This window comes from Roseibium denhamense, from assembly GCF_009711415.1.
GTDB classification, from domain to species: domain Bacteria; phylum Pseudomonadota; class Alphaproteobacteria; order Rhizobiales; family Stappiaceae; genus Roseibium; species Roseibium denhamense.
The window spans coordinates 1-57,671 of record NZ_SMLZ01000112.1; the positions used below are offsets into that span (position 1 = coordinate 1).

At 57.1% G+C, this 57,671-nt stretch carries 50 protein-coding genes, 1 other RNA gene and 1 pseudogene (1 of these 52 running past the window's edge); 11 read left to right on the forward strand and 41 right to left on the reverse strand.

Features of this window, described 5'->3' with window-relative positions; translation table 11 throughout:
- Positions 1-511, forward strand: a 511-nt coding sequence (locus tag E1180_RS15335) for an Hcp family type VI secretion system effector (protein WP_155192185.1), incomplete at its 5' end; no start/stop codon positions are given.
- Between the two features lie 487 nt (positions 512-998).
- Here the strand turns inward: E1180_RS15335 and E1180_RS15340 are convergent.
- The 5 genes and pseudogenes from E1180_RS15340 to E1180_RS15360 all read right to left on the reverse strand — a co-directional run bounded on the left by E1180_RS15340 (position 999) and on the right by E1180_RS15360 (position 4,842).
- A complete protein-coding gene (locus tag E1180_RS15340) occupies positions 999-1,235 on the reverse strand; it encodes a hypothetical protein (protein WP_155192187.1) in 237 nt (78 codons plus the stop codon).
- A 79-nt stretch (positions 1,236-1,314) separates the two neighbouring features.
- Positions 1,315-2,622 (reverse strand): sensor histidine kinase, encoded by a 1,308-nt coding sequence (locus E1180_RS15345; protein WP_155192189.1) that lies wholly within the window; start codon positions 2,620-2,622, stop codon positions 1,315-1,317.
- Positions 2,606-3,289: a winged helix-turn-helix domain-containing protein gene (locus tag E1180_RS15350; RefSeq protein ID WP_155192191.1), complete on the reverse strand. Its 684-nt coding sequence runs from the start codon at positions 3,287-3,289 to the stop codon at positions 2,606-2,608. The genes E1180_RS15345 and E1180_RS15350 overlap by 17 nt, the downstream gene beginning before the upstream one ends.
- Positions 3,290-3,377: 88 nt before the next feature.
- Complete coding sequence (locus E1180_RS15355; protein ID WP_155192193.1) at positions 3,378-3,722, reverse strand: PepSY domain-containing protein; 345 nt, start codon at positions 3,720-3,722, stop codon at positions 3,378-3,380.
- 142 nt (positions 3,723-3,864) lie between these two features.
- Positions 3,865-4,842 (reverse strand): annotated as a pseudogene (locus E1180_RS15360) (DUF808 domain-containing protein).
- Positions 4,843-5,152: 310 nt separating this feature from the next.
- On the opposite strand from E1180_RS15360, the gene E1180_RS15365 reads away from it, so the two are divergent.
- Entirely contained in the window at positions 5,153-5,350 is a 198-nt protein-coding gene (locus tag E1180_RS15365) for a hypothetical protein (protein WP_155192195.1), read from the forward strand.
- Between the two features lie 120 nt (positions 5,351-5,470).
- On the opposite strand, the gene E1180_RS15370 is transcribed toward E1180_RS15365, so the two are convergent.
- From E1180_RS15370 to E1180_RS15400, 7 genes are all read right to left on the reverse strand, one after another.
- The gene (locus tag E1180_RS15370) at positions 5,471-6,253 is read right to left on the reverse strand and encodes a succinate dehydrogenase iron-sulfur subunit (RefSeq protein ID WP_155192206.1); all 783 of its coding nucleotides are present in this window, start codon (positions 6,251-6,253) and stop codon (positions 5,471-5,473) included.
- 55 nt (positions 6,254-6,308) lie between these two features.
- Positions 6,309-7,145: an FkbM family methyltransferase gene (locus E1180_RS15375; RefSeq protein WP_283404655.1), complete on the reverse strand. Its 837-nt coding sequence runs from the start codon at positions 7,143-7,145 to the stop codon at positions 6,309-6,311.
- Between the two features lie 21 nt (positions 7,146-7,166).
- On the reverse strand, positions 7,167-8,993 hold the full coding sequence (gene sdhA / locus E1180_RS15380; protein ID WP_155192212.1) for a succinate dehydrogenase flavoprotein subunit: 1,827 nt from the start codon (positions 8,991-8,993) through the stop codon (positions 7,167-7,169).
- A gap of 5 nt (positions 8,994-8,998) precedes the next feature.
- Positions 8,999-9,382 (reverse strand): succinate dehydrogenase, hydrophobic membrane anchor protein, encoded by a 384-nt coding sequence (gene sdhD, locus E1180_RS15385; protein WP_155192214.1) that lies wholly within the window; start codon positions 9,380-9,382, stop codon positions 8,999-9,001.
- Positions 9,383-9,392: 10 nt separating this feature from the next.
- Positions 9,393-9,791, reverse strand: coding sequence for a succinate dehydrogenase, cytochrome b556 subunit (gene sdhC / locus E1180_RS15390; protein ID WP_155192216.1), 399 nt, complete (start codon positions 9,789-9,791; stop codon positions 9,393-9,395).
- 184 nt (positions 9,792-9,975) lie between these two features.
- Positions 9,976-10,899, reverse strand: coding sequence for a glutaminase (locus tag E1180_RS15395; RefSeq protein ID WP_155192219.1), 924 nt, complete (start codon positions 10,897-10,899; stop codon positions 9,976-9,978).
- A gap of 29 nt (positions 10,900-10,928) precedes the next feature.
- Positions 10,929-11,597: a sulfate transporter family protein gene (locus tag E1180_RS15400; protein WP_155192222.1), complete on the reverse strand. Its 669-nt coding sequence runs from the start codon at positions 11,595-11,597 to the stop codon at positions 10,929-10,931.
- A 172-nt stretch (positions 11,598-11,769) separates the two neighbouring features.
- On the opposite strand from E1180_RS15400, the gene E1180_RS15405 reads away from it, so the two are divergent.
- Positions 11,770-12,543, forward strand: coding sequence for a class I SAM-dependent methyltransferase (locus tag E1180_RS15405; RefSeq protein ID WP_155192224.1), 774 nt, complete (start codon positions 11,770-11,772; stop codon positions 12,541-12,543).
- An 18-nt stretch (positions 12,544-12,561) separates the two neighbouring features.
- Here the strand turns inward: E1180_RS15405 and recR are convergent, their stop codons facing one another.
- The 4 genes from recR to ffs form a co-directional block, all read right to left on the reverse strand.
- Complete coding sequence (gene recR, locus E1180_RS15410; RefSeq protein ID WP_155192226.1) at positions 12,562-13,170, reverse strand: recombination mediator RecR; 609 nt, start codon at positions 13,168-13,170, stop codon at positions 12,562-12,564.
- 256 nt (positions 13,171-13,426) lie between these two features.
- Positions 13,427-13,747 carry a YbaB/EbfC family nucleoid-associated protein gene (locus tag E1180_RS15415; protein WP_155192228.1) on the reverse strand — a complete coding sequence of 107 codons (321 nt, stop codon included), beginning with the start codon at positions 13,745-13,747 and terminating at the stop codon, positions 13,427-13,429.
- A gap of 92 nt (positions 13,748-13,839) precedes the next feature.
- Entirely contained in the window at positions 13,840-15,756 is a 1,917-nt protein-coding gene (locus tag E1180_RS15420; protein ID WP_208997176.1) for a DNA polymerase III subunit gamma/tau, read from the reverse strand.
- 147 nt (positions 15,757-15,903) lie between these two features.
- Positions 15,904-16,001: signal recognition particle sRNA small type (gene ffs, locus E1180_RS15425), an RNA gene on the reverse strand.
- A 258-nt stretch (positions 16,002-16,259) separates the two neighbouring features.
- Between ffs and E1180_RS15430 the strand changes: the two genes are divergently transcribed.
- The 4 genes from E1180_RS15430 (at position 16,260) to E1180_RS15445 (ending at position 19,581) form a co-directional block, all read left to right on the forward strand.
- Positions 16,260-16,676: an HIT domain-containing protein gene (locus tag E1180_RS15430; protein WP_155192232.1), complete on the forward strand. Its 417-nt coding sequence runs from the start codon at positions 16,260-16,262 to the stop codon at positions 16,674-16,676.
- Positions 16,677-16,768: 92 nt separating this feature from the next.
- A complete protein-coding gene (gene nudC / locus E1180_RS15435) occupies positions 16,769-17,716 on the forward strand; it encodes an NAD(+) diphosphatase (RefSeq protein ID WP_155192235.1) in 948 nt (315 codons plus the stop codon).
- Positions 17,713-18,291, forward strand: coding sequence for a histidine phosphatase family protein (locus E1180_RS15440; RefSeq protein ID WP_155192237.1), 579 nt, complete (start codon positions 17,713-17,715; stop codon positions 18,289-18,291). Before nudC ends, E1180_RS15440 begins: the two co-directional genes overlap by 4 nt.
- Before the next feature lie 63 nt (positions 18,292-18,354).
- Positions 18,355-19,581, forward strand: coding sequence for a lytic murein transglycosylase (locus tag E1180_RS15445; protein WP_155192240.1), 1,227 nt, complete (start codon positions 18,355-18,357; stop codon positions 19,579-19,581).
- Positions 19,582-19,587: 6 nt separating this feature from the next.
- Here the strand turns inward: E1180_RS15445 and E1180_RS15450 are convergent, their stop codons facing one another.
- From E1180_RS15450 to E1180_RS15490, 9 genes are all read right to left on the reverse strand, one after another.
- Positions 19,588-20,073, reverse strand: coding sequence for a DUF3429 domain-containing protein (locus tag E1180_RS15450; RefSeq protein WP_196220608.1), 486 nt, complete (start codon positions 20,071-20,073; stop codon positions 19,588-19,590).
- A 27-nt stretch (positions 20,074-20,100) separates the two neighbouring features.
- Positions 20,101-20,559, reverse strand: coding sequence for a DUF4174 domain-containing protein (locus E1180_RS15455; protein WP_155192244.1), 459 nt, complete (start codon positions 20,557-20,559; stop codon positions 20,101-20,103).
- A gap of 86 nt (positions 20,560-20,645) precedes the next feature.
- Positions 20,646-22,277 carry an ABC transporter ATP-binding protein gene (locus E1180_RS15460; protein ID WP_155192247.1) on the reverse strand — a complete coding sequence of 544 codons (1,632 nt, stop codon included), beginning with the start codon at positions 22,275-22,277 and terminating at the stop codon, positions 20,646-20,648.
- A gap of 10 nt (positions 22,278-22,287) precedes the next feature.
- The gene (locus E1180_RS15465) at positions 22,288-23,472 is read right to left on the reverse strand and encodes an ABC transporter permease (RefSeq protein WP_155192249.1); all 1,185 of its coding nucleotides are present in this window, start codon (positions 23,470-23,472) and stop codon (positions 22,288-22,290) included.
- A gap of 3 nt (positions 23,473-23,475) precedes the next feature.
- A complete protein-coding gene (locus E1180_RS15470) occupies positions 23,476-24,597 on the reverse strand; it encodes a microcin C ABC transporter permease YejB (RefSeq protein WP_155192251.1) in 1,122 nt (373 codons plus the stop codon).
- Between the two features lie 77 nt (positions 24,598-24,674).
- Complete coding sequence (locus E1180_RS15475) at positions 24,675-26,561, reverse strand: extracellular solute-binding protein (RefSeq protein ID WP_155192253.1); 1,887 nt, start codon at positions 26,559-26,561, stop codon at positions 24,675-24,677.
- Complete coding sequence (locus E1180_RS15480) at positions 26,558-28,438, reverse strand: extracellular solute-binding protein (protein WP_155192255.1); 1,881 nt, start codon at positions 28,436-28,438, stop codon at positions 26,558-26,560. The genes E1180_RS15475 and E1180_RS15480 overlap by 4 nt, the downstream gene beginning before the upstream one ends.
- Positions 28,439-28,543: 105 nt before the next feature.
- Positions 28,544-30,001 carry a diguanylate cyclase gene (locus E1180_RS15485; RefSeq protein WP_208997177.1) on the reverse strand — a complete coding sequence of 486 codons (1,458 nt, stop codon included), beginning with the start codon at positions 29,999-30,001 and terminating at the stop codon, positions 28,544-28,546.
- Positions 30,002-30,158: 157 nt separating this feature from the next.
- The gene (locus E1180_RS15490) at positions 30,159-30,773 is read right to left on the reverse strand and encodes a c-type cytochrome (RefSeq protein WP_155192258.1); all 615 of its coding nucleotides are present in this window, start codon (positions 30,771-30,773) and stop codon (positions 30,159-30,161) included.
- Between the two features lie 196 nt (positions 30,774-30,969).
- On the opposite strand from E1180_RS15490, the gene E1180_RS15495 reads away from it, so the two are divergent.
- Genes E1180_RS15495 through E1180_RS15505 form a run of 3 tightly spaced genes read left to right on the forward strand, consistent with a single transcriptional unit; the run spans position 30,970 to position 33,646 of the window.
- Positions 30,970-31,704 carry a 3-deoxy-manno-octulosonate cytidylyltransferase gene (locus E1180_RS15495; protein WP_155192260.1) on the forward strand — a complete coding sequence of 245 codons (735 nt, stop codon included), beginning with the start codon at positions 30,970-30,972 and terminating at the stop codon, positions 31,702-31,704.
- Positions 31,705-31,723: 19 nt separating this feature from the next.
- Complete coding sequence (locus E1180_RS15500) at positions 31,724-32,614, forward strand: prephenate dehydratase (RefSeq protein WP_155192262.1); 891 nt, start codon at positions 31,724-31,726, stop codon at positions 32,612-32,614.
- A 30-nt stretch (positions 32,615-32,644) separates the two neighbouring features.
- Complete coding sequence (locus E1180_RS15505) at positions 32,645-33,646, forward strand: adenosine kinase (RefSeq protein ID WP_155192264.1); 1,002 nt, start codon at positions 32,645-32,647, stop codon at positions 33,644-33,646.
- Between the two features lie 89 nt (positions 33,647-33,735).
- On the opposite strand, the gene E1180_RS15510 is transcribed toward E1180_RS15505, so the two are convergent.
- The 3 genes from E1180_RS15510 to dapB form a co-directional block, all read right to left on the reverse strand.
- Positions 33,736-36,180 carry a methyl-accepting chemotaxis protein gene (locus E1180_RS15510; protein ID WP_155192266.1) on the reverse strand — a complete coding sequence of 815 codons (2,445 nt, stop codon included), beginning with the start codon at positions 36,178-36,180 and terminating at the stop codon, positions 33,736-33,738.
- Positions 36,181-36,518: 338 nt separating this feature from the next.
- The gene (locus E1180_RS15515) at positions 36,519-37,139 is read right to left on the reverse strand and encodes a 2,3-bisphosphoglycerate-dependent phosphoglycerate mutase (protein ID WP_155192268.1); all 621 of its coding nucleotides are present in this window, start codon (positions 37,137-37,139) and stop codon (positions 36,519-36,521) included.
- A gap of 16 nt (positions 37,140-37,155) precedes the next feature.
- A complete protein-coding gene (gene dapB, locus E1180_RS15520) occupies positions 37,156-37,977 on the reverse strand; it encodes a 4-hydroxy-tetrahydrodipicolinate reductase (protein WP_155192271.1) in 822 nt (273 codons plus the stop codon).
- 460 nt (positions 37,978-38,437) lie between these two features.
- On the opposite strand from dapB, the gene E1180_RS15525 reads away from it, so the two are divergent.
- Positions 38,438-41,152 carry a putative bifunctional diguanylate cyclase/phosphodiesterase gene (locus tag E1180_RS15525; RefSeq protein ID WP_196220609.1) on the forward strand — a complete coding sequence of 905 codons (2,715 nt, stop codon included), beginning with the start codon at positions 38,438-38,440 and terminating at the stop codon, positions 41,150-41,152.
- 155 nt (positions 41,153-41,307) lie between these two features.
- On the opposite strand, the gene pnp is transcribed toward E1180_RS15525, so the two are convergent.
- From pnp to lnt, 13 genes are all read right to left on the reverse strand, one after another.
- Positions 41,308-43,437, reverse strand: coding sequence for a polyribonucleotide nucleotidyltransferase (gene pnp / locus E1180_RS15530; protein WP_155192279.1), 2,130 nt, complete (start codon positions 43,435-43,437; stop codon positions 41,308-41,310).
- Positions 43,438-43,728: 291 nt separating this feature from the next.
- Positions 43,729-43,998, reverse strand: a complete 270-nt coding sequence (gene rpsO / locus E1180_RS15535) for a 30S ribosomal protein S15 (RefSeq protein ID WP_155192281.1) — start codon at positions 43,996-43,998, stop codon at positions 43,729-43,731.
- A 259-nt stretch (positions 43,999-44,257) separates the two neighbouring features.
- Positions 44,258-45,700, reverse strand: a complete 1,443-nt coding sequence (locus tag E1180_RS15540; protein ID WP_208997178.1) for a flavin monoamine oxidase family protein — start codon at positions 45,698-45,700, stop codon at positions 44,258-44,260.
- A gap of 36 nt (positions 45,701-45,736) precedes the next feature.
- Positions 45,737-46,681 (reverse strand): tRNA pseudouridine(55) synthase TruB, encoded by a 945-nt coding sequence (gene truB / locus E1180_RS15545; protein ID WP_155192283.1) that lies wholly within the window; start codon positions 46,679-46,681, stop codon positions 45,737-45,739.
- 274 nt (positions 46,682-46,955) lie between these two features.
- Complete coding sequence (gene rbfA, locus E1180_RS15550) at positions 46,956-47,369, reverse strand: 30S ribosome-binding factor RbfA (protein WP_155192285.1); 414 nt, start codon at positions 47,367-47,369, stop codon at positions 46,956-46,958.
- A 99-nt stretch (positions 47,370-47,468) separates the two neighbouring features.
- Positions 47,469-50,219 carry a translation initiation factor IF-2 gene (infB, locus tag E1180_RS15555; protein ID WP_155192288.1) on the reverse strand — a complete coding sequence of 917 codons (2,751 nt, stop codon included), beginning with the start codon at positions 50,217-50,219 and terminating at the stop codon, positions 47,469-47,471.
- A gap of 29 nt (positions 50,220-50,248) precedes the next feature.
- On the reverse strand, positions 50,249-50,884 hold the full coding sequence (locus tag E1180_RS15560) for an RNA-binding protein (RefSeq protein ID WP_155192290.1): 636 nt from the start codon (positions 50,882-50,884) through the stop codon (positions 50,249-50,251).
- Positions 50,885-50,935: 51 nt separating this feature from the next.
- A complete protein-coding gene (gene nusA / locus E1180_RS15565) occupies positions 50,936-52,609 on the reverse strand; it encodes a transcription termination factor NusA (protein WP_155192292.1) in 1,674 nt (557 codons plus the stop codon).
- A gap of 64 nt (positions 52,610-52,673) precedes the next feature.
- The gene (rimP, locus tag E1180_RS15570; RefSeq protein WP_283404651.1) at positions 52,674-53,264 is read right to left on the reverse strand and encodes a ribosome maturation factor RimP; all 591 of its coding nucleotides are present in this window, start codon (positions 53,262-53,264) and stop codon (positions 52,674-52,676) included.
- 294 nt (positions 53,265-53,558) lie between these two features.
- The gene (gene trmB / locus E1180_RS15575; protein WP_155192295.1) at positions 53,559-54,245 is read right to left on the reverse strand and encodes a tRNA (guanine(46)-N(7))-methyltransferase TrmB; all 687 of its coding nucleotides are present in this window, start codon (positions 54,243-54,245) and stop codon (positions 53,559-53,561) included.
- 91 nt (positions 54,246-54,336) lie between these two features.
- Positions 54,337-55,557 (reverse strand): methionine adenosyltransferase, encoded by a 1,221-nt coding sequence (gene metK, locus E1180_RS15580; protein WP_425280922.1) that lies wholly within the window; start codon positions 55,555-55,557, stop codon positions 54,337-54,339.
- A gap of 64 nt (positions 55,558-55,621) precedes the next feature.
- Entirely contained in the window at positions 55,622-56,026 is a 405-nt protein-coding gene (locus E1180_RS15585; RefSeq protein WP_155192299.1) for a helix-turn-helix domain-containing protein, read from the reverse strand.
- Between the two features lie 189 nt (positions 56,027-56,215).
- Positions 56,216-57,671, reverse strand: partial view of an apolipoprotein N-acyltransferase gene (lnt, locus tag E1180_RS15590; RefSeq protein WP_155192302.1) — the 3' portion only. It continues 161 nt past the right edge of the window; 1,456 of the gene's 1,617 nt are visible here — the last part of the coding sequence; its start codon lies beyond the right edge, outside the window; the stop codon is at positions 56,216-56,218.

Here is a 57,671-nt window from a genome sequence, read left to right on the forward strand (position 1 = left end):
GGCAAACGTAGCTTACATGACCGTCAAGGGTGCGACCCAGGGCGAAATCACCGCAGACGCAACAACAGCTGATTCCATCGGTAACATCTGGCAGGAAGGCCACGAAGGCGAAAGCTTGATCTTCAAGTTCGAAAGCAACGCAATCGTCCCGCGCGACCCGAACTCCGGCACCGCCATCGGAACCCGCCGCCACCAGCCGACCACGATCATCAAGCCGCTGGACAAAGCTTCCCCGCTGTTGTGGCAGGCTTTGGCGACAGGTGAATCCTTGGAGATCGAAGTCAAGTTCTGGCGTACGTCCACGGCTGGTGTTCAAGAGCACTACTACACAATCAAGTACACCGACGCCGTTCTGGTGGAAGGCAAGACGATCCTGCCGGACGTTCTGGATGATGCGAACGCCTCCCGCGGCGACCAGGAGCAGTGGTCCTTCACCTACCGTAAGGCCGACTGGACGCATGAAGTTGCTGGCACGTCCGCATCCGACGACTGGCGCGCTCCGGTCACCTGATCCCATAAGGTGACACGCAAAAGGTGACGCAGAACAGTCACCGGTAAATCAAGGTCACCGGGCCCGCCCCAACGGCCAGCCCCCATAAATGGCCGCGCCATGGTGACCGCGCTGGCCGCCCGCCCTTGCCAGCGCACTCCCGTCCGGACACATCCGGGCGGGCTTTTTTATGGGGAACAAGTCCATGGATGACAGTGCGGGGGAGGAGCCTTGCCGACCCCTCAAAAAGCGTCATCTAGGACGGAGCGAAGCGAAGGTCCGGGATCCGTGGGTTAATGCGTGTCCGCTGTTTTCTTATTGACCACGATAGCCGTTTGGCTCCCCGGTGCCGGCCCGCGCTGCGCTTGGCCGCAAGGACGATGGTGCGGCCAAAGGGTCTGTTACAAGGTCAAAGGCGGAACGAAACAAAAAAGGGCGCGCGGTCTCCGGCTTGACCGGCCGGCCAGCGCGCCCCTCGAGTACCTTGTAATATCTGGCCCCGCCGTCTTTACGCAGCCGATTGGGCTTCTGCCGGCACATCAATGTCCTGTGACCCGGACGAATCAGTTTGCTTGTGTGCCATCGCCAGGAAGGGAGCGGCGATCAACGCCAATCCATAAGCGGCCAGCGCGAAGAGGGCCAAAACCGCGATCACGGTGAAGCCAAGGCCCGCCATCATGCAGCCGACAAGAACGACAATCGCACCGGCAAAGGTGGCAGTGGTTTTTTCAATGATGGATTTCATGTTCCGTATCTCCAGTTTGTCCCGTTGTTTCGATAAACTGGATATGGAGACCCGGTTTTACGTTCCGCTCCGCCGGGCTTTACATTTTTGTAAATTTGAGCGCGATGCGTAGACCGGACGGCTTGACTGAACAAAGTTCGAGTTTCGCGGTGTGCCGGTCGGCGACGGCCCGCACCAGCGCAAGGCCAAGGCCTGTGCCCTCGCTTTCCCTGGCAGCGTCCAGACGCACCATGGGTTTGATGATCTCGTCAAAGAGATCGGGGTCAACGCCAGGTCCATTGTCCGATACGCCGATTTCCGAACCACGTGCGAACAAGGTGATGTCCGGACCGCCATGGACCAAGGCGTTCTGAATGAGGTTCGCAAGCGCCTGGATCAGCATGCTCCTGTCTGCCAGAACGCTTTCACCGGATTTTGCCGAAAGGACAAGCGACTTGCCCGCGTCCTCAACGACAGGGCCATAAATCTCCGCGACTTCCTCCACGAGGGCGCTCAGATCGACTTGTTCAAAGCCTTCCGTTCCGTGGGCCGCCTCGATCCGGGCAACCCGCATGATGGTGTCGAAGATGCCGGAAAGCCGTTCGGCTTCTTCCAGCGCTGCGCCGCGCGCCTCGCCGTCCGGCAGGCTTTCAAGCTGGGCGCGAAGGCGGGCAAGGGGCGTGCGCAGGTCATGCGCGATACTTGCACTCAGATTGCGGGTCTGGGCGACAAGGCGTTCCAGTTCTTGGGCGGCCCGGTCGATTTGCCCGGCAAGGTCATCAAGATCATCACTGGAGCTGGCAACGCCGATGCGCGCTTCAAGGTCTCCCGTCGCCAACCGATCCAGAACCCCTTTGATCCGGGAAAGGCGCCGCTGAACAAGAAAACCTGCCCCGAGCCCAATGACGAGCACCAGGACGAGCACCACCCCGGCTGTGCTCCATAGTGCATTGCCCAGAAGTTCCAGAGCGTCTTCGCTGGCATCAAGCGGCACGGCGATCAGTACCGGTTCCCCTTCCTTGTCCCGTGAAATCAGGACCCGCCAATCTTCCGCGCGCCGGAAGTCCCGTTTGAGACTGACCGTGCCGCCCCCCGTGCGCACAACCTCCCCGAATTCCCTTGGCAAATCGCCAATCTCGGAAAGCGGGCGGATGATGACCGAGAACGTGTCTGTTTCGGTATCGTCCGCCTCGACGGTCGCCGCCAAACCTTCAAGAGCCGTGTCGACGCGGTTGAGAACCGCTTCCCGGCCAAAAGTCAGTGCCAACACGATAGCAACCGCCATGCCCACAGAAAAAATGGCTGTGAGCAGCAATGACAGGCGCAAGGTTGAAGAGCGAAGCAGCCAACGGACCCGGCGTATCAGCCCTTCCGGGAGTTTGGCGAGCGCCTTAATTACCGAAGACATAGCCTTCGCCCCGTCTGGTGCGGATCAGCTCGTCGCCAAAGGGTTTGTCGACCTTGGACCGCAGCCGGCTGATATGGGTTTCTACAACGGAAGTTGTCGGATCAAAGCTCATGTCCCAAACCTGTTCCAGAAGCATGGTGCGGGTCACGAGGCGGCCCGGGCGCCGCATGAAATATTCCAAAAGCTTGAATTCCTTGGCCATCAGGTCGATCACCTGTCCCTGGCGTTCGCAGCGGCGGGCCAAAAGGTCCAAACTGAGATCCCCATAGCGCAGGGTGGTCGGCTCGGCCGTGCTGGCCGGCCCACCGTCACGTCGGCGGCCCAGGGCATTCACGCGGGCCGAGAGTTCGGCAAAGGCAAAGGGTTTGGTGAGATAATCGTCACCCCCAGCGGAAAAACCTTCGACCCGTGCATCCACTTCGCCAAGAGCGGTCAGGAACAGCGCCGGAGTGGTATCTTCAGAGGCGCGCAAGGATTTCAGCACCGAGAGACCGTCGAGGCCGGACACCATCCTGTCGAGGATCAACACGTCATAGTCCTGGCCCATGGCAGCAAGCAGCGCCTCCTTGCCATCTGTAAAATGATCGACCACGTGCCCTTCTTCGCGCAGGCCGCCCGCCACCCAAGGTCCGAGTTGCCGGTCGTCTTCCAAAAGCAGTATCCGCATTCCAAATCCTTACCAAGGCGCATGGCGCCAAAACAGGAAAAAGGCCGCCGAACCAGGCAGCCCTTTCCCTAACATGTTCCGTTACCAATTACCCTGCGCGTTTGTTTCCGGCATTGGCGTCGTCATCATCATCATCGCCGTGGTCATCGTCCGTTTCGATCTCCAGGACCGTGCCGGAGACAGCGTCGATTTCGACTTCCATCTCAATGCCGTCGGCCGTAACGATTTCGATCTCAAAGATCTCTTTGCCGTCTTCGCGCTCAAATTCGGTTTCCTGAACGGTTCCCGGAACCTCTTTCAAGGCGATTTCGATGGCCTGCGCTTCGCTCAGAGCCGTCTGGGGTGCTGCCGTTTGTGCAGCGACCGCCCCAACCGCGCCTGCTGCCAGAACCATACCTGCGACAACCGTGCCTGCGATCATTTTAACGTTCATTACCTGTCTCCATCTTTGTGTGCGAAAGGCTCCCTGCCTTCCGATGAAACAAAGATGGGACAGTCAGTTTGCAGGCCTCTTGAGCGAAGTTTACATTTGTGTAAGGCGCATATTCCTTACTTTTTTCAGACTCTTACATCGCTCAGTGGCCGCCGGCTTCTTTCCTTTTCCCCTTCACCATATGCAAAACAGGTTCAATGACCTTCGCCACGATGGGAATCAGGATCAGCCCGACAATCAGACCGAAAATACCGTCCATGGTCGCCGTCGCGAACCAGGCGAGAAAACCTTCGGCAACGCCAATCGTGTGGGCGAAACCGTGCGCGATGGTATGAATGGAATCATAGAGCCCTTTGACGCCGAGCTCCTTCAGGCCATGAATGACTATAGAGCCACCAACCCAGAGCATGGCTGCTGTCCCGACCGTCATGAGAACCTTCATGACACCAGGCATGGCTTTGACAATGCCGATGCCAATGGCGCGGGTCGCGCCAAACCGGCCCTCGCGGGACAAGTGCAGGCCAACATCGTCCGCTTTCACAATAAGGGCGACCGAGCCATAGACCATGACCGTGATGCCAATCGCGACGACCGCCAAGGTGGACGCTTCCATCCAGATGTTGCTGTCCGGGATTTCAGAAAGTGCAATGGTCATAATTTCTGCGGAGAGGATGAAGTCGGTCTTGATTGCCCCGGAGACCTTTTGCTCTTCCAGATGGGTTGGGTCCTGAACAAGGTTTTTCGGCTGGTCGGCATCGTGATGGCCGGGTGCGAAGAGATGATAGATTTTCTCCGCACCCTCGAAGCACAAATAGGCCCCGCCCAGCATCAAGAGTGGCGTGATGATGCCGGGCAGAAAGGTGTTGAGCAAAAGGCCCACAGGCAGCAGAAAAATGAGCTTGTTCTTCAGCGATCAATTGGCAATGCGCCAGACAATGGGCAATTCGCGGGCCGGGGAGAATCCGGCAACATATTTCGGCGTCACAGCGGCATCGTCGATCACGGCCCCGGCCGCTTTGGACCCTGCTTTGGCCGCTTGGCCAATCACATCATCCACGGAGGCTGCCGCCACCTTGGCAATTGCTGCCACATCGTCAAGTAGGGCGAGTAATCCGCTCATAGGGGCTCCTGGACCTTTATCGCTTCTGTTGCGACGGACCTTACAGCTTTTTTGCGACAGACCAAGGGACAGGGTCCTTTCGATCGGTGAGGAGCACCCAAGCCAGACAAAAAAGATCTTTTTGCAAAGGAAACCGCTAAGGTCCTGGCCCGGCCGAAGGCGCTGAGAAAAACCGGCCCCTTCAAGGTGAACGGGATCTTTCCATGATTGGGAAAATTGCATTCAGGCCCTTAGCGCCGGTTTAGCGCCTTCCCATTAGGGTGCGCTGAGGCCCTTGCCGCATGGCATGTTTTGAGTGGGAAGTCTGTTGATGCATATGTCTCATCCTGATCCAGCGCGTGATGCAACCAACTCCGCATCAGAGGAGGCGCTTGTTTTCCGGTCAGAACCGAAATCCCGGTTTTACCCGGTGAAGGGAAAGAACGTCAGCATTGAGAAGATCGTCGAAGGCATGCTGCTGTCCGAAATCGAGATTGTGCCGATCCCGGAATACGGCGTTCATTTGTGAGTTAACCGGCCGTCTTTACACCGAGCACCGAGCGTGTCGTCAGATAAACAAAAACCGCACCAAATCCCTTTGGCGCGGTCTTTCGTTTCCGGCGACCCGAACGGCGGGCGGACGTCGTGATTACACGCGGCGTTCCACCATCATCTTCTTGATCTCGGCAATGGCCTTGGCCGGGTTGAGGCCTTTCGGACATGCCTGGGAACAGTTCATGATTGTGTGGCAGCGGTACAAACGGAACGGATCTTCCAGATCGTCCAGACGTTCCCCGGTCGCCTCGTCGCGGCTGTCGATCAGCCAGCGGTATGCCTGCAGCAGAATAGCCGGGCCGAGATAGCGGTCGCCATTCCACCAGTAGCTCGGGCAGGACGTGGAGCAGCAGGCACACAGGATGCACTCATAAAGACCGTCCAGCTTGACGCGGTCCTCATGCGACTGGCGCCATTCCTTTTCCGGGGCCGGTGTTACCGTTTTCAACCATGGCTCAATGGACCGGTGCTGCGCGTAGAACCGTGTCAGGTCCGGCACGAGATCCTTGACGACGGGCATGTGCGGCAGCGGGTAAATCTTCACCACATCACCGGCAACCTCACCCGTGCCCTTTGTACAGGCCAGTGTATTGGTTCCATCGATGTTCATGGCGCAGGACCCGCAAATCCCCTCGCGGCAGGACCGGCGGAATGTCAGGGTCGGATCGATCTTGTTCTTGATGTAAATAAGGCCGTCGAGCACCATCGGGCCGCAATCGTCCTTGTCGACAAAATAGGTGTCGACGCGCGGGTTCCGGCCTTCATCCGGATTCCACCGGTAGATGCGGTATTCCGTGAGGTTGGTGGCACCCTCAGGCTTTGGCCACACCTTGCCCTCGGTCACCGTCGAGTTCCGGGGAAGCGTCAGCTGAACCATCTCATTTTGCTCCGCGTTGGGCCCTTAATTCGCGTCCGGGCCTGGCTGTCCGACCTCATGCAGTGAGTTCGAACACCATATTGTCATTCGTTTTCGCCGTAATCCTGTAGGCGCGATTGGTCAGCTCACTGACGCAGTCCTCGGTCCAGTAGGGACGGCAATTGGTTTCCAGAAGGATCACGCGCGGCCAAAGGCTCCGGTCGGCGTGCCTCAAGAAGGGCAAGAGAACTCGGTCCTCAAAGCCCTCTACATCCACTTTCAAAACATCGATCTTGTTAAGGCCGATATCATCCACAATCGAGGTCAACGGCCGTACCTTGACGAAGGTCTGGGTCCAGTTGCCGGCCCATTCGCCCGTTGTCAGGTCCTTGACGAAGGTGGCAAAGCCGAAATTCGACGGCTCCAGCCAAAGCGGCAAAGTATCCTCGCGCGGGCCTACCGCCGTTTCAACAATCTGGAGGTTATGAAGATCGTTGGCGCGGACGTTAAACCGCAACTTGGCCGCTGTGTGTGGGTTGGCCTCGATCGACAAAACGTCGGCGCCCATCTGTGCTGCAAAGATGGAGTAGGAACCGATATTGGCTCCCACATCCACAAATGTCTGGCCGCCTTTCAGGAAGGGCGCCACCATCTTGTGCTCATCGCGTTCGGGCAAGCGGCCTTTGGCGAGGAGTTTCCGGTCGTCATAGTTTTCGCCCGGATAAATCCGGAACTTCAGACCTTCCGCCTCCAGATCATAAGGCCCGCGGAACACACGCGCTACAAGCGCACGGATCCGTTTGCGCAGCCCCTTGGACAAGTCATGCCGGTCGGCCAGCCGCCAGGCAGCCCGGACAAGCCGTTCGGCCTTGTAAGTGCCGAACGGGCTTTCCGTATCAAGAGATGCGGCCACCTGCGCCAACCGGATCGCTCCTTAATAAACCCGCGCTTTTGGCGCGATTTTCTTCGGATCGATACCGCCGTTCTGGAACGGGGTCAGGGGCTCGGTGACCACCGGACGGTAATCCAGTTTGACGCCGCCAGCCTCGTTGACCCAAGCCAGGGTGTGCTTGCGCCAGTCTTCATCGTTCCGGCCAGCGAAATCACCGTCCTTGTAGTCTTCACGGGCATGCGCACCGCGGGACTCTTTGCGGGCCTCGGCGCCGTAGACGGTAGTGATCGCGTTCGCCATCAGGTTTTCCAGCTCCAGCGTCTCCACCAGATCGGAATTCCAGATCATGGAGCGGTCCGTTACCTTGAGGTCGCTCATGCCCTTCCAGATTTCATCCAGGCGGTTGCAGCCCTGCGCCAGGGTGTCCTGGGTCCGGAAAACCGCTGCGTCTTCCTGCATGGCCCGTTGCATCTGGTCCCGCAGCTCAGCCGTCGGCGTGGAACCGTCCGCATTCCGCAGTTTGTCGAACCGGTCCATGATTTTCTCACAGGATGCTTCGCTCGGTGCAGGTACGGCTTCCTTGGGATCAACCACCTGACCGGCTTTAATGGCTGCCGCGCGGCCAAACACCACCAGATCGATCAGGGAGTTTGAGCCCAGACGGTTGGCTCCATGAACGGACGCACAACCGGCCTCGCCCACGGCCATAAGGCCCGGCTGAATCCGGTCCGGATGGTCCGAAGTGGCGTTCAGGACTTCGCCCCAGTAGTTGGTCGGAATACCGCCCATGTTGTAGTGCACGGTCGGAATGACCGGGATCGGTTCCTTGGTGACATCCACGCCAGCAAAAATGCGCGCACTTTCCGAAATGCCGGGCAAACGCTCTGCCAGGATGGCCGGATCCAGATGGTCCAGATGCAGGAAGATGTGGTCCTTGTTCTTGCCGACACCACGGCCTTCGCGGATTTCCATCGTCATACAGCGTGAGACAACATCGCGTGAGGCAAGGTCTTTGGCCGATGGTGCATAGCGTTCCATGAAGCGCTCGCCCTCGGAGTTGACCAGATAGCCGCCCTCACCGCGCGCGCCCTCAGTGATTAGGCAGCCGGAGCCGTAAATCCCGGTCGGATGGAATTGAACGAATTCCATGTCCTGGAGCGGAAGCCCGGCACGGGCCACCATGCCGCCACCGTCGCCGGTGCAGGTGTGCGCTGATGTCGCCGAGAAGTAGGCACGGCCATAACCACCCGTTGCCAGAACAACCATTTTCGCGGCGAACCGGTGGATGGTGCCATCATCGAGGTTCCAGGCAATCACACCCTGACAAACCCCGTCTTCGGACATGATCAGGTCCAGCGCAAAATACTCAATGTAGAACTCGGCGTTGTTCTTGAGCGACTGGCCGTAAAGCGTGTGCAAGATGGCGTGACCGGTCCGGTCGGCCGCCGCGCAGGTGCGCTGAACGGGGGGACCTTCGCCATAGTTCTGCATGTGGCCACCAAATGGCCGTTGGTAAATCCGGCCGTCTTCCGTCCGCGAGAACGGAACACCGTAATGCTCCAGCTCATAGACTGCCTTCGGGGCTTCACGGGCAAGATACTCCATGGCGTCGGTATCACCGAGCCAGTCGGACCCTTTGACCGTGTCGTACATGTGCCATTCCCAGCAGTCAGGCGTCATGTTTTTCAAGGATGCGGCGATGCCGCCCTGAGCCGCCACGGTGTGCGAACGGGTCGGGAATACCTTCGTGATGCAGGCCGTTCTCAGCCCCTGTTCTGCCATGCCGAGCGTGGCGCGCAACCCTGCGCCGCCTGCGCCGACAACAACCACATCATATGTGTGGTCAATAAATTCGTATGTCTTGGCCATACGGGTTAACCTCCAAAGCCAATCTTGAGCACTGCGAAGACGCAGCCGAAACCGATAAAGGCGCAGAAGAACGTGTTCGCCATAAGCGTCAGGAACTTGATGCCTTCGCCATGTACATAGTCTTCGATGATCACCTGCATACCGAGCTTCATATGAAAAACGCCGGACAGGATCACCAGCAGCATGATGATCGCCACAAGCGGATTTTGCAGGGTCTCAACCAGTTCTGCATGGGTTGATCCCTGAAGGGCAATGACCAGCACCACGAAGAAGGAAATCAGGAAGACGTTGGCGACCGCGGTCATCCGTTGCTTCCAAAAATGATCGGTGCCTTCCTTGGCTGAACCGAGACCGCGAACCTTGCCGAGCGGTGTGCGCATGTCGCTCATATCTGTCTCCTTATCCAACCATCAGGCCGATGCCCCAGAGGGCAAGCGTAACCAGAACGGACCCGATAATGGTCGCTTTGGCGAGCCACTCCCGCGCCTCCTTGCCGAAGCCCGCGCCCATGTCCCAGACAAAGTGCCGCAAGCCGCCGAGCATGTGATGCACGAGAGCCCAGGTAAATCCGAAAAGGACGAGACGGCCGAACCACGACCCATAGATCCCGTTGACAAAGTCGAAGTAAGCCGGTCCGGCGGCGGCAGCAATCAACCACCACGCCAAGAGAACGGTCCCAAAATACAGAGCTGCGCCGGTGATGCGGTGCAGGATCGACATAACCATCGTCAGAATGGGCTTATAAATCTGAAGATGTGGCGATAGCGGGCGATTGCTCCGCAAATCGGCGTTCGGCATGGATTTCCTCTCCCGTGCGACGCTACCTTACGTTTACGCAAACGTAAGTATTACAAGGCGTTGTATAGACGCGTTCTAGCGCTAACGCCTTAAAAGGTCAAAATATCCTATAGGCCTAAATCGCCTGAAACCACTTCTGAATCGTTTAAATTCGCGCGATGTTATAAATCTGAGATGCAGACCGTCACCCTTCCCTGTGAGGAACCCCAAAGACCGACCACCCGGTCCGGTGCGCAAAACGTTCCATTGCTTCCGTGCCTAACTTGGAGTTTCCATAGCGGTTGAGCCCAGGGGACCAGACCGCAATCGCCGCCCGGCTCGGTGAAATCACGAGTATTCCGCCGCCAACACCGCTCTTGCCGGGCATTCCGACCCGGAAGGCAAAGTCTCCAGATCCATCATAATGCCCACACGTCATCATAAGGGCGTTGATACGCCTGCGCCGTTCAACAGAGACCAGCCCCGGCATTCTCGGGGCATCAACGAGAAAGCGTCCCGCCAGGGCCAGTTGCCGGCAAGTCATTTCAACGGCGCATTGGTGACAATATGTCCCAAGGACCTTCTCAACGCTCGCCTGAAGATTGCCATAGGAGGCCAGGTAGTGGGCGAGCGAAAAATTGCGGTGGCCCGTTTCGATCTCAGACGCCGCGACACGCTCGTTAATGTGAATTCTCTCATCATCTGCTGCTGCCCGGATGAAACGCAGCAGTTCGCCCAATGCTTCGCGTGGTTGCGATCCGGCCAGATAGCTATCTGTCGCAACCAAGGCGCCGGCATTGATGAATGGATTGCGTGGAATCCCGTCCTCGCGCTCAAGCAACAATATGGAATCGAATGAGAGGCCCGAGGGTTCGCGTCCGACCCGCCTCCAAATCTGATCCCCGACCCGGCCAAGAGCAAGAGCCAACGCAAAAACCTTCGAGACCGATTGGATCGAAAAAGGAACCTCCGCATGCCCGGCCGAGTAGACTTCGCCATTGGCGAGAGCGACCGCGATACCGAACTGGTGCGGATCAATCCCCGCAAGTTCGGGGATGTAAGACGCCACGGAGCCCGGATTGGGATCCGCCAACGCTTCGGCCGCGATTTCATCTAAAAGGCTTTGCATCACGCTCTCCAGCTGGGGGCAGCAGTTCGTCAGATTGCTGCTCCCGATGCAAGCCGCTTGTAGAGATGAAGCATAAAGATCGTCGCGAAGATGGGCGTAACCAGGTTCAAGATCGGTACGGCCAGCAATCCGGCGATCACCAGACCGGCCAGAAAAACGGTGCCTGCCCGCGCCTTTCGGAAGGCTCTTGCCCCCTCCGGTGGCATGAACCGCATCGCGGCAAACTCGAAAAACTCCCGCCCGAGCAGATATCCATTGACCAAGAAAAATGCGACAAGATTGACGCCCGGAATCAGGAGCAGCAACAGGGCAAAAATGTTTCCGAGGATGACAACCCCGGTAAACTTGATGGTATGAACCACTGCTTGTCCGACCGGCAGTGCCCGACCGGGCCGCTCCCCTGGATAATCGCGCGCATCGACAATGTCCGCGATATCGTCCTGAAACAGTCCGGCCAGGAGAGCTGATATCGGCGCGATTAGGAAGCCGAGCACAAAGACAGCGCCAATGCCCGTCAAAACGGACAAGGCCGTCTCCATCCAGCCGTAAGGCAAGACAATGAAGGCCGCTACGCCTGCCTGAAGCGCGATCCAGATAGCGGCCAGGATGCCGATGGTAAAGCCCATCATTTTCCAGAAGATCGAGCGGAAGGGCGGTTCGAACACTTGGGACATGGCCCGGGAAGCAGCTTGAAACATATGGTCCTTGGGCGGGTTTTTTATGACCAGTTCGACATAAGGACCGCTGACGATCCGCGCAAGTAGGCCACGCGGACCCAATATCTACAAAAAAGAGTACTTTAATATTTTGCCCGCTCTGGTATGCATATCGATACAAAGAACCAGAATCGTGCCGGACAGGATCCGCCCCATGACTGCACAAGGCAAATTCGTTCCTTCTTTGCGCGAAACCGCCGGCGCTCGCGATGCCCTGTCCTTCTTCCGGAACGAGTGGAACATCTACCAAAAAATTGTCCAGTCCAATGCAATGCATCACCGTGACTTAGCCAGCCTTCTGGGGGCTGTGATTTCTAAGCGGTTTGCAGTGCCGTTTCACTTTTTCGACCTTGCTTGCGGCGATGGTGTCTTTGCAAAGTCGGTTCTCCACGGGCTTCCGGTCGCCCGGTATCAGGGTGTGGACCTGAATGAAAATGCCCTCATGCAAGCGGCTGAGACATTTAAGAATTGCCCGTACGACTTCGAGCTGCACCACGGTGACATGGTAGCTTGGGTCAACCGCAACCGCACTCCCGCCGATGTCATGTGGTGCGGGTTTTCGCTGCACAATCTGAAAACCTGCGGCGAGAAGCAGGCATTGTTCAGCGCAATCTATCAGTCTTTGAAACCCGGCGGGTTATTTGCGTGTGTCGAGCCTACATGTCACGCGGGAGAAAGCCGGGAACATTATTTGGCCCGCACCCGGCCGCAAGTCCGCAGCCGGTTCGCCGCCCTGGACGACCAGGAATTTTCGCAAATGTGGGCGCATATCAGCGAACACGACCATCCGGAAACCGTTCAGTCCTGGCTGAGTATGGGGGTTCGGGCCGGGTTTGAGACGAGCCGCGAGATCTACAGGATGCCAGGCGATTTATTCTGTGCGGCATACCTTTTCGAAAAACCGGCACGCCGTTTTACACAGGCCTAAGCAAACCGGAGAAAACTGCTAAAAACGGGTTCTGGCCTTAAGAGCCTGGGTCAACGTGCCCTCATCGAGATAATCAAGCTCTCCTCCGACCGGAACACCATGGGCAAGCCGTGTCACGCTCACATCAAGATGTGACAGCTGATCCATGATGTAATGAGCCGTCGTTTGCCCCTCGACTGTGGCGTTGATGGCTAGCACCACTTCCTGGATTTCTGGCGCGCTACAACGGTCCACCAATGCCGCGAGGTTGAGATCATCCGGACCAATTCCGTCCAGCGGGGACAGGGTGCCGCCCAAGACGTGATAGCGGGCATTGGTCGCCCCCGCCCGCTCAAGGGCCCAAAGGTCGGCGACATCTTCCACGACAACAAGAACAGAGGGATCGCGTTTTTCATCGGAGCAAATCGTGCAGGGGTCCGAAGTATCGACAGTCCCGCATGTGCTGCAAATACCGATTTCCCGGACCGCGACACCCATTGCCTCGGCCAGCGGAACCAAAAGCTGATCTTTCTTCTTGATCAGATGGAGCGCGGCCCGCCGTGCAGATCGCGGACCAAGTCCCGGCAACTTGGCCAGAAGCTGGATCAGCCGCTCGATTTCCGGTCCTGCAACGCTCTTCTGGGCCATCTATTTCCTCATTCCCGGCCATATGTTGGGGGCGAGACTTCTCTTCAAAGTCTCCGTTGCCGCTCTTGTTCCGGCGACTCATTCCGTGAGCTTAAAGCAATCCCGGCATCACGAGAGGTGAAACGGCATGGATCCCCGGGAAAGCTTGACGATGACGGAGGGTGTGCAGAGTTCCAAGTCTCCTAGCGTCAGCAGTGATCCGCTAGGATGACAATGGAGGCAAAACCTCAAGGTTTCTCCGCGGCACCGAGAATACTTAGAACGGCAGTTTCATCCCAGCCGGCAGACCGAGCCCGCCCATCATCTCCTGGGTCTTTTCCTGGATCGCCTGATCGATCTTCACCCGGCCATCCGTATGCGCAGCAATGATCAAATCCTCAAGGATTTCCGCCTCGTCCTCTTTCAGAAGGGACGGGTCGATCTTGAGGCTTTTCAGTTCGCCCTTGCCGTTTAGACGGAGGCTGACGAGACCGGCGCCAGAAGAGCCTTCGGCTTCAATGTCCTCGATCTGTCCTTGCAGAGAGCCCATCTGCTCCTGCATTTCCTTGGCCTGCTTCATCATTTTCAGGAAATCCATGGGATCTCTCCTTAACTTCGCTCGCGGACGGTGTCCGCCTATGATTTGGGATCAGCATTTAGAAGAACAAGGACACTGGCACAAGCCGCCGCTTAATCCTCATCTTCGTCGCCCAGCGCCTCACTCAAAAGCGGATCGGCAACCATCGGATCTGCCAGTGCTGCCTCGTCTTCGTCCGACACCGTCACCGTGACATCCACGACCTTCGCACCTGGAAACGCGCTCAGCAGGGCGGCAACCGTCGGGTGGGACTTGGCGTCCGACAGCAATTGCTGCTGATTGGCCTCCTGCTCTTCATGGATCGTCGGCCGGCCTTGCGTCCGCGAGACGATCACAAACCAGCGCTGCCCGGTCCATTCGGTCAGCTTGCGGCCAAATTCTCCGGCGATATCTGCGGGAGCGTCTTCGGTCGGCTGAATTTCAATCTTGCCAGGCTCGAATTTTACCAGCCGCATCTGGCGCTGGATGGCCACTTTCATCGGTATATCGCGCTTTTCCGAGGCAAGAGCGGCGCAATCCTGGAGAGACTTGAGCTGAAACGCCGAGATTTCCTGAACTGCATCAGGCTGCGCCGGTGCTTGAGGCCTGATCGCCGGCTGCCCGCCTTGAATGGCCGAAAGGTGTGGCCGCGCGCCGGTGGCCGCCTCCGCACTCATCGTAGGGCCACTGTTCCCGGAATAGGGCGTCTGGGGTGCGCCCACAGCCATGGCGGTCGCGCCACCACCGGACGGCATTGCCTGGGACCCGCTGCTTGCTGCACCACCTCCGTGGGCGTTCTGCCCGGTTTTGACCTGCGCCATCAGTTCGCCCGGATCCGGCAAATCAGCTGCATAGGCAAGCCGCACCAGGACCATGTCTGCGGCGGCCAGTGGTTTCGAAGCGCTCTGCACCTCCTGGACGCCCTTCAGCAAAATTTGCCAGGCACGTGACAGAAGGCGCACGGACAGCTTTTCGGCAAACTCCTGACCGCGGCTGCGCTCGGTTTCGGTAACCGAGGCTTCGTCGGCTGATTTGGGAGCCACCTTGATGCGCGTGACAAGGTGGGTGAAGTCGGCCAGATCGGTGAGGACGATTGCCGGGTCGGCCCCGACATCATACTGCGCCTGGAGTTCGGCCAGAGCCTCTTCTATCCGCCCGGCCATGATATGATGAAAGAGATCGATGACCCTTGCCCGGTCGGCCAGACCCAGCATCCTGCGCAGATCGTCTGCCTCGATCGCCCCGCCCCCATGGGCCATGGCCTGATCGAGAAGCGACAGCGAATCGCGCGCAGAGCCCTCGCCGGCCCGGGCAATCAATAGAAGTGCCTCGTCGGAGATCGTGATGTTTTCCGCATGCGAAATCCGGCGCAACAAGCCGATCAGCTTGGACTGTTCAATGCGGCGCAGATCGAACCGCTGACAGCGCGAGAGGACGGTAATGGGAACCTTTCGGATTTCGGTCGTCGCAAAGATAAATTTCACATGCTGAGGAGGCTCTTCCAATGTCTTCAGCAGACCGTTGAAGGCCGCGTTGGAGAGCATGTGGACTTCATCGATGATATAGACCTTGTACCGTGCCGTCGCCGGGCGATAGCGGGCCGCGTCGATGATCTCGCGGATGTCGTTGATACCGGTATGCGAGGCGGCATCCATTTCGATCACGTCGACATGGCGGCCTTCCATGATCGCCCGGCAATGGGTGCCTTCCTGGGTAAGCTTGACCGTCGGCTTGTCGGCGTCACCGGGCACTTCGTAGTTTAGGCCCCTGGCCAGAATCCTGGCAGTAGTGGTCTTCCCGACCCCGCGTACGCCCGTCAGCATCCAGGCCTGAGCAATCCGGCCCGTATGAAACGCGTTTTCCAGCGTTTGAACCATAGGCTCCTGACCGACCAGATCCTCAAAGGTTTTCGGCCGGTATTTGCGGGCCAGAACCCGGTATGCGCCGTCTTGCGATGCCGCACCGTGGTTGGAGGCATCGGTCACGCCTGATGCAGCCGCGTTATCTTGGGGGAAGCCTGTCTCGTCCATGAGCCGCACCATAGCGATTTTTTCAAAAAGGTGGACTGGCTTTTGGAAGTTTTTCTGTGCATGCGCAACCAAGCTCCTCCGGAGGAGGCTCGGGAAACTGACAGCTGTGGCCCGCGCAAATTGACAGGTGTCAACACATTGGAGAGGGTGGGAGGCTGGCACGGCGACCCGTGCCGAGGCTCGTTAGGGCTGCTTCCTTCCGGACCTGACCCGGTTGGCGAGTGGCTCGTCCACCACCAACCTCCCGAGCGCCTTATATCAGGTTACACCCGGTGCTTGGCAAGAGGAGTTTTCAGAGATTTTTTATTGACCGGCAAAATACAAAAACAGGCCCGCGGCGCGAAGGCTCGGGTTCAAGCCTGTTTAGACAATCAACCAGGCTATTCGGTCAAAACGGTGGTAAATGGAATTTCACTGAGAGCCAAACCGGCCATATGCTGAAACAGACAGACCGGACCGGTTACGCCTGAAATCCCTATATTCTCGATTCCGGACAGAGATCCATGACACATTTTGAGTTGAATCCGCGTCTTGAAGGCGACAGTCTCCCGGTTCTGGACCTACACCTTTGTGAGGTCAGGCTGATGAAGGATGCCAATTACCCCTGGCTGCTCCTCATACCCAAGAAGAATGATCTGATTGAAATCATCGACCTGGATGAGGCGGATCAAACCGAATTGATGGGCGAGATCGCGCTGGCCAGCCGAGTCCTAAGAGACGTCACGGATGCGGAAAAGCTGAATGTTGGCGCACTTGGCAACCAGGTTTCGCAACTGCACGTTCATGTGATTGCCCGTTTCCGGGACGATGCAGCTTGGCCGGGCCCGGTTTGGGGCGCGGCCCCCACCCTAACCTATCCCACTGAAAAACAAGACGCTCTGATCGATCGTCTGCGGGACGCCTTTTCAACCGCCAGCTGAACGCCACATACTTCATGTGATATGGACAGCCGTTCACTGGCTGTTTAGTGTCGGCGAAGATTTCCAGTCCATCGATTTTCAAGGACCAATCAATGCGTGCCCCTGCCTTCGGCCTTTCGGCGCTGGACATGAGCTTTCTCGGCAATGAGCTGGACCGGCAATCAACGCGCCGCAGCGATACCGCTTACATCAATATGCTGCTGCACCAGAGCACAACCGAAATCATTCTTTCGACTGCCAGGACACTGGTTTTCGCCGAGGCGGCCGAACTCAGGATCGGGCACAGCCTGACAGTCGCCGAGGCGCTGGAGGCTGATCGCAACGAAATGGTGTTCCTAGGTATCCGCCGTGACAGCGGACAGGCACTGTTTGCGACCACCATTCCATACTCTGAAGAAGACCTGGCGGCACGCAGTGATCTGCGACTACAGGATCTCCGCAATCTTGCCCTTCAAAACGCTTTTTCCCAAGAAGACCTGGGCGCTCTTGCGCAGGCCCGCGCTCTTATTCATTGGCAACGGACCCATCAGTACTGTTCCCGTTGCGGCCACAAATCGGATCTTGCCGAAGCCGGCTACCGGCGGGATTGCCCAAACTGTGGTGGAACCCATTTTCCGCGCACCGATCCATGCGTCATCATGTTGATTACGGATGGAGACAGGGCGCTCCTCGGACGTCCTGCCCGCTTGCCGGAAGGCATATACACAACATTGGCAGGCTTTATGGAACCAGGTGAAACCGTCGAACAGGCGGTGCGCCGGGAAACCCTTGAGGAATCCGGGGTAGAGGTCGGAGACGTCCGTCTCATCTCAAACCAGCCGTGGCCCTTTCCTGCAAACCTGATGCTGGGCTGTATTGGGGAAGCGACTTCATCAGGCATCACAATCGAAGACGATGAGCTGGAAGCGTGCAAATGGTGTAACCGTGAGGAAGTGCGTCAGATGGTTTCAGGGACCCACCCGGAAGGCCACCTTATTCCGCCCTCCATTTCAATTGCCTATCATCTCATTACCAATTGGCTCGACGGGGCGATTTCATGACCTGGTGTGTTTACCTGACCCATCCCGAGGTGGTTATCGATCCCGACGTCCCAGTTCCGGATTGGGGCTTGTCCGCGACCGGCCGGGAACGGGCGGCATTAGGTGCACAGCTTCCCTTTGCTTCCGATATACGCCGAATTGTTTCGAGCGGTGAAAAGAAGGCAATCGAGACCGCCGAGATATTCGGAGCTGCCCACGGTCTGCACCACTTCGTTTTTAATAGCCTTCATGAGAATGACCGTTCCGCGACGGGGTTCTTACCACCGGCGGAGTTCGAAACTGTCGCCGATCAGTTTTTTGCAGACCCGTATCAATCCGTTCGAAGCTGGGAGCGGGCGATCGATGCACAGTCGCGAATCGTGACCGGTGTACGGGCTGCATTAAAGCCGATCCGTGAGGCGGAGCCTGTTCTGTTTACAGGGCATGGCGGCGTTGGCACGCTTCTCATGTGCCATCTGATGAATGCGGACATCACACGCGATCACGATCAAAAACGCGCCGGAAGCTGGTTCCGTTTCGAAAAATCGTGGCTCGTGGACCAGCTCGGACAGAATTTGGCTTGGACAGAGCTGTAACCCAAGTCGGCGTGCTGCCCGCATCGTGTTAGATTTGCCCAAACGATCTTTGCGGAGCGCACAATGACGCACTATGTCCGGCGGCTCGCCCTGTGGTTTGGCGCAGCCCTTTTGACTTTGAATGCCGTCCCTCATCCGAGCGCAGTGGCCGGTCAATATGATGCCGCTTTCCGGATATTCCTCCAGTCCGATGTGATCCCGGCAGCACGCCGCGCTGGTGTTTCGCAATCCACCTTGACCCGGGAGCTGAACGGTCTAACGCCGGACACATCGTTACCAGGCCTCGTCGGCCCTGGCGGCAAAGGCGAGCCGCCAAGGATCAATTTCCAGGCCGAATTCAGGGCACCTGCACGCTACTTCCGGGACAGCCAATTCAACGCGTTGGTTCCCAGCGGCCGACGCTTGATGCAGAAGCATGCATCGGTCCTGTCCCAGATAGAAGCGCAGTACGGCGTTCCAAAACGCATCATACTTGCCATCTGGGCACGCGAGTCAGGATATGGCGGCGCGAAGATCCCGCATGATGCCGTTCGTGTTCTGGCCACCCGCGCCTTCATGGGGCAACGACCTGATTTCTTCAAATCCGAACTGATCGCAGCCCTTCAAGTCCTGCAAAACGGCGATGTTAGCCGCCGGACAATGCGCAGCTCCTGGGGTGGTGCAATGGGGCAACCACAGTTCCTCCCGTCCTCCTATCTCAAATATGCAGTTGACTTCGACCGCGATGGAAAACGCAACATCTGGACGTCTGAGATCGACACGATGGCGTCCATTGCCAACTATCTGGCCAAGCACGGCTGGAAAACCGGCCGCGACTGGGGATACGAAGTGCACCTGCCCGACACAGTATCTTGCACCCGGGAAGGGCCGGACAACCGGCAGCCGATCAACACATTTGTCCGGGAGGGGGTCAACAGGGTCAGCGGTCGGCCCTTTCCGGAGTTTGAACTCAACAAACCCGGCAACATCCTGATGCCGGCAGGCCGCTACGGCCCTGCGTTCATTGCCACTGAAAACTTCTATGTGCTGAAGGAATATAACGAAAGCGATGCCTATGCGCTGTTTGTTGGCCATCTGGCGGACCGCTACGGCAACAACAAGGGCTTTGTTGCCGATTGGAAACCCATGAAAGAAACAACCCGGGGCGCTGTCCGGACGCTCCAGCAGCGGCTCGAGGCACAAGGCCATGATGTTGGCGGGGCTGATGGGCTCATAGGCTTCAAGACCCGCCGGTCTATCGGCAAGGATCAGGAACGTCAGGGCTTCTTTGCGACCTGCTGGGTCGGGTAAATCCCCTTATGCGAACGTTCCCAACAGCAGCGCTGCCGACACAGTCAGCGTCAAGGGCCACCGCAGTTTGGGATACCACGCCGGCGCAAGGCCTTCCCGCACCAGTTTCAGGTCGATCAGCAGGACCACAATAAACGTCATAACCATGGCCAAGGTGCCGAAGGGCTGCGGCACCAGCAGGCTTCCCCAGCCAATGAGCGATGGCACGACACTGACGCACAAACGTAACGCCAACTCTTTACCATCAAGTGCAGCGCCCTTTGAAATGGCCAGGCCCCACTGGATCCCGCCAAGGAAGGACAGGATCAAGGCGCCGTAAGCGGTCAGCGCAAACAGGAAGAACGTTTGCCACCCATCCGGCGCAGCGGCTGACGCAACGGCGCAACCCACAAACGGGATGGCGCCCGTCCCTCCCAGCCAAAGCGCGGACTTAGGTACAGCGCTTTGTGGGGGTGTATCGGTTGTTAGATCAGATGCGGCGTTCGCGCTCATGTATCCGTCTCCATTCCGCATCAAAACTTATTGGTTTTGCTGTTCGCGTGCCCGCATTTCCTGCTGGCGCATGGGCATCCGGTCAATTGTTCCAAACAGGTCGTTGGGCGGCACCGGCTCGGCTGATCGCAGTTTGATGCCAGTGTCCTTCCCCAACAAGACGGTCTCAAAACGGCTGTCCGGGTTCCGCATACGGTCAAGCAGAACCGGCCCGTCCAAATCCAACTCCGCACCAGATGCGGTTTTCGCCTGCCCGTCAATCACTTCCACAACCACCATGTCACGTTCTCGAAGGTCATTTGACACCGGCTCCAGCAGAGCCCTTTGAGCAAGTAACCCAGGATCTTGCGCATTCGGCGCGGTAATCACGAGGAGGCGGTACTTCCAAGCCCAGCTTTCCGATGCTGAAAGTTTGGCGCTTTCTCCAGAGCCGAGTATGGCTGCGGTGATCGCGGCGAGACACATAGATGACTTGGGTTTGCTCATGACGGTTGGCCTGCGGGTAAGTCTCCCTCATCCTACGCGTCTTGCCGGCGGGCAGATCCAAAGAAACGTGGCCTATACTTTGAAACTCAGACGTTTACCACGCCTTCCGGGGCCGTCTCCAAATGGAAGGCTGCTGCCATCAGGGCTTTTGTATAATCGGTCTTCGGTGTGTCGAAAATCTGGTCGCGGTTTCCAGCTTCCACGACCTTTCCATTGCGCATGACAATGACTTCATTGGCAAGCGCCCGCACCACTTTCAGGTCGTGCGAGATGAAAAGGTAAGCAAGGCCGTGGGCCTTTTGCAGGTCCCGGAGCAAATCCACGACCTGCGCCTGCACACTCATATCAAGCGCCGACGTCGGCTCATCCAGCATGACGAATTTCGGCTCCAGAACCATTGCCCGGGCAATTGAGATCCGCTGACGCTGACCGCCTGAAAACTCGTGCGGATAACGATGCCGGGTAGACGCATCCAGGCCGACCTCCTCCAAGGCCTTGGCGACCTTCCGGTCGCGTTCATCCGCGGAGATTCCTGGAAAATGAACCTGCAGGCCTTCGCCCACAATATCGGCAACCGACATCCGGGGGCTGAGGGCGCCAAACGGGTCCTGGAAGACGATCTGCATATCACGGCGAAGCGGGCGCATCTGTTTCCAGGAGTTGGCCTGAATATCAGCTCCCTGGAAGGCGATACGTCCCGTTGACGATATCATCCTCAAGATCGCCAGGCCGAGCGTTGTCTTGCCGGACCCGCTCTCCCCGACAATACCAAGGGTTTGGCCTTCCCGCACCTTGATGTCTATGCCATCCACCGCCTTGATATGATCGACCGTCCGGCGCAAGAGACCCCGTTTGACCGGAAACCAAACCTTGAGGTCATCGGCCTGGACCACAATCGGTTTTGCCGTGTCCGTTGCAGGCGGTTCGCCTTTTGGCTCGGCAGCCAGCAGGTGTTTGGTGTAGTCGTGTTGCGGTCTATCGAAGATCTCCGCCACTGGGCCTTGCTCGACAATCTTCCCCTTTGTCATGACGCAGACCCGGTCGGCAAATTTTCTCACAATCCCCAAATCGTGGGTGATGAACAAAAGCGCCATGCCCTGCTGGCGCTGAAGATCCTGAAGCAGCTTCAGGATCTGCGCCTGAACGGTTACATCCAGCGCGGTTGTTGGCTCGTCGGCAATCAGAAGGTCCGGTTCGTTGGCCAACGCCATTGCGATCATCACGCGCTGGCGCTGTCCGCCTGACAATTGGTGCGGATATGACCCCAGCCGGGTTTCCGGATCACGGATGCCGACCTGATTCAGAAGTTCAAGAACCCGTTCGCGGGCCTGACTGTCCCCCATCCCACGATGGATCTTCAAGATCTCGGAGATCTGCCGCTCCACCGTATGAAGCGGGTTCAGAGAGGTCATCGGTTCTTGGAAAATCATCGAGACCTGATTGCCACGGACCTTGCGCAATTCGCTGTCACTGGCCTGCAACAGATCCTTTCCACCCATCAGGATCTTACCCGTTGGGTGCGACGCTGCCGGATAGGGAAGAAGCTTGAGAACGGAGAGCGCCGAAACGGACTTGCCGGACCCGCTTTCGCCAACCAAAGCAACCGTTTCACCCTTCCTGATATCGAAGGAAATCCGGTCGACCGCCAGAGTTTGCGTACCGCCTTGGGTGAAGGCAACCGATAGGTCTTCGACGTTCAGAAGTGAAGATTCAGACATACGGCGTTTCCTAACTCAACGTCTTGCGCGGATCGAAGGCATCGCGCACGGCTTCGCCGATAAAGATCAACAGGCTTAGCATGAGGGACACAACGACAAAGCCGGTGATCCCAAGCCACGGGGCCTGAAGATTGTTTTTGCCCTGAGCCAGCAGTTCGCCCAACGAGGCCGATCCGGGCGGCAACCCGAAGCCGAGGAAATCCAGAGCCGTGAGCGTTGTGATGGAGCCGTTCAATATGAAAGGCATGAACGTCAGGGTCGCCACCATCGCGTTGGGCAACAAATGCCGCCACATGATCACTGGGTTCGAAACGCCCAGCGCCCGCGCCGCCGAGATGTATTCAAAGTTGCGCCCTCGGAGGAACTCGGCCCGCACGACACCCACCAGCGCGACCCAGGAGAAGGCAAGCAGGATCGTAAACAGGGTCCAGAACCCAGGTATGAGAACCGACGAGACAATCAGGATGAGGTAAAGCGTCGGGATTGCCGTCCAGATTTCAATGAACCGCTGGAAGAAGAGATCGACCCATCCACCGTAGTAGCCCTGAACCGCTCCAGCGGCGATGCCGATTGCGGACGAGGCGAGCGTGAGCGAAAGCCCGAACAGAATCGAGATCCGGAACCCATAGATCAGACGGGCCACCACATCGCGTCCCTGATCATCGGTTCCAAGCCAATTCCAGTTGCCTGCAACACAATTGGGGTCATCCACGCCAAGCGGATAGCGCGAACAACGCTCCTCCTTGCTCAAACGCCAGGACGGCGGCGCAGGCGCGGGAACCGGAATATCCTTGTTCACAGTTCGGTAGGAGTAGCGGATCGGCGGCCAGACCATCCAGCCATTCGCGTTGATTTCGTCCTGGATGAACGGGTCCCGATAATCCGTAACAGCCAGAAAGCCGCCGAATTTTTCCTCCGGATAGTCCGCAAAGACCGGACTCAGGATCTCGCCCTTGTAGGAAACGATGATGGGCCGGTCATTGACGATGAACTCTGCCAGCATCGCAAGCACGAACAGGACCAGAAAAATCCACAATGACCAGAACCCGCGCTTGTTTGCCTTAAAAAGCTCCAACCGGCGCTGATTGATCGGCGAAAGCCGCATTTTCTTCGGGGGCGGTGTCGTTTCTTCAGGCAGCGGAGTGATCGTCTCGTAGCCCGCATCCTCAAGGTCTTTTGTCAGGCGTTTATCCATCCCTCAGACCTCCCGGCTTTCGAAATCGATGCGCGGATCGATCCAGGTGTAGGTCAGATCAGAGATTAGGTTCACGACCAGGCCAAGCAGGGAGAAAATATAAAGCGTTGCAAACACCACTGCGTAGTCCCGGTTGATGATCGATTCAAAACCGAGCAAACCCAGACCGTCCAGGGAGAAGATGGTCTCGATCAACAGCGACCCTGCAAAAAACGCGGAAATGAAGGCACCTGGAAATCCGGCAACCACAATGAGCATGGCATTTCGGAAGACATGCCCGTAAAGCACTTGGCCCTCGGTCAGGCCCTTTGCCCTTGCCGTGATGACATATTGCTTTCTGATCTCATCCAGAAACGAGTTTTTCGTCAGCAAGGTGGTTGTCGCGAAAGCGGACAGGGCCATGGCTGTTAGCGGCAAGGCCAGATGCCAGAAGTAATCCGCGATCCGCGCCGGCCAGCTTAACTCTTCCCAGTTATCCGAAACGAGCCCGCGCAATGGAAACAAGTCCCAGAAGGAGCCGCCGGCAAACAGAACGATCAAAAGGATCGCAAACAGAAACCCGGGAATTGCGTAGGCCACAATTATTATGCCCGATGTCCAAACATCAAAGCGCGATCCGTCCTTAACCGCCTTCCGGATGCCAAGCGGGATCGAAATCAAGTAGGAAATCAACGTCATCCAGAGGCCGAGCGATATCGATACGGGCAGCTTCTCGGCGATCAAATCGACAATGCGAACGTCCCGAAAATAGCTGTCGCCAAAGTCAAACCGCGCGTAGTCCCATAGCATAGTCAAGAAGCGTTCAAACGGCGGTTTGTCGAAACCAAACTGTGCCTCGAGCTCCCGAATAAAGTCGGGATCCAGCCCCTGGGCGCCGCGATACTTGGACGTGATGCTGTCTGCGGCGGCCCCGGAAACTCCAGAGGACTCGTTCCCGACCGCCCCCATATCACCGCCGCCGCCGCTGATCCTTGCCGTTGCCGAAACATCCGTTCCTGACAATTGTGCAATCACGCGCTCAACCGGACCACCCGGTGCGAATTGAATAATAATGAAATTGATCGCCATGATGCCGACGAGGGTCGGTATCATGAGAAGTAAACGGCGTAGAACATATGCGCCCATAGGGTTTTTCAAATCCCTTCTTATTGGCTTTGGTCAAACGGGGCTCAGGTCGGGCCCGGAAGCAGACCGTGCGGAGCTTATCCGGCTTTGCCGAGCTTTTCCGCCTTTTCCTCGTCTATCCACCACAGATCTTCCACGGGGAAGAAGTATTGCGGTGTTTTTTCCGGATACCCGAACATATCCCACATTGCGACCTTGTGCGTCCCGCTGTTCCATTGAGGCACCCAGTAGTGACCGGCCCGCAAAACACGGTCGAGCGCCCGGGCCGCTGTGGTCATCTCATCACGGCTTTCCGACGCAATAATCCTGTCCATAAGCGCATCGATCGCAGGATTGGAGATGCCGGCAATGTTGTAGGTGCCGGGCGTTGCAGCAGCATCAGAACCCCAGAAATCACGGATCGTGTCCGAAAGCGTCGGGCCAAAACTGAACCTTCGGCTCGCGATGTCAAAGTCATAATCATTCAAGCGGGCCTGGTATTGGGCACCATCCACGACCCGGAAATTTGCCTTGATACCCAACCGGCTAAGGTTCTTGATGAACGGATTGGTGATGCGTTCAAACACCGTCGTGTTATTCAAAAACTCGATCTCGAGCGGTTGACCGTCCGGACCGAGCAACTCCGATCCCTGGCGCGTGAACCCTGCCTCCAGAAGAAGCTCGTTGGCACGCCGCAACAGCGCCCTGTCGGCACCTGAGCCATCACTGACTGGAGGCGTCACCGGCTCGCCGAAAGCAGCTTCCGGAAGGTCTTCACGGAAGGGTTCCAGAAGCGCAAGCTCTGCCTCCGACGGCAGGCCTTCCGCTTTCATGTCGGTGTTTTCAAAGAAGGACACCGTGCGCTTGTAGAGATCATAGAAGAGGTTTTTGTTGGACCACTCGAAATCGAAGGCGTAGCCCAGTGCTTCCCGCACCCTGGGGTCCTTGAATTTTTCGCGGCGGGTATTGAGGAACCATCCTTGAGCGCCTGAAGGCCGTCCATCCGGAAAAACCGTCGTTTTCACCCGGCCGTCTTCAACCGCCGGAAAGTTGTATTCCGTTGCCCAGTTTTTTGACGAAAACTCCTCACGGTAGTTCACCTCGCCCTTCTTGAAGGCTTCAAAGGCGACCTGCCGCTCCCGGAAGAACTCCACGCGGACCACATCGAAGTTCTTCTGGCCGCGTATCACCGGGAGGTCTTTACCCCAGTAATCACTGACCTTGTGATACTCGACATACTTGCCCACGGCATGATCTCCGACCTCGTATGGTCCGGAGGACAGCGGCGGCGTCAGGGTCGACTGCGCGAAATCATAAGCGGTGTAGTAGCGCTTTGAAAAAATCGGGTAACTTGCGGCGACCGTCAGCGGATAGGCGCGCGACTGCGTGCCATCAAACTCGATCCTGAGCCTATAGTCTTCAACAGCTTCGGCGGACCGCATCACGTTGAGCGGCTGGCTCATTAACGGATGCCCCTTTTCCTTCAGGAGCAACAACGAAAAAGCGGCGTCCTCGGCGGTCAGCTTCGACCCATCATGAAAGCGCGCTTCGGGCCGCAAGTTGAAATGAAATGTGTTGCCGTCCTCTGACACTTCGACCGTCTCGGCAACAAGACCGTAGACAGCATCCGGCTCATCCCAGGCCCGGACCATCAAAGTGTCGAAGCACAGTTCCATGCGCGGCGGGGCATCGCCCTTCAACACAAAGGCGTTGAACGTATTATAGGTCAAGACGTTTTGGTTGTAGTACCAGTAGGGTGCCTGAAACGAAAACGTCCCACCCTTCGGCGCATCCGGATTGGCGTATTCAAAGTGGGTAAAATCCGGCCCGTATTTCAAGTCGCCGAACACGGACAATCCATGCCGGGCCGAAGATTGCGCCTGGGCGACCGCAGCAAGCCCCGGCATCATCTGCGCAGAACCGACCGCGAAGGCTGCACCCGACAACTTCAAAACAGTGCGGCGTGTTGGTTTTGTCCGGTTCATCTGGCAGCCCCTGTCTTCTCAGCCTTCTCGGTGTCGTACCACCAGATCGTTGGAAAGCCGTGCGTATATTCCGGCATTGTTTCGGGATGAGAGAACCGGTTCCACCGCGCTGTCCGGAAGATCCCTGAATGCCATTGGGGGATCACGTAATTGTTGTGCATGAGAACCCGATCAAGCGCGCGTGTTGCCGCAATAAGGGTCTCACGGTCATCCGCAAAAATGACCTTGTCGATCAAAGCGTCAATGCCGGGATCCTTGATCCCTGCGTAGTTGAAGGATTGCTCCTGATCGGCCGCGACGCTACCCCAGTAATCACGCTGCTCATTCCCAGGAGACAATGACTGCGCCCATGCCAGAGTCGACATCTCGAAATCGCGGCTGCGTATCCTGTTGATGTATTGCGGGGTGTCCAAGACACGGATCGTCATCTCAATCCCGAGTTTGGCAAGCTCATCCGCGTAAGGCTGCACATACCGGACCGAGTTCGGATTGTTGTCCACGAACTCAATAGTAAAGGGCTCTCGGGTCTCAGCATGGACCATCGTGCCGTCCTCAAGCTGATAGCCAGCTTCCCGGAACAACCCAACAGCTTGCCTCAGGTTTGACCTGAGAGCATCACGGCTCCCACCGACCGGGTTTTGATACTCCTGCGTAAAGACCTCAGCGGGTATAAGATCCCGCACGCTTTCCAGGATCTCGAGTTCCTCACCCTCAGGAAGCCCGGAATGGGCAAGTTCAGTACCTGCGAAATAGGAAGCGGTCCGCTTGTATTGATCAAAAAACGCAGTCCGGTTGATGGATTCAAAATCGAAGGCAAGGTTTAACGCCCTGCGGACCCGTTCATCCTGAAATTTCTCCAGACGCAGGTTGGGAACGAACGCCTGCATGATCCCGCGGCCGCGATCCGCGAAGGTCTCGAGGACGATTTTTCCGTCTTCTACGGCCGGGATTTCGTATCCCGTAGCCCAGTTTTTCGCGATGTTTTCAGACCGCCAGTCGTATTGATCTCCTTTGAAAGCCTCAAGCAGCACAGTCTGGTCCAGATACGAATCGTAGCGGATTTCATCGAAGTTGTTGGTGCCGGTGCGGACCGGAAGATCCTGCGCCCAATAGTCTTCCACCCGCTCGTAAACGACAAAACGGTTTGGCTCAAAACTCTTGATCTTGTAGGGGCCGGAGCCCATGGGCGCCTCGATCAAGCTTCGCCCGATGTCGCGTTGCTGGCCGTCCGCATCCGTTCCAGTCCACCAGTGTTTAGGCAAGACCAGGATCTGGCCAACGATGTGGGGAAGCTCGCGATTGTTGGCTGCATCGAATTCGAACCGGACGATGCCCTCACTCGGGGATGTGGCCGATGTCACGTTTTGATAATAAAAGCGCTGGCGCGGGCTCAGTTCTGTCGCTTTTTCAAACGACCAGATAACGTCTTCCGGCGTAATACTCTTGCCGTCGTGCCAGCGGGCGGCCGGATTGAGCCGATATTCCACCCATGAATAGTCATCTGGATACCGGACAGCTTCCGCGATCAAACCGTATTGGCCGCTGATATCGTCCTCATCCAGAGCCTGTTCCATCAAAGTATCGTAGATCAGGCCAATCCCCGGCGCGACGCTGCCTTTGGGAAGCAATGGATTGAATGTATCAAAGCCGCCGATATCGGACACGCGGACTGTTCCGCCTTTTGGCGCATCGGGATTCACGTAATTGAAGTGCTTAACATCCGCAGCGTAACGCGGGGAGTCCGTCAAAGACGAGGCGTGATGCCATTCGGGCTCGTCCGCCAATACAGGTGCGGCCGTGAGGCCGGTGGCCAGCGCCAAAGCAACCCATACCCCACGCCAGGTTTTTGTCTGCTTCGCCGACCATATACTCATCATTGGCTACTCCGTCCCTTTGCAATCATTGCAAATAGTGTCTCACTCGAGACAGTGTAGGGACGTGCGGGCGCTGCGTCACCCGCCTGAGACCGAGATGACAGAAATTTAACCTGCCATTCCGCCAGTTTTCGGAAGTTCTACGCCCGACAGATTGCCCGGCTTTTGCTTGGCCTTTGCCTTTTGCGCATACATGCGGCCATCGGCGACCCTCAGGAGATCGTCGACAGTCGATGCATCCCCCGGGAAGCTGGCACTGCCAATACTCGCCTGCACCTCAATCACCGCTCCGGCACACTCAAATACCTGATTTACCTTGTCTTCCATCCGCGTGAGAAAAATCTGACGTTCCGGGCGGCGCATGTTGCCAGGTGTCAACACGATAAACTCATCACCGCCAACGCGGGCCACCGTATCTGTCTGACGGGTCTGACGCTGAAGTCTCAGGCCGATCTCGATCAATAACTGGTCACCGACGCTATGGCCGTAATTGTCATTCACCGGCTTGAATGCATCCAAATCCACATAGAAGATTTCAAATCCTGTCCCGGTGCGCTCACACATGACTGCGAGCTGATGCATCCGGTCCTCCAGAAGCCGCCGGTTGGCAAGGCCGGTCAGGGGATCGTGCAATGCCATCGACCGCACCTTGTAGACCTCACTGATGAGCAGAAACGCCATGGCGCCGAACACCAGTGATATCAGGCTTCCAATCAACTGAGTGGTCCAGACATTGTTGCCTGCCTCCGACCAACCCATTTCCGGATAACCTTGCAGCTCCCAATTCAGGCCGCCTGGAAGGTGAAGCGGCAGGGAAACGTGATCTGTTTTCTCCAGCCCCAGGCTGCCGTAGATGTGTGCCTTTTCTTCGCTCACCGCATTCCGGTCGACCAAGGCAATCCGCAGGTCGTCCATCATATCTGTGATGCCGGCGCTGCTCATCACTCCCGCCTCATCCAGGACAAGCGTGATCACCCCCCAATACGGCCGTTCCTTCATGGGCTGCCCGGGTGCATCGGCTGGAAACACCGGAATGCGAATCAGCAGGGCTTTGCCGCCTTGAACGAGCTCCAAGGGCCCGGCAATGACCATTTCGCGGGACAACATGGCTTCTCTGATGGCAGGCCATTGTGCCGTGTTCATCCGGTAATTGAGACCCAGCGCTGCGCGGTTCGGCTCGAGCGGGAACACCGCCTGGAGAATATTGTTTGGCGCTATCCCAACCGACCGGATTGAGGTATTGTCTTCAATCACCTCCATCGAGATCCGGCGGTAGTCTTCCAGCTCGAACGGCGTGTCTTTGAGTTCGGCGACAAAGGCGCGAACGGCAAGCCCATGTGCCACGGTTCTGCTTATCTCGCCTTCCAAACGGGCCCTTGCTTCAGACAGACTTCCGACAGCATCCCGTTTGTGCTGGGAGATCAACTCGTTACGCACCAGTTGCCCAACATGGGCGGTAACTGCGATACCAGCGAGAAAACAAACCACCGCGACAATTGACGCAGTCCAGACCCCATTCGAGCCAAGGAAAAATTTTCGAACCGTATTCGCGGCCATACGGACCATGCCCATCTCACAACAACACACTCCTATACGTAGCGTAAGATTTATTAATTTTTCCCCTAATGAAAATCGGCATAGTCAAACAAAAAAGCCGGGCACGGCCCGGCTCTTTATACAGTCTTATTACTAAGCGCTAACCGCGCTTTGCCTTTGAACCGGGTTACTCGGTTGCGGCCGGGGCTTCGTCAGCCGGAGCCGGAGCCTCTTCAACCGGAGCCGCAGCCTCGACTTCAGGCAATGGCAGCGGTGAGTCAGACTGTTCGCGCATGTAAGCGATGAGATCCGCCCGTTCCTCAGGCTTGCGAAGACCGGCAAAGCTCATGGATGTGCCATCGATGTAGTTTCGCGGAGCCGCCAGGAAATTGTCGAGCCCTTCGTAAGTCCACTCACCATTTTCCTCGCCATAAGCCACCATCGCGGAGGAGTAGCCGAAGCCGTCATGGGTACCGGGCTGATTGCCAAGAACGTTCCACAGGCCCGGACCAACCTTGTTGGCGCCGCCCTTTTCAAAGGCATGACAAGCAGCACACTTTCTCGCAACGCCCTCGCCGTCAGAAGCCGATGCAGCAAGAAGCCGCTCCGAAATCGGTACGATGTCCGGCTCGGGTGTAACTTCGCTGGTCGCATCTTCTGCAGAGGCTACAACTATTTCGTAACCCGGTTTGCCCGGGATAGTCGGCTGAAAGATGATGTCGGAAACGATCCCAACACCCATGGTCAATATAAGAACCATCAGAACCGCCCCAGCGGCCTTGTTCAGCGTGAAGGAATCCATGTCTCTCCGACTCCAAGATATTTCGCGTCCGGGATCACAACGGCTGTTGCAACCCCTCCTGTGTCTCAAATTTTGCCGGAACCTACAAATTTTTTGACCTTGCTGTCCATAGCTTTAAAAGGGCAACTGATACGACAAACGGACGCGGTGGTTTTTTTGCAGCGTTTTGAGCCATTTTCGCCGCGTGGGAGACAACATGACAGGTGCCCTTGTAATCATCCCGGCCCGCATGGCCGCGACCAGGCTTCCGCGCAAGCCGCTTGCGGATATCTGCGGTAAACCAATGATTGTGCGCGTGGTTGAGCAGGCCCTGAATGCCGACATAGGTCCGGTGGTTGTCGCAACAGACACCCAAGAAATCGCTGATGCCGTGGAAAAGGCCGGTTGCAGGGCCGTTTTGACACGGCCGGACCATCCCTCGGGCTCCGACCGCATTCACGAAGCTGTAGATCTGGTGGATCCTGATCGCACATTCGATACGGTTTTGAATGTCCAAGGCGACGTACCGCTGATCGAGCCGGACGCGATTCGAGCAGCGCTCTCCCCCCTCAGCATTCCCGAGGTCGCCATTGGGACAATCGTCACCGAGTTCACATCCGCCGCATTTCGCGACGATCCGAACTTTGTGAAAGCGATCGCAACGCCGAACGGTCAGGGTCAGCTCCGCACGCTTTATTTTAGCCGCGCGACAGCTCCCTACGGTGACGGCGTCTTCTATCATCACATCGGAATATACGCGTACCGCAGAGCAGCCTTGGCGAAATTTGTCAGCTTGCCGCCGGCCCCTCTCGAACAGCGCGAGAAACTCGAACAGCTCAGGGCTCTGGAGGCTGGTATGCGGATAGACGCATCCGTCATCAGCAGTGCTCCGATGGATGTGAATACTCCAGACGACTTGGAGCGCGCACGCGCTGCCTATCAATCTTTGTAATACCAAGGTTTCCAATCGCATGACCGACAGAAAAAGAATCGTCTTCCAAGGCGAAACCGGCGCCAACTCACACATGGCGTGCCGCAGTGTTTATCCGGATTACGAAGCAATCGCCTGCGCCACTTTTGAAGACTGCTTTTCCGCGATGTCTGACGGCTCAGCCGACCTTGCGATGATCCCAATTGAAAACTCAGTCGCAGGCCGGGTTGCAGACATTCACCATCTTTTGCCGAAATCAGACCTGCATATTATCGGCGAGTACTTCATGCCCATCCGGTTCCAGCTCATGGCCCCGAAAGGCGCCAGCTTGGACGGGTTAAAAACTGTTCAGAGCCATATCCATGCGCTTGGCCAGTGCCGGAATGTTATCAGGGAGCTCGGCCTGACGGCCGTGGTAGGCGGCGATACCGCAGGCTCCGCCCGGCAGGTGGCGGAGTTGGGCGATCCCTCTGTGGCAGCTCTCGCACCGGAGATGGCGGCAGAAATCTACGGTCTCGATATATTGCGCCGGGACGTCGAGGATGCCGCCCACAACACCACCCGTTTCGTCATTCTGTCGCGTGAGAAGATGGAAGCGGCGCATAACGGCCAGCCGGTGATCACCACATTCATCTTCCGTGTCCGCAACGTTCCGGCAGCTCTCTACAAGGCCCTGGGCGGCTTTGCCACGAACGGTGTCAACATGACCAAGCTGGAATCCTACCAGCTCGAAGGCCAGTTCTTCGCATCCATGTTCTACGCCGATATTGAAGGCCATCCGGAGGATCCGGCTGTCGCCCTTGCTCTTGAAGAGCTTGCCTTTTTCTGTGCGGAACTCACGATGCTGGGCGTCTACCGCGCCAGCCCCTTCCGCGACAAAATTAAAGAACCGGAAGCAAACCGGGCTTTAAGACCTAATCCGCAATCATAGTCGTCACGGATCGGCGAACGCGAGGATTTCATGACCGAAACGAGATTTGATGCCCTGTGCATAGGGAATGCCATCTGCGATGTTTTTTCCCATGTTGAAGAAGACTTCCTGGTCAAGGAGAGCCTTCATAAAGGGTCCATGCGCTTGATCGATACGGATGAAGCGGTCAGGCTGTTTGAAAAGATGGGCCAGACAGTGCGCATTTCCGGGGGCAGCGCCGGCAACACCGCAGCTGGTATCGCTTCGCTCGGCGGAAACCCGGCTTACTTCGGCAAGGTCGCGGAAGACGAGCTCGGCGACAGCTATTACCACGACATGAACGGAACCGGTGTTTACTTCAACACACCGCGGCTGCGCGAATGGAAACCGACCGCCCGGTCCTTGATCCTGATCACGCCGGACGGTGAGCGCACAATGAATACCTATCTGGGCGCATGCACGGAATTTACGCCTGATGACGTCGATCCTAATGTCGTTGCCGTTTCGGCAATCACATACATGGAAGGCTATCTCTGGGATCCGGAACAAGCCAAAAAAGCATTCCTGAAGGCGGCCGGGATCGCTCATGAGAACGGCAGGAAAGTCGCCATTACCCTGTCAGATTCGTTTTGTGTTGACCGGTACCGCGACGAGTTCCTTGGCATGCTGGAGGACGGCACGCTCGACATCGTCTTTGCCAATGAACACGAACTCAAAGCGCTGTATCAGACCTCAGACCTCGACAGCGCGATCGCAGCGATCCGCGAAGCGGATGTCTTGACCTGCTTGACACTTGGCAGCAAAGGCGCCGTGACGTTCGACAAGACAAATACCGTGGAAGTTCCCGCCCAGAAGGTCGATACTGTTGTCGATCTGACAGGAGCCGGTGATCTTTTTGCATCCGGCGTGCTCTACGGTCTCGCCAGGGATTATGATCTGAAGCGGGCCACCGAGCTCGGCTGTCTATGTGCTTCCCGGGTGATTTCTCACGTTGGCGCCCGTCCTGAGCGCCCGTTGAAAGCAATTGCGGCAGAAAACGGTTTCAGCGTCTAAGACGGCGACAAGACATCCAGAATCCCAAAAGCCCGGTTTACCAGCCGGGCTTTTTTCGTTCTAAGATCTGCACCTAATAGCGAAACGGATCAGGCTGCCGCGACGCTGTCCAGGAAGCGGTCAACTTCCGTGCGAAGCTGGTCCGTGCGTGTGCTGAGTTCCCCGGCCGCCCGGACCACATCATCAGCGGAAGATGCTGTCTGATCGACTGCAGAGGATAATCCGGACATGTTGCGCGTCACGATACCTGTCCCTTCAGCGGCCTGCTGCACGTTTTGCGAAATTTCGGTCGTTGCCGATCCTTGCTGGGCTACAGCACTGGCAATTGCGTTCGTATAGGAATTCACCTCATCCATAGTCCGGGTGATGTCTTCAATCGCGCTAACCGAATCTTGGGTCGCACTCTGGATCGCGGAGATCTGCGCGCTGATTTCTTCGGTCGCCTTGGATGTTTGCGTCGCCAGTTCCTTGACCTCCGCGGCCACGACCGCAAAGCCCTTGCCGGCCTCACCAGCGCGCGCTGCCTCGATTGTTGCATTCAGCGCCAGAAGATTGGTCTGTTCCGCAATGGCTTGAATGAGCGTGACAACCTCGCCGATCTTGCCCGCGGATTCTGCGAGGCCGGCAACCTTTTCGTTGGTCATCCGGGTCCCTTCCGTCGCCCGCCCGACAACTTCTGCCGTCCGCTCGACCTGATTGCTTATTTCGCTGATCGAAGCAGCCAGCTCTTCAGCAGCCGAGGCGACCATGCTGACGTTTTCGCTCGCAACAGTCGATGCGTTCTTGGTATCGCTCGCCTGAGCAGAACTGTTTCCGGCGATTTCGGTTAGTGATTTTGCGGTTCCATCCAAATCTTCGGCCGTTTGGCCGACCGACGCAAGCATGTTGCGGGCAGCGTCCCGGAAATCCCGGATGAGATGGTCCGTGCGCTCCTGGCGGGTGCGATTAGCCGCATCCTCCTGCTCTCTTTCAGCCCGTAGCCGCGCACGCTCTTGCGAGTTTGTCCGGAAAACCATGACCGTTCGGCTCATTTCACCGATCTCGTCGCCGCGATCAGCACCTGGAATGTCAACCTGGTTGTTCCCGTCAGCAAGTTCGCCCATCACACCTGTCAAAGTCTTGATTGGCCGTGTGATTGCAAGGTTCAGGACAAAGGCAAGCGCAGCAACCGCCAATATGGACAATGCGATGATCCCGGCGATCAAGATCAGAGCCGCCTGACCGGCCTCCCGCGCTAGGCGCAGCTGATTGGATGCAATCTCCGAAATTTGCGCGCTCACGCCACGGGATAAATCGTCCAGGCGCCGCTCCAGGGTTTCCATTTCAGATTGCATGGCGATGATTTGCTCAAACGCAGTGTCAAACTGGGTTATGGCCGCCGGCATTGCACTAATGCTGTCCGCAGCAGCAGGCAGTACTCCGCTGAAGCCGGCAAGGGTATCGGCAACGGATGTGAGCGTTTCCAGCTGGCTGTGCACTTCCGGCATGCTGATATCAGCTTGCCCGGAGACTGCTGCCAGGGAATCGGTTTTAATGGCCGCTGTTGCATTGGCAAGGATGATTGCCTGCTGGCTGACAGTGGCCATTTTCGACAGCTCTTCTTGCGCCTTATTGGCGCCGTCCAGCTCCTGGCTCAGCGCCTCATAGCCGGCAAAACGGGCATTCAGCGATCCGTCCTTAAGACCTACTATCAGATCGGCAACAGTCTTCTTCTTGCCCGCCCGATTGAACAGGTTGGTTTCACCCAGTAGGTCCGGCAACGCAGTTTGCATGTTCACCGCCATAGCGGCGAGCGCTAGCGCTTCTTCTGCCTTAAGGGTTGGCAGCTCTGCTGTTTTTAGGGCTGCTGCGCTGTCCACCATTTGTTGGATATCGTTATTGATCTCGGCCATCACTTCATCCGTGAGGTCCTTTTTCTTGTATTCACCGCCGGGCCCAAAGCGCGGGTCAAGCCGAAGAGCTGCTTCCTGAACAGCCTGAGCCTGCCTCTGGAGCGCTCGCGCAGCTTCCTGCTGTTTCTGCGCCGCCGCCGCCCGCTCCGCAGACTTGGCTTGCGCGTCGGAGACCTCCCGGCCAATCAGCTCTGTCAATCCGCTCAGTTCAGCACTTGCTGCATTGACTTCGGCTACTTGTTGATTTTGGTTCTCTGTCTGGCGAGTCACCGCAATGAACGCTGTTTCGAATTCCTCGGTCACGCTGATGACGTCATCGACCTGGGCTGCAACGGATGGGTCCGACAACGCCGCCTTGAGGCTTTCCAACCGCGATTTGAGATTGTCGATTTCTTCAACCGTTGACGCGGCAAGTCCCGGTGCCTTCTGCTTCAGATAAGCTTCCCGGGATACGGACACCTGCTGCAATGTGGTCATTGCAGATGATGCGGCATCGGAAACGGCCGTGCGCGCAGACAGTCCGGATATGGCCCAAGCCGCCATGCCTCCAACTATAAGAGTGAGTGCAAGGACGGCACCGAAGCCGCCCCAGACTTTTGTAGCGAATTTGAAATTCGTAAAAACACGAGAAATAGTATTCATAAATCGACCGTCCCCACCGACGTCAGTATCTGGATCTGCGAGGATTTACGGCCCGAAAAATGAATGCTTTGTAAATAATGAACCGGCTAAATTATTACAGCATAAAACACCTATACTTACGCTAGGGTACTTTCCTGCTTCTTTTTCTCCGAACGCGGTCAAAATCCGGCAATAGGTAAATGAAAGGCTTTAGATTCTTGCCTAACCTTGGGTTGCAGCCCCTTTGTGGCACAGGTTCATCTTGCCGGCAGCACACTGCATACATAGACATCTCTCACGGTCAGCAAAGAAAAAAGGCGGCCTAAGCCGCCTCTATAAGATCATGTTCCGCAGCGGACCTAGTCCGCGAGATCTTGCACACTCACCACACCGCCATTTTCATCCAGGCGATAAATAATTGGCGCCCCGGTCCCAAGTTCTCTTTTCAGAATTTCGTCCGGGCTCAACTTTTCAAGGTCCATGATCAAAGAGCGCAGGGAATTCCCGTGAGCAGCCACGATAGTGCGTTTTCCTGACAGCACCTTTGGGAGAATTTCGGCCTTGTAATAGGGCAATACGCGTTCAGCCGTCATCTTGAGGCTCTCGCCACCGGGCGGTGGAACATCATATGACCGGCGCCAGATATGGACCTGCTCTTCGCCGAATTTTTCGCGTGCCTCGTCCTTATTCATGCCCGTGATATCGCCGTAATCACGTTCGTTCAGCGCCTGGTCCTTGAGAGTCTCCAAGCCGGTTTGACCCAACTCACCCAGGATGATGTCCAGTGTTTTCTGGGCTCGTGACAAATCGGATGTGAAGGCCAGGTCGAAAGAGAGTTTCAAATCGCGCAGTTGTTCCCCTGCCTTATGCGCTTCAGCAACGCCCTGTTCTGTCAGGTCCGGGTTCTTCCAGCCGGTGAACAGGTTTTTCAAGTTCCACTCGCTTTGCCCGTGTCGGACAAGCACTAAAAGGCGCTCCATGCCACTCTCCTAAATGTCACACATTACTCTGGCCGAGACCGAGAACGTCGGCCATCGAATAAAACCCGGGTTTCCGGTCAAATCCCCACAACGCAGCCTTGACGGCACCGCGTGCAAACAACTGCCGGTCCTCGGCGCGGTGCGTCAGTTCGATACGCTCACCTTCTCCGGCGAAAATCACGGAATGCTCACCTATGACCGAACCGCCGCGCAGCGTTGCAAAACCTATGTCGCCGCTTTTTCGCGGATCCATAATTCCGTCCCGCGTCCTGACAGAATGGCTGTTCAGATCGACGCCCCGGCCTTCGGCCGCCGCGTCCCCAAGCATGAGAGCCGTCCCCGAAGGCGCATCGACCTTGTGTTTGTGATGCATTTCCAGGACTTCAATATCGAAGTCCGCATCCAATGCCGCCGCCGCTTGACGCACCAGAGCGGCAAGCAAGTTCACACCAAGGCTCATGTTGCCGGATTTGATGATTCTGGCGTGCCGCGCCGCGGCCTTTAACGGCGCATCTTCGCCCTCTGCCCATCCTGTGGTGCCGATGACATGCACGATGCGCGCCTGTGCAGCCAGTTCAGCATACCAGAGGCTCGCGGCAGGCGCTGTGAAGTCCAACACGCCGTCGGCGTTGGCGAATGCTGTCAAAGCATCCTCGGTAATTGGAACACCCGCCGGGCCCGTACCAGCCAGTTCGCCGGCGTCCTGACCAAGGAACTCCGAGCCGGACCGCTCGATCGCAGCGACGACAGCGGCTCCATCCGTGTCATGAACGGCCCGGATCAAGGCCCGGCCCATACGGCCGCCTGCCCCGACGACCACCAAACGCATTTGCGCCATTTATGCTTTCCTCGGCTCGTGGTTGGGGGCGGTATAGCAGGTTCGGCCCGGGAGGCAAACGGCACTACGCCCATACGCCCGGCATGGCAAAAATGACATATCAACTCCGATTATTATCTCATGATAAGTAACAATGAATATTTTTACAGATCAAAATGCACGTATTCTGTGCGCCAGATTGGTTTTCAGCTTTCACGAATGATAAACCCTACAATGTTACGCTGGCTCTCAAAATGTATAATGACAGCTTACGTTTCATGGGGCGGGCGAACATGGTTGCAGTCATACAATCCAAGATTTTGCCGGGGATGGCTGCGCCTATAAAACCTGCACACAGGACTGCCTGCCGACGTTTATTCTTCTGTTTCCGAACCTTTTCGAACAGAGGTTCTACATCGGGCCCTAAATGTTAGGTTTTAAACCAAAAGTAGGATTCACATTTCCTTTCAGCAGGCTCGTAATGAGCCTCTTTGCCGTCGGGCTGATCGGCACCGCCGTTGCGTTGTTCTGGGTTACCTACCTTGGAAGCCTATCAATCGCAGAACACGAGATGGCGAGAACTGCGCGCTCAAAGGCAACATTGGCACGCCTGGTTTTTGTACAGCACCTCGACCAGCTTGAAAGGCAGATCCGCTCGGCTGCAACCGACCCGGCTCTCCGGCAAGCCCTGCAGGACAATCAGGCAAACGATGCCCAGGCCGTCATTGACGGTGCTGCCCAGAGCATGACGAGCGCGGTGCTCGATATCCTTTTGGTTGACCGGCCCGATACTCCGGAATGGGCCACATCAAGTTTGGGTCTTATCGATACGGGCGAACAGTTGCCGCCTCTGGTCCGCGCCGCTCTGCCACCGGACGTTTGGGTGTTGTACACCGATCACAGTGTTGAACCCGGGATCACAACAGCGGCCTTGTCAGTCTTGGTCCTGGATCCGGACACAGGTCAAGCACTCGGCCGGGTTGTCGGCGGGACATCGGTAACCGATTCCTTTTCGCTACCGGGCGCCCTTGCCAAGACACTTCGGGTCGACAATCTCGCCTTTGTCCATGACGATCAAATCATTGCCGGGCTCGGTGACCTGGATCGCGGACAACTCCCGGAAAAGATTTTCGAGACCGAAGATGAAGTGACGTATCAGCTGGTAAACGACCAGCTGTTTGTGAAATCGCCGCTATCGACCGACATGGACGGGCACATGATCTCGGTTGTCTCGCGGCAGACGGTCGACACCCAGCAAAATGTTCGCGCAACGTATCAGAAGTTTTTCACTCCATTTCTCCTCTACACGTCCATCCTAGCGCTCGGCGCGGCGCTAATCGTTTCCAGGATTACAAACACCGGCCTCGGCAGACTGCTTTCCTACGCGAAAAATCTCCACAAGGACCGCGTCGTAGACGCTCCTGAAAAAGGGTTTATTTCCGAATTCAACCAGCTGGCCTCGATGTTTCAAAGTGCCTTTGAAGCGGTGCGGGACCGTGACCGGCAGTTCCGGGATATGATCGACAGTTCCCTTCATGGCGTGCTGGTTCATGCAAACCATCGCATCATCTATGTGAATGATGCGCTGCTTGAGATGCTCGGGTATGAGCCCGGGCAGAGTGACAAGCTGCTCGATCTGCCGACCCTGACAGTTTACGCCCCGGAGGAACATACGCGCCTGCGGAGCTACTATAAACTGCGCGAAGTCGGACGCGCTCCGCAATCCTACGAGGTCAAGGGTTTGCGGAAAGATGGGCAAACCATTTGGCTGGAGCAACAGGTTCAGGTAACGGAGTGGCGCGGAGAGCTTGCCTACTACGCCACGATAACCGACATCAGCGACCGGAAGCTCCATGAGGAACTCGCGAACAAGAACGCAAACTACGACCTTTTGACCGGGCTACCGAACCGCCGGCTGCTGATTGACCGGCTCAACCAAACCATTCAGCGCAACCGGCAGCTGGACGATATTTCGGCACTTATGGTTTTGGATGTCGACCGGTTCAAAACAGTCAACGAAACCTACGGGCCCAAGGCAGGGGACGCTGTGATCGCGAAAGTGGCCAAGCGGCTGACGGCAGCTCTTGGTCCGGACCAGACCGTTGCAAGAATGGGCGGCGATGAGTTTGCGATCATATTGTCAAACCTCAACGACAGCTGGCACATCGAGACCGTGGCCAAGGACGTGCTGCAAGCCGTAGCCGAACCCATTGCTATCGAAGGCCTAAGCCCAATGGTGGTCTCCATCAGCATCGGAATCACGATTAGCCCGGTTGACGGCGAAGATGATGAGACGCTTCTTCTGCAGGCCGACACCAGTATGTATGAGGCCAAGGCCGACGGCGGCAACACTTACAAGTTCTTCTCCGCGCGCATGAACGAACAAGCGGCGCGGGCAGGGCAAATCGAAATATCCCTCCGGCAAGCCGTCGAGAACGAGGCACTCCATCTGCACTATCAGCCGATCGTCGACTACCGCTCGGGTTCTCTGGTCATGTGCGAGGCATTGTGCCGCTGGACTGATCCTGTGCTTGGCCCGGTGCCTCCAAACGAGTTCATCAAGGTTGCCGAGGAATCAGGTCTCATCAGCCGCCTGGGAGAGTGGGTCATCCGGGAAGCCTGTACCTACTTCGCATCCTGCAATCAGAATGGACACCAATTGGGCGGGATCAGCGTAAACTTGTCGACACGTCAATGCCGCGACACAGACTTTATCGACAGACTGGCCAGGATTTTGAGGGAGACCGGCATGAACCCGGCTTGTCTTCATCTTGAAATCACCGAAAGCATGATGTTCGATGACAGGCGTATAGACCCCGTCGAGGTGATGGAGTCGATCCGCGAGCTGGGCGTCAACATTTCTCTTGATGATTTTGGAACCGGCTACTCATCTTTGAGTTACTTGAAACGCCTTCCCATCGATATGCTCAAAATCGACCGCTCCTTCATTAAGGGGATTGAGCACGATACGGCCGGACAGGCCCTTGTCCGGGCTATCGTCTCCATGGCCGAGGGACTGAAGATCGGCATTGTCTGCGAGGGCGCAGAGACGCCGGAGCAGTGTGAATTGATTACCGCGCTCGGGTGCAACCTGATCCAGGGTTATGGCATTGCCCGGCCCATGAGCGCGGCCGACTTCCTTCGCTATCTGGAAGAACATCGCGGGCCGGCGAAAAAAATCATGGGCGCGGTATAGCGCTCCAACACACCAGCGCAACTCCCAAGCTGATTGATTGCTCGGCGACCATGTCTGCCCGGGAGAGGCCCTAGGCCTGGCCCCCTTAAGTGTTCAAAACAAAAAACGGGGGCCACATCGGCCCCCGCTTCCAATTCTCGGCAATGGAGAGATGATTACTCTGCTGCGTCGTCTTTCGGAATTTCCTTACCGGTTTCCTGATCGACAACTTTCATGGACAAACGCACCTTACCGCGCTCGTCGAAGCCCATGAGTTTCACCCAGACCTTGTCGCCTTCCTTGATCACGTCCGTGACCTTAGCAACTTTCTTCGGAGCAAGCTGGGAGATGTGCACCAGGCCATCTTTCGCGCCGAAGAAGTTGACGAATGCGCCGAAGTCAACGCATTTGACGACAGTACCTTCGTAAATCATGCCGACTTCCGGCTCTGCGGCAATGGAGTTGATCCAGTTCACCGCGGCCTTGATCGCCTTGCCATCGGAAGAGGCGATCTTGACGGTGCCATCATCCTCGATGTTCACCTTTGCGCCGGTCTTTTCAACGATTTCACGGATGACCTTGCCGCCGGAACCGATGACTTCACGGATCTTGTCGACCGGGATCTTCATCATTTCGATGCGCGGGGCATGCTCACCCAGCTCAGATCGAGCTTCGGTGATGGCATTTGCCATTTCACCGAGAATATGGATCCGGCCGCCCTTGGCCTGCTCCAGAGCAACCTTCATGATCTCTTCGGTGATACCGTCGATCTTGATGTCCATCTGCAGCGATGTGATGCCGTTCTCAGAACCGGCCACCTTGAAGTCCATATCACCCAGGTGATCTTCATCACCCAAGATATCGGACAGGACTGCAAACCGGTCACCTTCCTTGATCAGGCCCATGGCAATACCGGCGACCGGAGCTTTCAACGGAACACCAGCATCCATGAGCGACAACGATGTACCGCAGACGGTTGCCATGGAGGACGAGCCGTTGGACTCGGTGACTTCGGAAACAACACGCAGCGTATACGGGAACTCGTGGTGCGCCGGCAGCATCGGGTTGATCGCGCGCCAGGCCAGTTTGCCATGCCCGATTTCGCGGCGCCCTGGCGACCCCATGCGGCCAGCTTCGCCGACAGAATAAGGCGGGAAGTTGTAGTGCAGCATGAAATGAGACTTGAAAGTCCCCTCGAGAAGATCGACGAACTGCTCATCTTCTCCGGTGCCAAGCGTCGCAACAGCAAGGGCTTGGGTCTCGCCGCGGGTGAACAGGGCGGAACCGTGGGCGCGCGGCAAAATGCCGACTTCGGAGACGATCGGCCGAACCGTTGACAGGTCACGTCCGTCGATCCGCTTTCCGGTGTCCAGAATACCACCACGAACGATTTCAGCTTCCAGCTTTTTAAACTGTTCGCCAAGGACGGTCGCTTCGACAGCTTCACCTTCTGCCGCGTTGGTGATCAGGGCCTCAACGACTTTCGCTTTGGCTGCATCCACAGCGGCCTTGCGTTCAGCCTTGGATGTGATCTTGTAAGCAGCGGAAAGATCCTCGGCAGCGATGGACTTCACCTTGCCGAAAAGCTCTGAATGGTCCGGCATTGAGAATTCGCGCGGTTCCTTCGCAGCCGTTTCAGCCAGCTTGATGATCGCGTCGATGACAGGCTGGAAGCCCTTATGACCGAACATGACAGCTGACAACATGGTGTCTTCGTCCAGCTCCTTGGCTTCCGATTCAACCATCAGCACGGCGTCGCTGGTACCGGCGACCACAAGATCCAGAGCCGATTCAGCCATATCGTCAATGTGCGGATTGAGAACGAACTCGCCATCGATCATGCCGACACGTGCACCGCCGATCGGCCCCATGAAGGGGACGCCGGAAATGGTCAGGGCAGCCGAGGCTGCGACCATCGCAAGCATGTCAGGAGCATTTTCCATGTCATGCGAAAGAACGGTCAGAACGATCTGTGTTTCGTTCTTGTAGCCATCAGCAAACAGGGGGCGAATCGGACGGTCGATCAAGCGCGACGTCAGGGTCTCGTGTTCGCTTGGGCGGCCTTCACGCTTGAAAAAGCCCCCCGGGATCTTACCGGCGGCGAAAGCCTTTTCCTGGTAGTTCACGGTGAGCGGGAAGAAATCCTGGCCGGCCTTCGGCTCTTTCGCGGAGACAACGGTGGCGAGAACCTTGGTTTCTCCATAGGTCGCCATAACAGCGCCGTCTGCCTGACGGGCAACCTTGCCCGTTTCGAGGACCAGCGGCCGTCCGCCCCAGTCCACTTCTACACGATGAATATCAAACATCATCTGTCCTTAACATGCTTTGCTTCCACTCCGCCGCGCCATGCGGCCCTTAAGGGAAGCACGTTCCCGGTCGGCCCCGGATGGGCCGGTTACCGGTGGACAGGCCACGGGCAAGACAACGGGCTGCTTTCGAAACACACGAAAGGAAAGAAGCCGGCAATCCTGCCCCATGACATGTCACGAGGTCTCTATAAAGGGTTTGCCGGGAAAAGGGAAACACTCATAAGGACCTCGATTTAAAGAAAAACGCGGCGGACAATGTCCACCGCGTCTCATGAGTTTTCGCGAACCTTAGCGGCGAATGCCAAGACGCTCGATCAGCGACTTGTAACGGTCTTCGCTTTTGCCGCGCGTGTAGTCCAGAAGGGACCGGCGCTGCGCAACCATCTTCAGCAGACCGCGGCGGGAGTGGTTGTCCTTGCCATGGCCCTTGAAGTGTTCGGTCAGGTTGTTGATGCGCTCGGTCAGAATAGCGATCTGGACTTCCGGAGAACCGGTGTCGCCTTCGTTGGTCGCATATTCCTTGATGAGCTCAGCTTTACGCTCTGTAGTAATCGACATCGCTCTTTTCCTTTCAAAGAGGGTGACCGGGTGAACCCGGTTCGTTGAAATGCCCTTCAGGGCCTGATCCCCCCGTCGCCAGAGCCAAGATGTCGGTCAGCAAAGGTTTTGAGAGGACGAACTGGGCCTCGATGCCCAATGGCGGCGGAATATGACGGAAAACGCTGCGGAAATAAAGGGCTTTCTTCAAGGCTCCTCGCAAAGCCGCTTCAGCGGGATCAGTTTTGCCGGGGCTTCGGTTCAAAGCAAGTCTTGTCATTCATTTTGCAAGGGCCCGTTGGACTCGATCGGCAGCCGCCAATCCGCTCAGGTATGCACCGTGCACCGTTCCATGAAAATCAAAGGTCGTGTGCTCGCCGGCAAACAGGATAGTGTTCGCCACAGGCGTTGCGAAGCGGTCGAAATCCGCCGGTGTGTTGCCGACCGCCGTATAGGAATACGCCCCCAAGGTGTGCGGGTCTTCCGACCAGCGCGTTGCCAGATGCCCGATGGGTTCGGGAGTGTTTTGGCCGAACATGGCTCGAAGAGCGCTCATGCAGTCGGCGATCATGTCAGCGTCACTCATTTTCTCGGCAACAAACGGATAGTCCCCGACGCTGACGCCAAGCAGGATGTTTTCCGGGCTGATCGTGCGGTAGTTGACGAAGTAGTTCCAGCGTCCCTTCGGCTCGCTCATATAGCCGAAATACTGCGTGCCTTCCGGCCAGAAGGCCCGCTCGAACTTCAGGGCCAGTTTGGTGACGCTGCCGAAGCCAATCTCATCGATGCTTTTTTGATGCGCCTTGGGAAGCGGCGGATCAAACGTGATTATTCTTTTCTTGAGAACTCCAAGGGGCACCGTGCAGATCACGAAGGAGGACTCGAATGTAGCCTTTGAGGTGTGGACAGCCGCGCCGTTTCCCTCCTCGTATTCGATGCTCTCAACCAGCGTGTTCCGCCGGATATCAAGACCATCTGCGAGGCTTTTGGGGATCTGATCATAGCCACCGGGCAGGACGACATCCGCGCCATCATATTCATCGTCCTCGTCGAAATAGTAGGCCGACAGCTTTTCTACCGGGGCCCCGGTTGAGAATTCCGTGTAGGCGCTCATCATCCAGCGCAGGACCGGATCCTGCAGACTGCCCTTGGAGACCCGCCGGATCGCGTCCGATAGCGGTTGGTCCTTATCGAAGGTGGTGTCGATCCGGGTGTAGAGGCGCTCAAGATCAAAATATTTGGCCTCAATGACGGAGGCCGGGATCGCCTGACCGTCTTTTGCAAAAACCTGAAAGCTTTCGTCGGGTGTTACCGCCGTGGGGGCGCCGATATCTGCCGCCAGACGGGAAATCGGGTTTCCGTCCGGACGGTGGATCCAGCCGGCTCCAACCTCGAAAGGGGCGCCTAGCGACCAGTCGGTCCTGATCCGGCCACCGACTTGCGATGTGGCTTCAAGCACAACGACTGAAAATCCAAGCTCGTTGAGACGACGCGCAGCAGCCAGACCGGAAATTCCCGCACCAATCACAATGACATCAAAGTCTTCATTTTGGGCCTTTGCGGGGCGTGGCACCGTTAATGGCAACGCTAGTGCCGCGCCCGCACCAATCTTTAGGATCTGGCGGCGCGTCGCATTGCCATTTTCATAAGAACGGCGGGTTCGTTCGCGTTTCATCTTGCCCAGCGTCTCATCCTCGCCATTGCCGACAGAGCATGTTGCCATGGCTGGATGGAAAGGTCAGCACATGATGGCAATCTGCTAAAGATGAAACACGCGGCTCGGCTGAAAACGGCCTCTTTCGATTGCACCGATAGCAACTGGAACGCCTGCTTCGCTTGCAAACGCCGTTTCACAATTAAGCGGGGCGTCCCGTCCGCGCAGAAGAACTTGCATGCCCTTCCGGATTTTCGCAGCGTCATCTTCAGACACTGGCACTTCAACAAGCTGGTCCATTGCCTCGCGCACGGGCAAGACAAATTCCTCTACAAGCGTGTCTATCCCGCTCGCCTCATCCAGCGCCTCAGCTGCTTCGAGAAGCTCCTCAAAAGCAACCAAATCCTCTTCCCCGAACGGGCCAACCAGAAGCCGCCGCAGCTCCGTGACATGCCCGCATGTTCCAAGGCGGCGGCCGAGATCGCGCGCCAGTGCCCGCACGTAGGTTCCCTTGCCGCATTCTGCTTCAAACACAGCCCGGTCATCATCCGGACATTCAACCAGATCGAGCCGGTGAATATCAATTGGCCGCGCTTCCAGCTCCACATCTTCACCGTCTCGGGCCAGATCGTAAGCCCGCTCACCCGCGACCTTGATGGCCGAAAACTTCGGCGGAACCTGCATGATTTCGCCGATAAACTCGGGCAAAATGCTCAAGATAGTCTCTTTGTCCGGACGAATGCCTGAGGTTGCAACAACCTCCCCTTCTGTATCATCCGTATTGGTTTCAATGCCCCATGTCACCTGAAACCGGTAAACCTTGCGGCCATCCATCACGAAAGGAACAGTCTTAGTCGCTTCACCGAAAGCCACCGGCAACAGACCTGAAGCGCGAGGGTCCAGCGTACCGGCATGCCCGACCTTCTGCGGAGAAAAAATGCGCTTAATCTTGCCCAACGCATCATTCGAAGTGATCCCGTAAGGCTTGTCGAGCACAAGCCAGCCGTTGATGATGTTTTTCTTGCGCTTGAACTGCTGTTTTCGAGCCATTTTTCTTGCTTGGTTTTTTGCAAGTCGACAGCGGGCCTATCCCGCAGATCTGCCTGCAAGTGTTTGTTTAAAGCATTGGGCGTTTTGCCAGAAACGCCCAACGATACCGGATCACTCCATATCCGACGAGCGGGCGGGAAATCGGGTCCGATTTATCGCCCACTGATCCAAGTGGGCGAGACTTGGAACGTTTCAAACCCGGTCTTCTGGGAGGCAAATTCACCCGAACCCGAGAAACAATGGGATCAGAAACAAGCCGCAATGCCCGGCTGGCTCAGTCTTCCCGGTCCGTATCGCTTTCCAAATCCCGTGCAACGTCGGGCTGGTGCAAAAGCGTGCCGATCCGGTCATCGTCATCGAACCGTGTATCGAGGACAAACCGCAGGTCAGGCATGTATTTCATCGTCAGCCGGCGGGACACCTGCCCGCGCAGGTATTTTGCACTCCTGTTCAGGGCTTTTTCCACCTTGTCTGCGTTTGTGCCGCCGAGCGGCATGACAAGACAAGTCGCCAACCGCAGATCCGGTGTCATGCGCACTTCAGGAATGGTGATGATCACGCCATCCAGGTCCGGGTCGGAAAACCGGCCACGGGTGAAGATATCTGACAACTCCTTGCGGACCGTCTCGCCAACCTTGAGCTGGCGCTGCGACGGTCCCCGGTTGTCATGTCCAGAATGTTTCGCCATTTCAAATCCTAACGAGCTTTTCCAAGCTCCAAATACAAGGGCGCCGGCGTGACCTTGAAGTCCCGCCGGCGCGCATCTCTGCCAATTGGTAACCGGCGATCAGAGCGTACGTTTGATGTGCTCGACGCGGAAACACTCGATGACATCGCCCGGACGCATGTCCTGGTACTTGGTGAAGTTCATGCCGCATTCCTGACCGGATTCGACAGACTTGACCTCGTCCTTGAAGCGTTTGAGCGTGCCCAATTCGCCCTCGTGGATAACGACGTCGTCGCGGATGAGGCGGACTTGCGCCCCGCGCTCGACAACACCTTCGGTAACCAGACACCCGGCGACCTTGCCCACTTTGGAAATGTGGAAGATCTCTTTGATCTCCGCATTGCCCAGGAAAGTCTCGCGGCGTTCCGGCGACAGCAGACCAGACATGGCTGCCTTGATGTCGTCCACGAGATCGTAAATCACGTTGTAATAGCGGATCTCGATACCGTCGCGTTGAGCCGCTTCACGGGCCTGTTTGTTGGCACGCACGTTGAAACCGAGGATCGGCGCCTTGGAGGCCGCGGCAAGCGTGATGTCGCTTTCCGTGATACCGCCAACGCCGGATAGTAGAATGCGGGCGCCAACTTCGTCGGTTCCAAGTTCGTTCAGTGCCTGCGCAATAGCTTCTGCAGACCCCTGCACGTCGGCCTTGAGAACCAGCGGGAACTCCTTGCGGCCGGTTTCCTGCAGGCGGTTCATCATCTGCTCGAGCGAGCCACGCGTGCCGGAAGCGACAACAGATGCCTTTTCCCGGATCTGGCGCTGACGGTAGTCGGTAATCTCGCGGGCGCGGGCCTCGTTCTCGACGACGGCAACCATGTCGCCGGCAGCAGGAGTGCCCTGGAACCCAAGCACCTCTACCGGTTTCGCCGGACCGGCTTCGCTGACCTGCTTGCCGTTTTCGTCAAGCATGGCGCGAACACGGCCCCACTCGGAACCGGCAACAAGAATATCGCCCGGCTTGAGGGTACCCTTTTGCACGAGGACTGTCGCAACCGGACCGCGTCCACGGTCGAGCTGTGCTTCAATGACAATGCCTTCTGCAGTCCGATCCGGGTTGGCCTGAAGTTCCAGAACTTCGGATTGCAACAGGATCATTTCCAGCAGCTTGTCGAGGTTCTGACCAGATTTCGCCGAGACTTCAACGTCAATGACGTCGCCGCCCATGGATTCCGTCACCAGCTCTTCGCTGAGAAGCTCCGTGCGAACCCGGTTCGGATCTGCGCCCGGCTTGTCCATCTTGTTGATGGCGACGATAATCGGCACGTCGGCAGCTTTTGCATGTGCAATCGCTTCCTTGGTCTGCGGCATGACGCCATCGTCAGCAGCAACCACCAGGATCACGATATCCGTGGACTTAGCACCGCGGGCACGCATCTGGCTAAACGCCGCGTGGCCCGGAGTGTCGATAAAGGTGATCTTGTTGCCGTCCTGCTCAACCTGGTACGCACCGATATGCTGAGTGATGCCACCAGCCTCACCGGTTGCCACCTTGGCCTTGCGAACCGCATCCAGAAGCGACGTCTTACCATGGTCAACGTGACCCATGATGGTCACAACCGGCGGACGGGCTTCCATGGTTGACGGATCGTCCTCGGTTGAGAACAGACCTTCTTCCACATCGGCTTCCGAAACGCGCTTGACCGTGTGGCCCATTTCCTCAGCGATCAGTTCCGCAGTGTCAGCATCGATCACGTCGTTAATCTTCAGCATTTGACCCTGCTTCATCAGCAGCTTGATCACGTCCACAGACCGCTCGGCCATACGGTTGGCCAGTTCCTGGATCGTGATGGCTTCCGGAAGGGTCACTTCACGGGAAATCTTCTCACGCACTACCTGCTGCTGACCGCGCTTGGCCTTCTCCTGACGCCGCCGCATGGACGCGAGCGAACGTGTCCTTTGGCCTTCATCTCCGCCTGTGGCGGCAGAAATCGTCAGTTTTGAACGGCGACGGTCATCGCCACCGCGCGGACGCGCAGGTGCGGGAGCTGGAGCCTGTTTCGGACGCTTGACGGCCCGCAAGCCTTTCGCGCCACGATCATCCCCTTCAGCGTCAGCTGGCGCGGTTTGTTTCGGCTTTGCGGCCTCAGGCGCCTTGCGCTGCTTGCCCATGTCATCAAGGCTTGGCGGACGACCGCCATCGGCATGGGCAGGCTTGCGCTGGGATACCTTGCGCACTGCCGGTTTGGCCGCTTCTGCTGGCGCACGGTCCGCTGTCACCGCTTCGGCTGATGCTGATGCTTCAGCGGCAGCAGCGTTCTGCTTGGACTGTTCAGCTGCCAGGCGCGCATCTTCCGCTTCGCGTTTTGCACGCTCCTCGGCTTCCGCTTTGGCCCTGGCTTCTTCCTCTGCCTGGCGCTTGGACGCTTCAGCGGCACGCCGCTTGTCGTCTTCCTCACGGCGCTTCCGGTCTTCTTCGTCCCGGACTTTTGCCATTTCAAGAGCAGCTGCACGGGCCTTCGCCTCTTCCGGCGTGAGTGTCCTCAGGACATTCCCATTGCCCTTCTGGCGCTGGCCAGAAGCTGCCTTACGGGCCTGGCGGGCCTGTTGCGGATCAGGCTGCGGCGGTGTGCGCGGTGCTTCGGAAGGTCTGTCAAGCCGCTGGGTGGTCGGAGCCGGACCGTCAGTCTTTTGTTCCTGACCCGGCATCACGAGACGGCGTTTCTTTTTCTCCACGACGACGGCCTTCGACCGGCCGTGCGAGAAGGATTGGCGAACCGTTCCCTGGTCACCACCTCCGCGCTTAAGGCCAAGCGTTTTGCCACGCTCAACGCTGATTGTTTTGTCGCCTGGATTCTTCGTATCGCTCATATTGCCTTCAGTCCTGCGCAACCGTCCTGCTAAGCGTTGCTCTGTTCGTCATCTGCGGCGGTATAGTTGCGAAATCGCTTCAAGTCACGTACCCGCGCCAAAAAGTTTTCACTCGCCTGCCCCGCAAGCAGTGCAGCATGTATCACATTTGACCGGCCCAATGCCAAATCCAATTGGTCCGAGTCGAACAAACGGACCACTTCTAATCCGTCTGCAAACCGATCACTCGCAGCAATCACTGCCGCCAGTTTCCGCACCCCATCATCAGCAGCATCCGAGGCGTGGATGAGGCCCGCGACGGGATCCCGACGCAAAGCCGCTTCAACTTTTGAAAAGCCGGTGACCAATTCGCCGGCTTTCCGGGTTATCGAAAGCGCCTGAAGGGTCTGACGCTCCATCAATCCATCGATCATGTCAGCGAGGCCGGGCAGCACCCGGACATCGCCCTTGAATCCCCTGCCGAAGACTTTCTTCCAGTCTTTTTCTGCAGCGCAAACCGTGGTCCGGTTTGCCAACATCCAAACACCCCGCCCTGGGAGGACCCTTTTCAGATCCGGCACGACTTGACCGTCAGGGTCGAGCACAAACCGGATCAAGTCCTCTATCGGGCGAACCTCCCGCGTAACAGCGCACTGCCGCTCGGTCGGTTCATTTTTTCTCGGCAAGCCGCCACTCCCAACTCGCGGAGGCCCGTGCCTCTCTTTTTGACCGGCCGCTTAGCCGTTCAAGATGTTGCCACCGGCCGCTGGCTCAGCCTGAGCCTCCTGCTCGGCGGCTTCACCTTCAAGCTCTTCACCGTCCTCAAGCTCGTCCTCGGCTTCAGCAGACTGTGCAGCCAGCTCTTCCTCAGTGATCCAGCCAGCCGCAAGCCGGGCTGCCATAACCATGTTTTCGGCTTCTGCGCGGGACAAGTCGAAGTCGCTCAGAGTTCCTTCAAACCGTTTGGTCTCACCATCCTTGCGTTCCGTCCAGCCGACGAGGTCGTCAGCCGCACATCCGGCGAGATCTTCCATGGTTTTGACGTCGTCCTTGCCGAGCGCGACCATCATAGCTGTTGTAAGGCCATCAATCGAGCGCAACTCGTCCGAAACTCCGAGGGAGACCCGTTCTTCGTCGAGTTTCGCCTCCAGCTCGCTCAAATAATCGCGGGCTCGCGCCTGGATTTCGACGGCCGTGTCGTCATCAAAACCCTCGATCATCGAGATTTCTTCGATTTCAACGTAGGCGACTTCTTCAACGGACGAGAAGCCTTCGGTCGCCAGAAGCTGACCGACCATCTCATCCACGTTCAGAGCGTCCATATACAGCTGTGACCGCTCCTGGAATTCTTTCTGACGGCGCTCGGATTCCTCGTTTTCCGTCATAATGTCGATCGCCCAGCCTGTCAGCTGAGACGCCAGGCGGACATTCTGCCCGCGGCGGCCAATCGCCAATGACAGCTGATCATCCGGAACAACCACTTCGATCCGCTCCGCGTCCTCATCGAGAACAACCTTGGCAACCTCGGCAGGCTGCAAGGCATTGACGATGAATGTTGCCGGCTCGTCATTCCACGGGATGATGTCGATTTTCTCACCCTGCAGCTCACCCACTACAGCTTGAACGCGGCTGCCGCGCATACCAACGCAGGCGCCAACAGGATCGATTGAGCTGTCCTTGGAGATAACAGCAATTTTCGCTCTGGAACCGGGATCGCGCGCAACAGACTTGATCTCGATAACGCCGTCATAAATCTCCGGCACTTCCGACGCGAACAGTTTCGCCATGAACTGCGGGTGTGTGCGTGACAGGAAAATCTGCGGTCCGCGCTGCTCGCGGCGGACATCGTAAATGATGGCGCGGATGCGATCACCGGTCCGGAAAATTTCGCGCGGAATAAGCTCGTCCCGGCGCACGATGCCTTCGCCGCGGCCCAGATCCACGATTACGTTGCCATACTCGGCCCGCTTCACGACGCCGTTCACGACCTCGCCAACGCGATCCTTAAACTCGTCATACTGCCGGTCGCGTTCGGCCTCGCGCACTTTTTGAACTATGACCTGTTTGGCAGATTGCGCCGCAATACGGCCAAAATCGAGCGGCGGCAGCGGTTCTGCGATAAAGTCGCCAAGGCTCGCTTCCGGATTGCGCGCTTGTGCGTCCTGAAGGGAGATTTCTGTCGAAACGTTTTCGACAATCTCGACCACCTGGAGCAACCGCTGCAGACGTATGTCACCGGTTTTCGGGTTGATTTCAGCACGCACTTCCGTCTCGGTGCCGTACCGGGAGCGGGCAGCCTTCTGGATCGCATCTTCCATCGCGTTGATGACGATCATCCGGTCGATGGATTTTTCCCGAGCGACCGCATCCGCAATTTGCAGCAACTCCAAACGGTTCGCGCTGATTGCCATATTCCACTCCTCTTGCGCCGTTCGGCCCTGCCGGACACCTTTGTGTACCCGGCAAGCCCCTTGCTCAATTCGGCGTATTATCCTGTTTGAGCTCGTCATTGGTCCGGGCGGCCAGAGCCGCCTTTTCCGCCTGAAGAGCCGCAGTTATGAGATCATCCGTTAGTATCAGCCGTGCTTCGCCAATATCGCCCAGGGGCAACTTTACCGTGTCGGCCTCACCGTCGCGCGCATCAGGCAAACGCACGGCCGCCGCACCGTCTTCAACACCGAGCAGCATGCCACGGAACCGTTTGCGTCCGTCCTGCAAAACGTTCATTTCGACTTTGAGTTCATGACCCGACCAGCGCTCGAAGTCGCCAGCCCGAACGAGGGGGCGATCAATACCTGGCGATGAAATCTCAAGGTGATAGGCGCGATTGATCGGGTCTTCGACATCAAGTGCCGGGGACACGGCCCGGCTGATGGTCTCGCAGTCCTCGACCGTCATCGTTCCATCGGGACGCTCGGCCATGATCTGCAGCGTACATCCATTGGCCGCGCTGATCTTGGTGCGCACCAAACGGAAACCAAGGTCCTCGATAACCGGCTCAACAATCGTTGCCACACGGGCATCCAGCCCCTGCTCAGTGACAATTCTTGGGTCGTGTGCGCTCACACTTGGCTCCTGTTTTCGGCCGATAAGGCCGTCGCCGACCGTGGCACGTCTGATGAGGTTATGACATTCAGCTGCCCTGCCGGAATTCTGATCAGATCACCATGCGGCTTTAGGTAAACAAAAAAGAGCGGGTCCCGTTCGGGCCCACTCTCAAATCGCTCAGATAAGCCGTTTGAGGTGAAACACCGGCTGTATAACGCCAAATATGCCTTGAAGGCAAGAGGCGAACGCAAAAAGCCGGAAAGAAGTTGTCTCACCGCAGGCCGGAAAACCCTGACCTGCTGGAAGCCCCGGTCAGACCCGCCTGAAGGTCAAATACCGTCCTACCCGGCCTTCGCGAACAGCTTTCGCCTCATACCTTGTGCCGGGCCAGCCGACCCAAGGTGTTTTCCAGTCTGAGGCAGTCCTTGCAGTCCAGTCAAATGCCGGATGGTCACGGCAGTGCCTCAGCGTCCAGTCGATATAGGTATCGATATCACTGGCAAACCGAAATTCGCTGCCCGGCTTAATGACCCGGGCATACCGGTCCAGATTTTGAGAATTGATAAACCGGCGTTTCCAATGGCGTTTTTTCGGCCAAGGATCAGGGTAGAGCTGGTAGGCAAGATCAATGGACGCCTCGGGCAGCCAGTCAAGAACATTCACCGCATCATCGTCATACAGCCGGACATTGGCCAGCTGTTCTTCCAGCAGACTTGTCACCACTTTCGCCATACTGCCAACAAAAGGCTCGACGCCGATGAAGCCCGTGTGCGGCTCTGTCCGCGCCCGGTGAAGCAGGTGTTCGCCGCCACCAAACCCCACCTCAAGACATACCGTGTCAACATTACCACCAAACAGGTCCCGCAGGTCTTCGGGGGGCGCCGCGGAGAGGTCCAGCGCAAGCCGTGGCAACTCGTTTTTCATCAGCGCCTCGCGGCGGGGGCTGAGCGGCTTACCCTTGCGGCGGCCGAAAAAGGAACCTTCGTATCGGTCAATCATCGGATCATAAAACCAAAGCGCCAGCCCAGCAGTTTGCCGGGCCAGCGATCTTTTTAATTAGGGAATTCAAGTCCAGCTATTCTAGAGCAGCTTATCCTGCAAGCGGACGCAGGTCGTCAACCAGATCGGTCTTCTCCCAGGAGAAGCCTCCATCAGCCTCAGGCTGGCGGCCGAAGTGACCATAAGCAGCCGTGCGCTCATAAACCGGGTTGTTCAGGTTCAGGTGCTCGCGGATACCACGCGGGCTGAGGCGCATAACCTCCCGCAGGGTGGTTTCCAGCTTCGCCTCGTCGCAACGCCCAGTGCCGTGCAGGTCCACATAGACCGACAGCGGATCGGACACACCGATAGCATAGGACAGCTGGATCGTGCAGCGGTCCGCAAGATCTGCCGCAACGACGTTCTTGGCCAGATACCTAGCCGCATATGCAGCCGAGCGATCCACTTTCGTGGGGTCTTTGCCAGAGAAGGCACCGCCACCATGCGGAGCCGCGCCGCCATAGGTGTCGACGATGATCTTGCGGCCGGTCAAGCCTGCGTCACCGTCCGGGCCACCAATCACAAACGCCCCGGTCGGGTTGACATGCCAAACCGTCTCGCCGGAAACCCAGCCTTCGGGAAGTGCGCTGCGGATATACGGCTCAACGATCTTCTGGACATCCATGGATGTCAAAGACGGGTCCAGATGCTGCGTTGAAAGCACGATAGAAGTAACGCCGACCGGCTTGCCATTTTCGTAACGGACCGTCACCTGACTTTTCGCGTCGGGTCCAAGGACCGGCTCTTTGCCGGATTTGCGCGCCTCGGCCAAATCACGAAGGATCTTGTGGGAGAACAAGATCGGCGCGGGCATCAACTCGTCTGTTTCACGGCAAGCGTAGCCGAACATGATGCCCTGATCGCCAGCGCCCTCATCCTTGTTCCCGGCTGCATCCACGCCTTGGGCAATGTGAGCGGACTGCGCGTGCAAGTGCACGGCAATATCACATTTCTCCCAATGGAACCCGTCCTGCTCATAGCCGATGTCTTTTACGGCCATCCGCGCAAGATGCGCGATGTAATCATTTGTGATGGTTGCCGGACCGCGTGTCTCACCGGCAATAACGATCCGGTTGGTGGTAGCGAGTGTTTCACACGCCACGCGCGCTTCCGGCATTTCGCGGAGATAAGCATCAACGACTGCATCGGACACACGGTCGCAAACCTTGTCCGGATGCCCCTCGGAGACTGATTCTGATGTGAAGAGATAATTCTGACGTGCCATTGGCGATCGTCCTTCTGGGAATGAATATGACAGAAGCGGCGAAATCATCGCCGCTTCAGGCGCCATCAATCTAAGAAGTTTTTCACCGCGTCAAGCTTGCTGGCGATTTTTGTCAATCATCGCCCGCAAGCGACCGGACAAGATCGACAATCCGCCGGCGGACCTTCGGGTCCTCAATGCGCACGAAGGCCTTGTTCAATGACAGACCCTCTGAGGAGGACAGGAAATCAACCACATAGGATGTCGGCTGGGTCTCGCCAAAACCTTCAGCTTCCTCCGGGGTGCCGGGTGCATCCTCGAAGAAAAAGGAAACGGGAACCTTCAGGATAGTCGCGATGTGCTGCAAACGGCTCGCCCCGATGCGGTTCGTGCCCTTTTCGTATTTTTGGATTTGCTGGAAAGTAATCCCAAGGCTTTCGCCAAGTTTTTCTTGACTCATACCAAGCATCATACGCCGAAGACGAACGCGGCTGCCGACATGGATATCAATCGGATTAGGAGATTTCTTACTGGGCATAGCATCAATCTTTCTTATTCTTTGCGGCGTGGATCCGCTCGTTTTCGTTTGCACCAGCTCTCATAAGCCCCCCACAAGGCTCAAAAGATGGAAGTTTGCCCGCAACTTCTCACTAGTACATGAACCAGCCTTCAATCGGCTATTTCACGGTTGTATCACACTTCCTTCACTCAACTCAAACAAAAAAGATCAATTTACACGCGAATCACGGTTGCGTCTTGAACTATACGCAAATATTACAAGTCCAATCGAAATAATAACAATTGGGACATCGCCAAATGTTCCGTAAATGGTTTGACCTAACCTTAAGGGAACCCGGCCATCGATTACCCCGCGTTCGAAAATACCCAAAGACTGCTGGATAACCCCACGGCCATCAACAATGGCGGAAATCCCGGTATTTGCTGCACGAACAAGCGGTAAGCCGGTTTCTATGGAACGTATGCGTGCTTGTGCCAGATGCTGATACGGCCCTGGCGTGCGGCCAAACCAGGCATCATTGGTCACATTGAGAATAAACCCCGGATCTCCTGCCCCTGCACGAACCGGCCCTGGAAAAATCACTTCATAGCAAATCAATGGTAGAAAACTAAAACCTTCGGAGGTAGACAACAACCTGGGCTGATAACCCGCCTGAAAACCGGAACCAGGGCCTGCAAGGTTCGAAATCCCGAAACTATCCAAGAGCGATTTGAGCGGAACATATTCGCCAAAAGGCACCAGGCGGACTTTGTCATACAGCCCTTCGATGGTTCCACCAGAGCCGATGACATAGATACTGTTGAAGTATTCGGGGCCATCAGCACCAGGTTCCGTACGTATAGCGCCAAGTGCGAGACTGCTCGCCGGACCAAGTGTATTGCCGATCCTGTAGAGAGCTCCCGGTTCCTGGGTGAGCAGAAAGGGAACAGCTGATTCCGGCCAGACAATCAGACGCTGCTGTCCAACCCTTGCTTCCCCGGACAGTGGCGCTTCGCTCATGTGCAAATATGTTTGAAAGATTTGATCGCGCAGATCCGGACGCCATTTGTCTTTCTGGTCAATCGACGGCTGCACGATCCGTATATCGAGTTCGCTGAAAGCCGCGGGCAACATAGCCAGCCGGACGAACCCGAATCCATAGAGCGAACCAAGCACTCCGAGCGCGGCCAATACCGGTACGATACGAGCCCGGAGCGGCTTCGCGTCCGCCAGAAGAGCAAGCGCTGAGGCAATCGCAATCACCAGAAAACTCATACCGTAGATGCCGATTACGCTGGCAATCTGCGACAGGAGCAGGCTGTCAGAGACCGTGTATCCAAAAGCGTTCCAGGGAAAGCCGGTCAGAACATGGCCGCGCGTCCAGTCCGCAAGGGTCACGGTGGCCGCCAACACCAGAATGCGGCTAAACCGGTCACTCCAGACGGCGGCTGCGGCTCCAACCCCCAATCCAGTGAACAGTGCCAAGCCGGTAGGCATCAGCACGACTGCAAAGGGCATCAGCCAAGCAAACTTATCGGCCTCTACCAGGAAAGCCGACCCGATCCACCAGAGGCTGGCAAGAAAGTAACCAAAGCCGAACAGCCAGCCTATGCCGAAACCAACGCGAAACCTGGCAAAACGGCTGTGAGAGCCGGCATCGAGCGCTCCATCCAGAAGCCATACG

Coding starts and splice junctions, on each gene's coding strand:
- E1180_RS15365 (WP_155192195.1), top strand. CDS start 5,153: ATGCATATGTCTCATCCTGATCCAGCGCGTGATGCAACCAACTCCGCA.
- E1180_RS15440 (WP_155192237.1), top strand. CDS start 17,713: ATGACCTGGTGTGTTTACCTGACCCATCCCGAGGTGGTTATCGATCCC.
- truB (WP_155192283.1), bottom strand. CDS start 46,681: ATGGCTCGAAAACAGCAGTTCAAGCGCAAGAAAAACATCATCAACGGC.
- E1180_RS15450 (WP_196220608.1), bottom strand. CDS start 20,073: ATGAGCGCGAACGCCGCATCTGATCTAACAACCGATACACCCCCACAA.
- E1180_RS15490 (WP_155192258.1), bottom strand. CDS start 30,773: ATGGATTCCTTCACGCTGAACAAGGCCGCTGGGGCGGTTCTGATGGTT.
- E1180_RS15345 (WP_155192189.1), bottom strand. CDS start 2,622: ATGTCTTCGGTAATTAAGGCGCTCGCCAAACTCCCGGAAGGGCTGATA.
- E1180_RS15455 (WP_155192244.1), bottom strand. CDS start 20,559: ATGAGCAAACCCAAGTCATCTATGTGTCTCGCCGCGATCACCGCAGCC.
- rbfA (WP_155192285.1), bottom strand. CDS start 47,369: ATGGCGAAACATTCTGGACATGACAACCGGGGACCGTCGCAGCGCCAG.
- sdhC (WP_155192216.1), bottom strand. CDS start 9,791: ATGCCGAACGCCGATTTGCGGAGCAATCGCCCGCTATCGCCACATCTT.
- E1180_RS15485 (WP_208997177.1), bottom strand. CDS start 30,001: ATGGTCCGTATGGCCGCGAATACGGTTCGAAAATTTTTCCTTGGCTCG.
- E1180_RS15495 (WP_155192260.1), top strand. CDS start 30,970: ATGACAGGTGCCCTTGTAATCATCCCGGCCCGCATGGCCGCGACCAGG.
- nusA (WP_155192292.1), bottom strand. CDS start 52,609: ATGGCAATCAGCGCGAACCGTTTGGAGTTGCTGCAAATTGCGGATGCG.
- E1180_RS15395 (WP_155192219.1), bottom strand. CDS start 10,899: ATGCAAAGCCTTTTAGATGAAATCGCGGCCGAAGCGTTGGCGGATCCC.
- E1180_RS15340 (WP_155192187.1), bottom strand. CDS start 1,235: ATGAAATCCATCATTGAAAAAACCACTGCCACCTTTGCCGGTGCGATT.
- E1180_RS15540 (WP_208997178.1), bottom strand. CDS start 45,700: ATGGCAACATGCTCTGTCGGCAATGGCGAGGATGAGACGCTGGGCAAG.
- E1180_RS15355 (WP_155192193.1), bottom strand. CDS start 3,722: ATGAACGTTAAAATGATCGCAGGCACGGTTGTCGCAGGTATGGTTCTG.
- E1180_RS15480 (WP_155192255.1), bottom strand. CDS start 28,438: ATGATGAGTATATGGTCGGCGAAGCAGACAAAAACCTGGCGTGGGGTA.
- nudC (WP_155192235.1), top strand. CDS start 16,769: ATGCGTGCCCCTGCCTTCGGCCTTTCGGCGCTGGACATGAGCTTTCTC.
- E1180_RS15585 (WP_155192299.1), bottom strand. CDS start 56,026: ATGCCCAGTAAGAAATCTCCTAATCCGATTGATATCCATGTCGGCAGC.
- sdhA (WP_155192212.1), bottom strand. CDS start 8,993: ATGGCCAAGACATACGAATTTATTGACCACACATATGATGTGGTTGTT.
- dapB (WP_155192271.1), bottom strand. CDS start 37,977: ATGGCGCAAATGCGTTTGGTGGTCGTCGGGGCAGGCGGCCGTATGGGC.
- E1180_RS15400 (WP_155192222.1), bottom strand. CDS start 11,597: ATGTTTCAAGCTGCTTCCCGGGCCATGTCCCAAGTGTTCGAACCGCCC.
- pnp (WP_155192279.1), bottom strand. CDS start 43,437: ATGTTTGATATTCATCGTGTAGAAGTGGACTGGGGCGGACGGCCGCTG.
- E1180_RS15420 (WP_208997176.1), bottom strand. CDS start 15,756: ATGGACGAGACAGGCTTCCCCCAAGATAACGCGGCTGCATCAGGCGTG.
- infB (WP_155192288.1), bottom strand. CDS start 50,219: ATGAGCGATACGAAGAATCCAGGCGACAAAACAATCAGCGTTGAGCGT.
- E1180_RS15515 (WP_155192268.1), bottom strand. CDS start 37,139: ATGGAGCGCCTTTTAGTGCTTGTCCGACACGGGCAAAGCGAGTGGAAC.
- E1180_RS15460 (WP_155192247.1), bottom strand. CDS start 22,277: ATGTCTGAATCTTCACTTCTGAACGTCGAAGACCTATCGGTTGCCTTC.
- E1180_RS15350 (WP_155192191.1), bottom strand. CDS start 3,289: ATGCGGATACTGCTTTTGGAAGACGACCGGCAACTCGGACCTTGGGTG.
- trmB (WP_155192295.1), bottom strand. CDS start 54,245: ATGATTGACCGATACGAAGGTTCCTTTTTCGGCCGCCGCAAGGGTAAG.
- E1180_RS15475 (WP_155192253.1), bottom strand. CDS start 26,561: ATGAACCGGACAAAACCAACACGCCGCACTGTTTTGAAGTTGTCGGGT.
- E1180_RS15415 (WP_155192228.1), bottom strand. CDS start 13,747: ATGGATTTCCTGAAAATGATGAAGCAGGCCAAGGAAATGCAGGAGCAG.
- rpsO (WP_155192281.1), bottom strand. CDS start 43,998: ATGTCGATTACTACAGAGCGTAAAGCTGAGCTCATCAAGGAATATGCG.
- E1180_RS15500 (WP_155192262.1), top strand. CDS start 31,724: ATGACCGACAGAAAAAGAATCGTCTTCCAAGGCGAAACCGGCGCCAAC.
- E1180_RS15505 (WP_155192264.1), top strand. CDS start 32,645: ATGACCGAAACGAGATTTGATGCCCTGTGCATAGGGAATGCCATCTGC.
- sdhD (WP_155192214.1), bottom strand. CDS start 9,382: ATGAGCGACATGCGCACACCGCTCGGCAAGGTTCGCGGTCTCGGTTCA.
- E1180_RS15465 (WP_155192249.1), bottom strand. CDS start 23,472: ATGGATAAACGCCTGACAAAAGACCTTGAGGATGCGGGCTACGAGACG.
- E1180_RS15510 (WP_155192266.1), bottom strand. CDS start 36,180: ATGAATACTATTTCTCGTGTTTTTACGAATTTCAAATTCGCTACAAAA.
- recR (WP_155192226.1), bottom strand. CDS start 13,170: ATGGCCCAGAAGAGCGTTGCAGGACCGGAAATCGAGCGGCTGATCCAG.
- metK (WP_425280922.1), bottom strand. CDS start 55,557: ATGATTTCGCCGCTTCTGTCATATTCATTCCCAGAAGGACGATCGCCA.
- E1180_RS15405 (WP_155192224.1), top strand. CDS start 11,770: ATGACTGCACAAGGCAAATTCGTTCCTTCTTTGCGCGAAACCGCCGGC.
- E1180_RS15430 (WP_155192232.1), top strand. CDS start 16,260: ATGACACATTTTGAGTTGAATCCGCGTCTTGAAGGCGACAGTCTCCCG.
- E1180_RS15370 (WP_155192206.1), bottom strand. CDS start 6,253: ATGGTTCAGCTGACGCTTCCCCGGAACTCGACGGTGACCGAGGGCAAG.
- E1180_RS15525 (WP_196220609.1), top strand. CDS start 38,438: ATGAGCCTCTTTGCCGTCGGGCTGATCGGCACCGCCGTTGCGTTGTTC.
- E1180_RS15470 (WP_155192251.1), bottom strand. CDS start 24,597: ATGGGCGCATATGTTCTACGCCGTTTACTTCTCATGATACCGACCCTC.
- E1180_RS15445 (WP_155192240.1), top strand. CDS start 18,355: ATGACGCACTATGTCCGGCGGCTCGCCCTGTGGTTTGGCGCAGCCCTT.